The sequence below is a fragment of the Rhodococcus sp. NPDC057529 genome (genome assembly GCF_042802055.1).
Lineage (GTDB): Bacteria > Actinomycetota > Actinomycetes > Mycobacteriales > Mycobacteriaceae > Rhodococcus_F.
On record NZ_JBHVEY010000010.1, the window covers coordinates 236,030 to 292,321 of the forward strand.

55 protein-coding genes, 2 pseudogenes and 2 riboswitches are annotated in these 56,292 nt (G+C 69.3%); of the genes and pseudogenes, 33 read left to right on the forward strand and 24 right to left on the reverse strand.

Going from position 1 to position 56,292, the window contains the following annotated elements; genetic code table 11:
• Positions 1-102 precede the first annotated feature (102 nt).
• Positions 103-330, reverse strand: a complete 228-nt coding sequence (locus ACFU5V_RS21570) for a hypothetical protein (protein ID WP_378701722.1) — start codon at positions 328-330, stop codon at positions 103-105.
• A complete protein-coding gene (locus ACFU5V_RS21575; protein WP_378701724.1) occupies positions 323-1,789 on the reverse strand; it encodes a PspC domain-containing protein in 1,467 nt (488 codons plus the stop codon). Before ACFU5V_RS21575 ends, ACFU5V_RS21570 begins: the two co-directional genes overlap by 8 nt.
• A 68-nt stretch (positions 1,790-1,857) precedes the next feature.
• Here ACFU5V_RS21575 and ACFU5V_RS21580 point away from each other — a divergent pair, with 68 nt between their 5' ends.
• Positions 1,858-3,234 (forward strand): PspC domain-containing protein, encoded by a 1,377-nt coding sequence (locus ACFU5V_RS21580; protein WP_378701726.1) that lies wholly within the window; start codon positions 1,858-1,860, stop codon positions 3,232-3,234.
• Between the two features lie 66 nt (positions 3,235-3,300).
• Positions 3,301-3,960 carry a response regulator gene (locus tag ACFU5V_RS21585; RefSeq protein WP_378701728.1) on the forward strand — a complete coding sequence of 220 codons (660 nt, stop codon included), beginning with the start codon at positions 3,301-3,303 and terminating at the stop codon, positions 3,958-3,960.
• Between the two features lie 11 nt (positions 3,961-3,971).
• On the opposite strand, the gene ACFU5V_RS21590 is transcribed toward ACFU5V_RS21585, so the two are convergent.
• A complete protein-coding gene (locus ACFU5V_RS21590) occupies positions 3,972-5,183 on the reverse strand; it encodes a serine/threonine-protein kinase (protein WP_276135960.1) in 1,212 nt (403 codons plus the stop codon).
• 211 nt (positions 5,184-5,394) lie between these two features.
• On the opposite strand from ACFU5V_RS21590, the gene ACFU5V_RS21595 reads away from it, so the two are divergent.
• The 8 genes from ACFU5V_RS21595 (at position 5,395) to ACFU5V_RS21630 (ending at position 12,264) form a co-directional block, all read left to right on the forward strand.
• Positions 5,395-6,234, forward strand: coding sequence for a hypothetical protein (locus tag ACFU5V_RS21595; RefSeq protein ID WP_378436027.1), 840 nt, complete (start codon positions 5,395-5,397; stop codon positions 6,232-6,234).
• Positions 6,231-7,784 carry a DNA polymerase Y family protein gene (locus tag ACFU5V_RS21600; RefSeq protein ID WP_378701730.1) on the forward strand — a complete coding sequence of 518 codons (1,554 nt, stop codon included), beginning with the start codon at positions 6,231-6,233 and terminating at the stop codon, positions 7,782-7,784. Before ACFU5V_RS21595 ends, ACFU5V_RS21600 begins: the two co-directional genes overlap by 4 nt.
• A gap of 172 nt (positions 7,785-7,956) precedes the next feature.
• Positions 7,957-8,340, forward strand: a complete 384-nt coding sequence (locus tag ACFU5V_RS21605) for a VOC family protein (protein WP_378436008.1) — start codon at positions 7,957-7,959, stop codon at positions 8,338-8,340.
• Between the two features lie 28 nt (positions 8,341-8,368).
• Positions 8,369-9,151 carry an alpha/beta fold hydrolase gene (locus ACFU5V_RS21610; RefSeq protein WP_378436010.1) on the forward strand — a complete coding sequence of 261 codons (783 nt, stop codon included), beginning with the start codon at positions 8,369-8,371 and terminating at the stop codon, positions 9,149-9,151.
• Positions 9,152-9,243: 92 nt separating this feature from the next.
• Positions 9,244-10,218 (forward strand): R2-like ligand-binding oxidase, encoded by a 975-nt coding sequence (locus ACFU5V_RS21615; protein WP_378701732.1) that lies wholly within the window; start codon positions 9,244-9,246, stop codon positions 10,216-10,218.
• 36 nt (positions 10,219-10,254) lie between these two features.
• Entirely contained in the window at positions 10,255-10,767 is a 513-nt protein-coding gene (locus tag ACFU5V_RS21620) for a hypothetical protein (RefSeq protein ID WP_378701734.1), read from the forward strand.
• Positions 10,768-10,777: 10 nt separating this feature from the next.
• A complete protein-coding gene (locus tag ACFU5V_RS21625) occupies positions 10,778-11,356 on the forward strand; it encodes a YdeI family protein (RefSeq protein WP_378436014.1) in 579 nt (192 codons plus the stop codon).
• A 29-nt stretch (positions 11,357-11,385) separates the two neighbouring features.
• The gene (locus ACFU5V_RS21630) at positions 11,386-12,264 is read left to right on the forward strand and encodes a sucrase ferredoxin (protein ID WP_378701736.1); all 879 of its coding nucleotides are present in this window, start codon (positions 11,386-11,388) and stop codon (positions 12,262-12,264) included.
• A gap of 5 nt (positions 12,265-12,269) precedes the next feature.
• Here ACFU5V_RS21630 and ACFU5V_RS21635 read toward each other — a convergent pair whose 3' ends face one another.
• Entirely contained in the window at positions 12,270-14,264 is a 1,995-nt protein-coding gene (locus ACFU5V_RS21635; RefSeq protein WP_378436018.1) for an SDR family oxidoreductase, read from the reverse strand.
• A 32-nt stretch (positions 14,265-14,296) separates the two neighbouring features.
• Complete coding sequence (locus tag ACFU5V_RS21640) at positions 14,297-16,420, reverse strand: MMPL family transporter (RefSeq protein ID WP_378701738.1); 2,124 nt, start codon at positions 16,418-16,420, stop codon at positions 14,297-14,299.
• 92 nt (positions 16,421-16,512) lie between these two features.
• A riboswitch (cobalamin riboswitch) is annotated at positions 16,513-16,655 on the forward strand.
• 98 nt (positions 16,656-16,753) lie between these two features.
• Here ACFU5V_RS21640 and ACFU5V_RS21645 point away from each other — a divergent pair.
• The 7 genes from ACFU5V_RS21645 to ACFU5V_RS21675 all read left to right on the forward strand — a co-directional run bounded on the left by ACFU5V_RS21645 (position 16,754) and on the right by ACFU5V_RS21675 (position 24,954).
• A complete protein-coding gene (locus ACFU5V_RS21645) occupies positions 16,754-17,749 on the forward strand; it encodes an ABC transporter substrate-binding protein (RefSeq protein ID WP_378701740.1) in 996 nt (331 codons plus the stop codon).
• Positions 17,746-18,834 (forward strand): FecCD family ABC transporter permease, encoded by a 1,089-nt coding sequence (locus ACFU5V_RS21650; protein ID WP_378701742.1) that lies wholly within the window; start codon positions 17,746-17,748, stop codon positions 18,832-18,834. The genes ACFU5V_RS21645 and ACFU5V_RS21650 overlap by 4 nt, the downstream gene beginning before the upstream one ends.
• A complete protein-coding gene (locus ACFU5V_RS21655) occupies positions 18,831-19,607 on the forward strand; it encodes an ABC transporter ATP-binding protein (protein ID WP_378701744.1) in 777 nt (258 codons plus the stop codon). The genes ACFU5V_RS21650 and ACFU5V_RS21655 overlap by 4 nt, the downstream gene beginning before the upstream one ends.
• Positions 19,600-20,343 (forward strand): (2Fe-2S)-binding protein, encoded by a 744-nt coding sequence (locus ACFU5V_RS21660; RefSeq protein WP_378701746.1) that lies wholly within the window; start codon positions 19,600-19,602, stop codon positions 20,341-20,343. Before ACFU5V_RS21655 ends, ACFU5V_RS21660 begins: the two co-directional genes overlap by 8 nt.
• 133 nt (positions 20,344-20,476) lie before the next feature.
• The gene (locus ACFU5V_RS21665; RefSeq protein ID WP_378701748.1) at positions 20,477-23,731 is read left to right on the forward strand and encodes an error-prone DNA polymerase; all 3,255 of its coding nucleotides are present in this window, start codon (positions 20,477-20,479) and stop codon (positions 23,729-23,731) included.
• A gap of 24 nt (positions 23,732-23,755) precedes the next feature.
• The gene (locus ACFU5V_RS21670; protein ID WP_378701750.1) at positions 23,756-24,649 is read left to right on the forward strand and encodes a DUF4349 domain-containing protein; all 894 of its coding nucleotides are present in this window, start codon (positions 23,756-23,758) and stop codon (positions 24,647-24,649) included.
• Entirely contained in the window at positions 24,646-24,954 is a 309-nt protein-coding gene (locus ACFU5V_RS21675; RefSeq protein WP_072948971.1) for a rhodanese-like domain-containing protein, read from the forward strand. Before ACFU5V_RS21670 ends, ACFU5V_RS21675 begins: the two co-directional genes overlap by 4 nt.
• A 21-nt stretch (positions 24,955-24,975) precedes the next feature.
• Here ACFU5V_RS21675 and ACFU5V_RS21680 read toward each other — a convergent pair whose 3' ends face one another.
• Positions 24,976-26,025 carry a TDT family transporter gene (locus ACFU5V_RS21680; RefSeq protein WP_378436944.1) on the reverse strand — a complete coding sequence of 350 codons (1,050 nt, stop codon included), beginning with the start codon at positions 26,023-26,025 and terminating at the stop codon, positions 24,976-24,978.
• Positions 26,026-26,114: 89 nt separating this feature from the next.
• Here ACFU5V_RS21680 and ACFU5V_RS21685 point away from each other — a divergent pair, with 89 nt between their 5' ends.
• The gene (locus ACFU5V_RS21685) at positions 26,115-27,059 is read left to right on the forward strand and encodes a LysR family transcriptional regulator (RefSeq protein ID WP_378436946.1); all 945 of its coding nucleotides are present in this window, start codon (positions 26,115-26,117) and stop codon (positions 27,057-27,059) included.
• Here the strand turns inward: ACFU5V_RS21685 and ACFU5V_RS21690 are convergent.
• Positions 27,040-27,507: a tRNA (cytidine(34)-2'-O)-methyltransferase gene (locus ACFU5V_RS21690; RefSeq protein ID WP_378436948.1), complete on the reverse strand. Its 468-nt coding sequence runs from the start codon at positions 27,505-27,507 to the stop codon at positions 27,040-27,042. The two genes, ACFU5V_RS21685 and ACFU5V_RS21690, sit on opposite strands and share 20 nt — an antisense overlap.
• 43 nt (positions 27,508-27,550) lie before the next feature.
• Between ACFU5V_RS21690 and ACFU5V_RS21695 the strand changes: the two genes are divergently transcribed.
• Genes ACFU5V_RS21695 through ACFU5V_RS21705 form a run of 3 tightly spaced genes read left to right on the forward strand, consistent with a single transcriptional unit; the run spans position 27,551 to position 29,360 of the window.
• The gene (locus tag ACFU5V_RS21695) at positions 27,551-28,156 is read left to right on the forward strand and encodes a pentapeptide repeat-containing protein (protein WP_378436950.1); all 606 of its coding nucleotides are present in this window, start codon (positions 27,551-27,553) and stop codon (positions 28,154-28,156) included.
• 57 nt (positions 28,157-28,213) lie between these two features.
• Complete coding sequence (locus tag ACFU5V_RS21700; protein ID WP_378701752.1) at positions 28,214-29,074, forward strand: bifunctional methylenetetrahydrofolate dehydrogenase/methenyltetrahydrofolate cyclohydrolase; 861 nt, start codon at positions 28,214-28,216, stop codon at positions 29,072-29,074.
• Position 29,075: 1 nt separating this feature from the next.
• A complete protein-coding gene (locus ACFU5V_RS21705; protein WP_378701853.1) occupies positions 29,076-29,360 on the forward strand; it encodes a DUF3017 domain-containing protein in 285 nt (94 codons plus the stop codon).
• Positions 29,361-29,390: 30 nt separating this feature from the next.
• Here ACFU5V_RS21705 and ACFU5V_RS21710 read toward each other — a convergent pair whose 3' ends face one another.
• Both ACFU5V_RS21710 and ACFU5V_RS21715 read right to left on the reverse strand, forming a co-directional pair.
• On the reverse strand, positions 29,391-30,509 hold the full coding sequence (locus ACFU5V_RS21710) for a homoserine O-acetyltransferase (RefSeq protein ID WP_378701754.1): 1,119 nt from the start codon (positions 30,507-30,509) through the stop codon (positions 29,391-29,393).
• A gap of 2 nt (positions 30,510-30,511) precedes the next feature.
• A complete protein-coding gene (locus tag ACFU5V_RS21715) occupies positions 30,512-31,795 on the reverse strand; it encodes a bifunctional o-acetylhomoserine/o-acetylserine sulfhydrylase (RefSeq protein ID WP_378436955.1) in 1,284 nt (427 codons plus the stop codon).
• A gap of 118 nt (positions 31,796-31,913) precedes the next feature.
• A riboswitch (SAM riboswitch) is annotated at positions 31,914-32,035 on the reverse strand.
• A gap of 274 nt (positions 32,036-32,309) precedes the next feature.
• Here ACFU5V_RS21715 and ACFU5V_RS21720 point away from each other — a divergent pair.
• The 5 genes from ACFU5V_RS21720 to yhjD all read left to right on the forward strand — a co-directional run bounded on the left by ACFU5V_RS21720 (position 32,310) and on the right by yhjD (position 37,916).
• Positions 32,310-33,533 (forward strand): NADP-dependent isocitrate dehydrogenase, encoded by a 1,224-nt coding sequence (locus ACFU5V_RS21720; protein WP_276141068.1) that lies wholly within the window; start codon positions 32,310-32,312, stop codon positions 33,531-33,533.
• A gap of 203 nt (positions 33,534-33,736) precedes the next feature.
• Entirely contained in the window at positions 33,737-34,960 is a 1,224-nt protein-coding gene (locus tag ACFU5V_RS21725; RefSeq protein ID WP_378701756.1) for an MFS transporter, read from the forward strand.
• Between the two features lie 35 nt (positions 34,961-34,995).
• Positions 34,996-35,802: an exodeoxyribonuclease III gene (locus ACFU5V_RS21730; RefSeq protein WP_378701758.1), complete on the forward strand. Its 807-nt coding sequence runs from the start codon at positions 34,996-34,998 to the stop codon at positions 35,800-35,802.
• A 52-nt stretch (positions 35,803-35,854) separates the two neighbouring features.
• Positions 35,855-36,889, forward strand: a complete 1,035-nt coding sequence (trpS, locus tag ACFU5V_RS21735; RefSeq protein ID WP_087558392.1) for a tryptophan--tRNA ligase — start codon at positions 35,855-35,857, stop codon at positions 36,887-36,889.
• A gap of 4 nt (positions 36,890-36,893) precedes the next feature.
• Complete coding sequence (gene yhjD, locus ACFU5V_RS21740; protein WP_378441678.1) at positions 36,894-37,916, forward strand: inner membrane protein YhjD; 1,023 nt, start codon at positions 36,894-36,896, stop codon at positions 37,914-37,916.
• A 10-nt stretch (positions 37,917-37,926) separates the two neighbouring features.
• Here yhjD and ACFU5V_RS21745 read toward each other — a convergent pair whose 3' ends face one another.
• The 7 genes and pseudogenes from ACFU5V_RS21745 to sdhC form a co-directional block, all read right to left on the reverse strand.
• Positions 37,927-39,207: a serine hydrolase gene (locus ACFU5V_RS21745; RefSeq protein WP_378701855.1), complete on the reverse strand. Its 1,281-nt coding sequence runs from the start codon at positions 39,205-39,207 to the stop codon at positions 37,927-37,929.
• An 82-nt stretch (positions 39,208-39,289) separates the two neighbouring features.
• Positions 39,290-39,403 (reverse strand): annotated as a pseudogene (locus ACFU5V_RS21750) (malate dehydrogenase); the annotation flags it as partial.
• 11 nt (positions 39,404-39,414) lie between these two features.
• Positions 39,415-39,579: pseudogene (locus ACFU5V_RS21755) on the reverse strand (malate dehydrogenase); the annotation flags it as partial.
• Between the two features lie 99 nt (positions 39,580-39,678).
• Complete coding sequence (locus ACFU5V_RS21760) at positions 39,679-40,458, reverse strand: succinate dehydrogenase iron-sulfur subunit (protein WP_276140985.1); 780 nt, start codon at positions 40,456-40,458, stop codon at positions 39,679-39,681.
• A complete protein-coding gene (gene sdhA, locus ACFU5V_RS21765; protein WP_095860879.1) occupies positions 40,458-42,209 on the reverse strand; it encodes a succinate dehydrogenase flavoprotein subunit in 1,752 nt (583 codons plus the stop codon). Before sdhA ends, ACFU5V_RS21760 begins: the two co-directional genes overlap by 1 nt.
• 15 nt (positions 42,210-42,224) lie before the next feature.
• Positions 42,225-42,668, reverse strand: coding sequence for a succinate dehydrogenase hydrophobic membrane anchor subunit (locus tag ACFU5V_RS21770; protein ID WP_005239887.1), 444 nt, complete (start codon positions 42,666-42,668; stop codon positions 42,225-42,227).
• Position 42,669: 1 nt separating this feature from the next.
• Positions 42,670-43,074: a succinate dehydrogenase, cytochrome b556 subunit gene (gene sdhC / locus ACFU5V_RS21775; RefSeq protein WP_005239889.1), complete on the reverse strand. Its 405-nt coding sequence runs from the start codon at positions 43,072-43,074 to the stop codon at positions 42,670-42,672.
• A 255-nt stretch (positions 43,075-43,329) separates the two neighbouring features.
• Between sdhC and ACFU5V_RS21780 the strand changes: the two genes are divergently transcribed.
• From ACFU5V_RS21780 to ACFU5V_RS21790, 3 genes are read left to right on the forward strand one after another with little or no spacing between them, the layout of a single operon-like run.
• Entirely contained in the window at positions 43,330-43,734 is a 405-nt protein-coding gene (locus ACFU5V_RS21780) for a cytidine deaminase (RefSeq protein ID WP_124394652.1), read from the forward strand.
• Positions 43,727-45,022 carry a thymidine phosphorylase gene (locus tag ACFU5V_RS21785; protein WP_378701762.1) on the forward strand — a complete coding sequence of 432 codons (1,296 nt, stop codon included), beginning with the start codon at positions 43,727-43,729 and terminating at the stop codon, positions 45,020-45,022. Before ACFU5V_RS21780 ends, ACFU5V_RS21785 begins: the two co-directional genes overlap by 8 nt.
• A gap of 9 nt (positions 45,023-45,031) precedes the next feature.
• Positions 45,032-46,117 (forward strand): adenosine deaminase, encoded by a 1,086-nt coding sequence (locus ACFU5V_RS21790; protein WP_378701764.1) that lies wholly within the window; start codon positions 45,032-45,034, stop codon positions 46,115-46,117.
• Between the two features lie 19 nt (positions 46,118-46,136).
• On the opposite strand, the gene ACFU5V_RS21795 is transcribed toward ACFU5V_RS21790, so the two are convergent.
• The 5 genes from ACFU5V_RS21795 to ACFU5V_RS21815 form a co-directional block, all read right to left on the reverse strand.
• Entirely contained in the window at positions 46,137-47,381 is a 1,245-nt protein-coding gene (locus ACFU5V_RS21795) for a primosomal protein (protein WP_378701766.1), read from the reverse strand.
• Positions 47,382-47,461: 80 nt separating this feature from the next.
• Positions 47,462-47,767 carry a YbaB/EbfC family nucleoid-associated protein gene (locus ACFU5V_RS21800; protein WP_378431612.1) on the reverse strand — a complete coding sequence of 102 codons (306 nt, stop codon included), beginning with the start codon at positions 47,765-47,767 and terminating at the stop codon, positions 47,462-47,464.
• Positions 47,764-48,108: a hypothetical protein gene (locus ACFU5V_RS21805; protein WP_054247568.1), complete on the reverse strand. Its 345-nt coding sequence runs from the start codon at positions 48,106-48,108 to the stop codon at positions 47,764-47,766. The genes ACFU5V_RS21800 and ACFU5V_RS21805 overlap by 4 nt, the downstream gene beginning before the upstream one ends.
• 8 nt (positions 48,109-48,116) lie before the next feature.
• Positions 48,117-49,307, reverse strand: a complete 1,191-nt coding sequence (locus ACFU5V_RS21810; RefSeq protein ID WP_378701768.1) for a C40 family peptidase — start codon at positions 49,305-49,307, stop codon at positions 48,117-48,119.
• 2 nt (positions 49,308-49,309) lie between these two features.
• The gene (locus ACFU5V_RS21815; RefSeq protein ID WP_378701770.1) at positions 49,310-49,633 is read right to left on the reverse strand and encodes a type VII secretion target; all 324 of its coding nucleotides are present in this window, start codon (positions 49,631-49,633) and stop codon (positions 49,310-49,312) included.
• A 132-nt stretch (positions 49,634-49,765) separates the two neighbouring features.
• On the opposite strand from ACFU5V_RS21815, the gene upp reads away from it, so the two are divergent.
• Positions 49,766-50,389, forward strand: coding sequence for a uracil phosphoribosyltransferase (upp, locus tag ACFU5V_RS21820; RefSeq protein ID WP_087558380.1), 624 nt, complete (start codon positions 49,766-49,768; stop codon positions 50,387-50,389).
• Between the two features lie 8 nt (positions 50,390-50,397).
• On the opposite strand, the gene ACFU5V_RS21825 is transcribed toward upp, so the two are convergent.
• Together ACFU5V_RS21825 and ACFU5V_RS21830 are read right to left on the reverse strand one after the other, a co-directional pair.
• Entirely contained in the window at positions 50,398-51,987 is a 1,590-nt protein-coding gene (locus tag ACFU5V_RS21825; RefSeq protein ID WP_378701773.1) for a phospho-sugar mutase, read from the reverse strand.
• Positions 51,984-52,766 (reverse strand): purine-nucleoside phosphorylase, encoded by a 783-nt coding sequence (locus ACFU5V_RS21830; RefSeq protein ID WP_378431606.1) that lies wholly within the window; start codon positions 52,764-52,766, stop codon positions 51,984-51,986. Before ACFU5V_RS21830 ends, ACFU5V_RS21825 begins: the two co-directional genes overlap by 4 nt.
• A gap of 20 nt (positions 52,767-52,786) precedes the next feature.
• Between ACFU5V_RS21830 and ACFU5V_RS21835 the strand changes: the two genes are divergently transcribed.
• From ACFU5V_RS21835 to ACFU5V_RS21845, 3 genes are read left to right on the forward strand one after another with little or no spacing between them, the layout of a single operon-like run.
• Positions 52,787-53,485 (forward strand): enoyl-CoA hydratase/isomerase family protein, encoded by a 699-nt coding sequence (locus ACFU5V_RS21835; RefSeq protein ID WP_378701775.1) that lies wholly within the window; start codon positions 52,787-52,789, stop codon positions 53,483-53,485.
• 12 nt (positions 53,486-53,497) lie between these two features.
• A complete protein-coding gene (locus ACFU5V_RS21840; protein WP_072949019.1) occupies positions 53,498-54,658 on the forward strand; it encodes a M20 family metallopeptidase in 1,161 nt (386 codons plus the stop codon).
• On the forward strand, positions 54,655-55,806 hold the full coding sequence (locus ACFU5V_RS21845; protein ID WP_378701777.1) for a M20 family metallopeptidase: 1,152 nt from the start codon (positions 54,655-54,657) through the stop codon (positions 55,804-55,806). Before ACFU5V_RS21840 ends, ACFU5V_RS21845 begins: the two co-directional genes overlap by 4 nt.
• Before the next feature lie 19 nt (positions 55,807-55,825).
• Here ACFU5V_RS21845 and ACFU5V_RS21850 read toward each other — a convergent pair whose 3' ends face one another.
• Positions 55,826-56,287 carry a gamma-glutamylcyclotransferase gene (locus tag ACFU5V_RS21850; protein ID WP_015890025.1) on the reverse strand — a complete coding sequence of 154 codons (462 nt, stop codon included), beginning with the start codon at positions 56,285-56,287 and terminating at the stop codon, positions 55,826-55,828.
• Positions 56,288-56,292 lie beyond the last annotated feature (5 nt).

Sequence of the window (56,292 nt, forward strand, 5' to 3'; positions counted from 1 at the left end):
AAAAAAAAGCACAGCTCACGGCCCGCCCGGGGGGGGAACAGACAACGGTTGGTGGCCGCGTCGTCCCCCTCCCTCCCCCCCTGCGCACGTGCGCGTCAGCGCCTATCGTCGCCGGTTGGGTGCGAACACGAGAACCACGCCGACCAGCACCGCGACCACCACGAACAGCCAGCGGAATTCGACGTCCGCGAGCGGCGCCGGCGAGAACGGCCCCGCGAGCGCCCATCCACTCACCAGCAGCGCTGCCACCCCCGCCAGGAGCAGGAGCGGTGACGGGCGCTTGCGCGTCCGGGTCTGCTCGCCGTCCTGAGTGTCGTCGACGTCATCCACGGCGCACCTCCATACTTCCGAACCGGACATCTGCATTGAGCGTCAGGACGTGACCGTCGGTGCCGTCGGCACCGCCGTCGAGACCGTCGGGGAGGCACTGTGCGTCGCCGAACTGGGCGGTGCAGTGGTTCTCGACGTTCATGCCGGGCGGCAGGAGCACCACGACCTCACCGAACTGACCGCTGACGTCGACCGTCTTGTCGTCGGTGAGCGTGACGTTCCGGAGGTCGAGCGTGAAGCTGCCGAACCCACCGGAGTAGGCGGGGTCGATGTCGGCCGCCGTCAGAGGCACCCAGGTCCGGTCTCCCATGTTCTCGCTGTTCAGGTCGAGTGACCCGACGAGCGAGGCGAGGATCACGAAACCGATCAGCGGGCCTGCGACGACGAGAAGCCCGTAGCCCTTGCGCAGGAAGCCACCGATCAGCAGCCCCACTCCGATGACGGCGAGCGCGACCGCGCCGATACGACCGGGGTTCAGCCAGTCGGATCCGGTGGCGACCGCCAGCGCCGTCGCCGCCGCGGCCGCGAGGATGGCCAGTCCGATCACCATGGTGGTCAGGCGGGAATGCGTGCGCTCCGGTTGCACTGCGGGAGTGGTGGTTCTGGCCGGCTCGGGCAGGTCCCACGCGAACGGGGCGACACCGAGCGGGTCCCATGCCGGTGGTCGCGGTTCGAGCGGCGCGAACGGCGCCGACGGTTGGTCGACCCGCGGACCGGCGGTCGGGGACTTCTCGAACGACACCGGATCGTTCTGGGCGGCAGCGGTTTCGGGCTTCAGTGCCTCGGTGGGGGCCTCGCCGGTCGCGTCCGCCGGCTGCCCCGTGGCGGGAGGCGTGCTCGGCGTGTACGAGTCGGGAAGCTTCGTGTACGGACCGTACGCACCCGAACCGTACGTGCCCGGGCCGAACGGGTTGGCGCCGAACTGTCCGGGCGAGAAACTCGTCCCGGGATAGCCGGTGCCGACACCGGGGGCGACGACTCCGGCGGGCGACGGCGGGGGGATCGGCTGCCGCTGGTACAGCAGCCACAGCCCGCCGAGCATCAGCGCCATGCTGATCAGCCCGGAGCCGCCGAGGCCGACGCCGAAGGGGCCGACGGTGCTCACCGCGATCGCCAGTGCGACGAGAAGAACAACGGTCTTGGTGCCCGAGTCGGAGCTGTGACCGCGTCCCATCAACGACTCCGCGGGGGAGGCCGGGTCGCCCGACTTCGTGAGGGCGAGCCAGCACGCCAGGTAGAGGAGCACACCGGCGCCGCCGAAAATGGTGGACACGACGAACGCGACTCGTATCAGTACGGGATCGACGCCGTAGCGGTAGCCGATTCCCGCACAGACACCGGCGACGTGGCCGCGGCCGGGCAACCGCACCGGCCGGGTCCGCCACAGATCCTGAATCTGCTCTTGGAAGCTCCCATTGGTCATACGACCATCGTTCCGGCCGCCGCATCGCGCGTACATCGGGAAGTACCCTGATCTTTCCGGTCGGGGTGGGCCGGAACGCGGCTCGAAGTCAGGGTCGGACCCTGATGCCGCGGCCCGGGGATCGTGCCAGTATCGAAGGTGTGCAGCCTGTGAACACGTCCGCGGGCGGCGACCGATACGCGGGCGCCGTCACCGTGCCGGTACCGCCCGGCGGTCTTCCCATGCCGCGGCTCGAACGCCGGACCGGCGGCCGCATCGTCGGCGGCGTCGCGGGTGGTATCGCCGACCAGCTGGACATCGACGTGATGAAGGTGCGGGTCGCGTTCGCCTGTCTCGCCGCGCTCGCCGGCGCGGGCATCGTCGGCTACGGGCTGTTGTGGATCTTCACGGCCGCGGGTTCGGACACGGAGAAGCCCAGTGCGTCTGAGCGGCGCAGAGCGTACGGGCTGATCGCGATCGGTCTTGCCGGCGCGTCCGCGTTGTCGTGGTTGTTCAGCGGCCGGGTCGGTTCGGTGATCGCACCGATCATCGTGGTGGCGGTCGGTGCGGCCCTGGTGTGGCGCGAATTCGATTCGGAGGGGCCGCGCACCGTCATCGGGCTGCCTCAGCGCCCCACCGTCCTCACCTGGGCGCGGGTCCTCGGTGGCGTGACGCTGATCGTGTCCGGTCTCGGCGTGGTGATCCTCGCGCAGGTCGACTTCGCCGCGCTGCGTTCGTCGTTGCTGGCCGTCGTGGTCACCCTGGTCGGCGCCGGACTGCTGACCGTGCCCCTGTGGTTGCGGCTGTGGCGGGCACTGGGGGCGGAGCGCGCCGCGAGGATCCGCAACGACGAGCGTGAGGAGATCGCGTCACACCTGCACGACTCCGTTCTGCAGACCCTGGCGCTGATCCAGAAACAGGCCGACCATCCGCAGGAGGTCGCGCGGCTCGCCCGGGGACAGGAACGGGAACTGCGCAAGTGGTTGTTCGGTGGCGGAGAGGCCGACCATTCGAGCCTGGCGGAGGCGTTGCGCATCATCGCGGGCGAGGTGGAGGACCACCACGGCGTCACCGTGCGGCCGGTGACGGTCGGCGACGTGGCCCTCGACGTCGACGGCACCGGCGAGGGACTGTCGAAGGAGAGTTTCACGGCGGTGCTCGGCGCGACACGCGAAGCTCTGGTCAACGCGGCCAAGCATTCCGGGGAGACCGACATCAACCTGTTCGCCGAGTCCGAGCGCGAGCAGGTCAGTGTGTTCGTCCGCGACCGCGGCGTCGGATTCGACGTCGACGAGGTGTCGCCGGACCGTCAGGGGCTGGCGAAGTCGATTCGCGGGCGGATCGAACGGCGAGGCGGGCACGTCGACGTGCGGTCCACACCCGGCAAGGGCACCGAGGTGCGAATCCACATGCCGCGGAACGGCCGGACGCGCGCGGGAGCGGGGGCCGCCGAGAGCACGGACACCGGCGTCGAGGACGTGCCGTTCAGTCAGGGCGCGTGAGCACGTGAATCTGGTGACAGGCTCTACAGTGAGGTGACACTACCGCCCACGCGAGGAACAGCTGCAGTGACTTTCCCTGAAACACCACCGTACCGTGTCTTTCTCGTCGACGATCATGCAGTGTTCCGCTCCGGTGTCCGTGCCGAGCTCGGTAGGGAAGCGGACATGGAGGTGGTGGGCGAGGCGGGCGGTGTCGCGGAGGCGGTGTCCGGGATCAACGCCACCTCGCCGCACGTCGTGCTGCTCGACGTCCACATGCCCGACGGCGGCGGTGTCGCGGTGCTGCGGGGCATCGAGTCGGGTCCGGTGTGCCTGGCGCTGAGTGTGTCCGACGCCGCCGAGGACGTGATCGCCGTGATCCGCGCGGGCGCCCGCGGGTATGTCACCAAGACGATCTCGGGCGCGGAGCTGGCCGACGGCGTACGCAGGGTGGCCGGCGGTGACGCCGTGTTCAGTCCGCGGCTCGCGGGTTTCGTGCTGGACTCCTTCACCGGACGTTCCAATGCTCCTGAGCCGCAGCTGGATCCGGAGCTGGATTCACTGACGCCGCGAGAGCTGGAAGTGCTGCGCCTCCTCGCCCGCGGTTACACGTACCGCGAGATCGCCGAGGAACTGGTGATCTCGGTGAAGACAGTCGAAACGCATGCGTCGAACGTGCTGCGGAAGACGCAGCAGTCCAACCGGAATGCGCTCACCAGGTGGGCGCACCGCAGGCGGATCGACTGACGTCCCGGGGGTCAGGGCTGCGCGAGCAGGACGATCACGGCCACGAGCACGGCCAGGATCAGGATCGCGACCATGACACCCATGGCGATCGGTGCCCACGCGACCACCTGGTCGCGGACGGTGGGGGCCGGCGAACCCGGAGCGGGTTTCGCCGGACGCGGAGGCCACTGCAACCGGCCGAGCGGGCGCGGCACGTTCTTGAGCGGGGTGCTCTGATGCACGGCGGGCAGCCCGGCCTGCGTGGAACCGACCAGTTTGCCGCGGCGGCGTGAGTCGGGCAACGGTGTCGAACGGTGTGCCCACGCCGGGATGGTGCCGTCCGCGGAATAGACGGGTGAGCCGACGAGGTGCGCGACGTTGCCGTCCCCGGCCATGGCCACCCGGGCCAGGGCGTCGCGGGCCTCGGCCATCGTCGGACGACGCGCCGGGTCGGGTTCGAGAAGATGCAGCAGCGTGTCGGTGAGGGGGCCGGCCTTGCTCGGTCGGTAGATCTCGGCCTTCGCGACCCGGTGCAGGAGTGCGATGGAATCGGAGTCGATCCCGAACGGCGGCTGCCCTTCGACGACGGTGTACAGCGTGGATCCGAGCGAGAAGACGTCGCTGGCCTCGGTGGGGTCCTGACCGCGGGCGACCTCGGGGGAGAAGTACGCGGGGGTGCCGGTGATGACGCCGTTCGCGGTGTCCGCGGAGTCGCCCTTGGCCCGGGCGATACCGAAGTCGCTGATCTTGACGGTGCCGAGTTCCCGGCCGCGGTCGGCGACGAGGATGTTGCCCGGCTTGATGTCCCGGTGCACGATCCCCGCGGCGTGGGCGGCGGTGAGCGCGTCGGCCACCTGCGCGCCGATCTGGGCGACCTCGAGCGGGGGCAGGGTGTCGGCGATGTTCATCGCCTGGGCGAGGCTGCGCGACGGCAGGTACTCCATGACGAGCCACGGTTCCCCGGCCTCGAGCGCCACGTCGTACATCGCGATGGAATGCCGGTGCGCGAGTTTGGCGGCGTTGCGGCCCTCCCGCATGGTGCGGTCGCGTACCCTGCGTGCCTCCTCGGGGTCGAGCCCGGCCGTCGTGGTGACCTGTTTGATGGCGACGTCGCGGTGCAGCAGGGTGTCCCGTGCGAGCCAGACCGCGCCCATTCCGCCGCCGCCCAGTTTGGACCGCAGGCGGTACCTTCCGGCCACCAGGTATTCGGGTCCGATGCCCCTTTCGCTCTGCTCCTGCTCCATCACGCGTTCAGGTTAGAGGATTGTGCGGACACGGGACGCGCGGCCGTCCTGACCTGGTCGTTCGGGGTCCACTTGACGGGCATTCACGGACCCGCTTTACTGGAAACGGGTTCGAAAATACGTTCGAACAAAGCGTCTGTTCGAGCCGCGTCTTCCCCGTGGTTGCCGACCGCTGTTGGTGCCGAGTGTCAGGGGTGTCGAGTTGGCTGAAGTGGCCGGCGAGCCGGGGTTTCCGGTGCCGGGGTCTCCCGAGCTGTCCGAGCTGTCCCGGCAGGAGCGTCTGGACTACCTCCGGCGGCGGATGGCCGCTGTCCCCGCACGCGGGGAATCGGTGGCGAGCCGGGCCCCGGTGGAGGGTGGGTTTCCTGCGACGGGCACGCCCGCGGCCCCCGACTCCCGGGCCGTCGGGGTCCTTCCGGTTCCGGCTGCGCTGGCCGGCCTCCTTCCGCGGGGCGGTCTGGTGCGCGGTTCGGTGGTGTCGGTGTCGGGTGCCACCTCGCTCCTGCTGGGGTTGGTCGCGTCCGTCACCGCGGGCGGCGGTCACGTCGCGGTGATCGGGCATCCCCGGCTGGGGGTGCTGGCCGCGGTCGAGATGGGCGCGCAGCTGGAACGGCTGGCCCTGATCCCGGACCCGGGCGCCGATCCGGTGGAGATCGCCGCGGTGCTGCTGGACGGAATGGATCTGGTGGTGCTCGGGCTGGGAGGGGCGTCGGTGGCGCCGTCCCGGGCGCGTGCGGTGGTGGCCCGCGCCCGGAGCAAGGGGGCGACCCTGGTCGTCACGGACGGGCACTGGGACGGTGCGGAGATGCGGCTGGAGGCGCGGGTGCACGGTTATGCCGGGCTGGGCAACGGATCTCAGGACCGAGGCTGCGGGCGGTTGCGGTCCCTCAGCCTGGCGGTGTGCGCCCGGGGGCGGTCGTTCCAGCCGCGCACCACCCGGCTGGACGTGCGGTCGGCGCAGGGCCGGGTGGAATGGGTGAGCACCCCGGAGCCGGTGGCGTCCCTCGAAGCCGGTGCCTTCCCGGAGCCGGTGGAGGTGGTGGGCCTGTGAGCCGGGTGCTGGCGTTGTGGTGCCCCGACTGGCCCGCGGTCGCGGCGGCCGCCGCCGCGGACCTCCCGCCGACCCACCCGGTGGCGGTGACGTCGGGCAACCGGGTGATCGCCTGCTCGGCGCCGGCCCGCGCGGACGGGGTGCGCCGAGGTCTGCGCCGCCGCGAGTCCCAGGCCCGGTGCCCCCGGTTGCACGTGGCGGCAGCCGATCCCGACCGCGACGCCCGGCTGTTCGAGCCGGTCGCCTCCGCCGTCGACGCGGTGGCGCCCGGGGTGGAGGTGTTGCGGCCCGGTCTCGTGGTGCTGCCCGCTCGCGGCGTCGCCCGGTATTTCGGTTCGGAGGAAGCCGTCGCGGAACGGCTCGTGGACCAGGTGTCGGCGGTGGGGGTGGAATGCCAGGTCGGTATCGCCGATCAGCTGTCCACGGCCGTGATCGCCGCGCGCAGAGCAACTCTCGTGCCACCCGGCAAGGGGGCGGCCTTCCTGGCGCCGCTCCCGATGCGGGAACTGGCCGCGGAGCCGAGTCTCGCGGCGCCGCATCGCGAGGAGCTGGTCGATTTGCTGCACCGGCTCGGGTTGCGCACGATCGGCAGTTTCGCCGCACTGTCGGCGGGCGATGTGGCGTCGCGGTTCGGAACCGATGCGGTGCTGGCGCATCGGGCCGCGCGGGGTGAGCCGGAGCGTCCCCCGTCGGGGCGGTCGCTGCCTCCGGACCTGGAGGTCGAGGAACGGTGCGATCCTGTCATCGAACGGGTCGACGCCGCCGCCTTCGCGGGACGGGCGTTGGCGGAGAAGCTTCATCGCACGCTGTCGGACGCCGCGGTGGCCTGCACCCGGCTGTCGATCTCGGCGAGCACCGGCAACGGTGAACAACTGTCCCGGATCTGGAGGTGCGCGGAACCGCTGACCCCCGAGGCGACGGCGGACCGGGTGCGGTGGCAGCTGGACGGGTGGCTGACCGGGCGCAGCGAGAAGCGGCCCACCGCCGGTATCGCCGTCCTGCGGCTCGAACCGGTGGAGGTGGTGGCGGCAGGCGCCCTGCAGTTGGGGCTGTGGGGTGGGGTCGGCGACCAGGACGAACGGGCCCGGCGGGCCCTGGTGCGGGTGCAGGGTCTGCTCGGCGGGGAAGCCGTGCAGGTGGGGGTCCTCAGCGGGGGGCGGGGCCCGGCGGAGCGCATCACGTTGCTGCCGTTGGGCGACGAGTTGATTCCGCGCAACGATCCGTCGGAGCCGTGGCCGGGCACGTTGCCGGAACCGGCGCCCGCCGCGGTGCTGACCGCGTATCCGGAGGTGTGGATGTCGGACGAGCGGGGCATCGCTGTGACGGTCACGGAACGTGGTGTGTTCAGCGCGGTTCCCGCGCGGCTGCGGTGGGGGAGCAGGGAGTGGGCGGTGTGCGGATGGGCCGGACCGTGGCCGGTGGACGAGCGGTGGTGGGACCCTCCGGCGGCGCGGACGGCGGCCAGGGCGCAGGTGCTGCTGGAGGAGTCGCGGGCGCTGCTGGTGATCTGCACGGCAGGCCGCTGGTCGGTGGAGGGAATCTATGAGTGACGGACCCCGCGTGGGGCGGGCGGCGTAACCCGCGCACCGGCCTCGCTTGCGGATCGGCCGTCCGAAATGCTTTGCTGTGCAGAGGGTCGCGTGCCGGTGGCGGACAGCGTCAGGCATGGAGGCCGGCCACAGTCGCGTCGTCGGCTCGTGGCATACCTCGAAAGGGTCGACTGTGACCATTTCCTTCAATCACACGATCGTCGCCGCCAAGGACAAGCAGGAGTCGGCGACGTTCTTCACCACGCTGTTCGGGCTGCCGGACGCCGTGCCCGCCGGACATTTTCTGGCGGTCGCGCTCGACAACGGGGTGTCCCTCGACTTCGCGGAACCGCCGATCGAATTCCAGCCGCAGCACTACGCGTTCCTCGTCGGGGAGGACGACTTCGACCGGATCTACGGCCTGATCGTCGAGTGGGGTCTCGACCACTGGGCGGATCCGCGGCAGACGCTGCCGGGCACCATCAACACCAACGACGGCGGGCGGGGCGTCTACTTCCTCGACCCGTCGGGTCACTATCTGGAGATCATCACCCGCCCGTACGGGTCGGGCGGGTAGTCCGCGGCCGTCGCTAGTCTGGATTCTCGTGGAGACGACCAGGACTACCCCGACGCGCGCCGGTATCGAGATCGCCTACCGGGACAGTGGGTCCTCGGCGCCGGGGGAGTCGGACGTTCATCCCGTGCCGGTGGTTCTGGTGCACGGGATGGGCGGTGACGGCGGCACCTGGGACCGTTTCGCCCGCGCACTCGTCGCTCGGGGGAGACGCGTCCTCGTCCCGGATCTGCGGGGGCACGGTCGCAGTGCCCGCGCGGCGTCGTATCGGTTCGAGGAGTTCGGCGCCGATGTGGTGGAGGTGTGCGACAACCTGGGGCTGACGAGGGTGGACCTCGTGGGGCACTCGCTCGGTGGTCATGCCGCGTCGCTCGCGGCGCAGGCCCGACCGGGGCTGGTCCGCCGGCTGGTGATCGAGGAGGCCCCGCTCCCGTTGCGTCCCGGTGACCCGGAACAGGTGTTCGCGAACCGACTGCCGTCGCTGCCGGAACTGTGGCACGCGACGACGAGCGTCATCCGGCATCCGCGGGCGGTGTTCGCCTTCGACCGGTCGATGACGGGCTCCGCGATCGAGCAGTTTCGCCGCCCGGATCCGTTGTGGTGGGACCGATTGCCGGACATCGAGGCCGACACGCTCATCCTGCGCGGCGGACCGGGCGGGATGGTCGATCCCCGCAAGCTCGAGTCCGCGGTCGCGGCGATACCGAGGTGCCGGGTGGTGGTGTTTCCCGGCGGGCACAGCATTCACCGCGACCGGTACGACGAGTTCGCGGCGGAGGTCCTGCCGTTTCTCATGCAGCCTCAGACGGGCTGACAAAAAGTCTGAAAATGTAAACCGTGGCGGCCTCGACAGGACTAGCGTGGAAACGGAAAGAGGGGGCTCGGAACGAGGAAGAAGGACCCACGATGTCGACACTCACGCCCGGACGTCCCTACACGCCCGGCAGGCAAGGGTTCAGCTCACTTCGCGACGGGGGACTCAACTGGGACGCGTTCCCGTTGCGGCTGTTCACGAAGGGCAACGCCAAGTTCTGGAACCCCACGGACCTCGACTTCAGCCGGGACGCGGAGGACTGGGAGGGGCTGAACTCGGAGCAGCAGCGCAACTCCACGTATCTGGTCGCACAGTTCATCGCCGGTGAGGAAGCGGTCACCGAAGACATCCAGCCGTTCATGAAGGCGATGGCCGCCGAGGGGCGCTTCGGCGACGAGATGTACCTCACGCAGTTCTGTTTCGAGGAGGCCAAGCACACCCAGGTGTTCCGGTTGTGGATGGACGCGGTGGGCCTGACTCGGGACCTGCACCCGTTCGTCGCCGACAACCCGTTCTACCGGCAGTTGTTCTACGAGGAATTGCCGGGATCGCTGAAGGTCCTCGAGACCGATCCCAGCCCGGCCAATCAGGTGCGGGCCAGCGTCACCTACAACCACGTCATCGAGGGCAGCCTCGCGCTCACCGGGTACTACGCGTGGCAGAAGGTGTGCACGACGCGCGGAATCCTGCCGGGAATGCAGGAACTCGTCCGCAGGATCGGCGACGACGAACGACGCCACATGGCGTGGGGGACGTTCACGTGCCGTCGGCACGTCGCCGCCGACGACGGCAACTGGGGCGTGGTCCAGGAGCGGATGGCGGAGCTGATGCCGTTGGCACTGGGCATGATCGACTGGGTGAACAAGCAATTCGAGGTCCAGCCGTACGGGCTCGACCCGCAGGAGTTCATCGCGTACGCCGCGGACCGGGCGCAGCGCCGGCTGGGGGCGATCGAATCCGCGCGTGGACGCCCGGTCGAGGAGATCGACCTGGACTACTCGCCCGAGGCGCTCGAGGAGAAGTTCGGCGAGGAGGACGCCAAGGCGATGTCCGAGGCCGCCGGCTGAGACACAGTGTGCGGTGGCAAATGGCAGGATCTGCTCATGGCGCTCACCGCACTCGACCGCAGACTCCTCGGCTGGTCCGCAGCATTCGTGATCTCGCAGGCGAACATCCTCCGCCTGCTCGGTCCCGTGGCACCCCGGCTCGCCGAGATCCAGACGGCCCGCTCCGCACGAGACTACACGGCGATCCTCGACGGGATGACCGACTCCGACACGGCGCGTTACCGCAGCCACTACTACCCGGACTTCGTCCACCCGCTGATCTACGCCGTCGCGTTGCGCACGGGTGCCCGGCGGTTGGCGGAATTGACCCCGCTGTCGCCGAGAACGCAGAAGGTGCTGGCGGCGGCGCCGGTGATCTCGGCGGCGGGCGACTACGCCGAGAACGTCGTCGGGCTGTACCTGCTGTCGCACCGTGAGCACATCACCGACGCGACCGTGCGGGCCACCAGCGCGGTCAGCGTCACCAAATGGGTACTGGCACTCGGGGCGCTCGGATACCTGTCCCAGGGATTCGTGAGGGTCTGGGCGGGAAAGCTGTTCTCCCGCTAGATTCAGGCGCATGAGTGCTGCCGAGCTGAGCGTCGAGTACTTCACCGGGCAGGCCGAGTTCCGGGAGTGGCTCGCCGCCCATCACGCGTCCTCACCCGGCATCTGGCTGAAGATGGCCAAGAAGGGGTCGGCGCAGTCGTCGATCGACTACGACCGGGCGCTGGAGGTCGCGCTGTGCTACGGCTGGATCGACAGCCAGGTGCGCCGCGTCGACGACGACTTCTTCGTGCAGCGGTTCACCCCGCGGTCGTCGCGGAGTCCGTGGTCGAAACGGAACCGCGAGTTCGCGGAGAAACTCGCCGAGGCCGGTCTCCTCGAGCCCGCGGGCGTGGCCGAAGTCGAGCGGGCCAGGGCGGACGGCCGCTGGGACCGCGCGTACGCGGGACAGAAGGCGGCGGAGATACCGCAGGACTTCCTGGACGCCCTCGCGCGGAATCCCGAGGCCGAGGCCTTCTACGCGACACTCGACAGCCACAACCGGTACGCCGTCTACTACCGCCTGCAGGACGCCAAACGCCCGGAGACGCGTGCCCGCCGCATCGAGAAGTTCGTCCAGCAGCTGGCGGAGCGCAGGAAGTTCCACGACTGACCGATTTCCGCGACTGACACAATGGCATCGTGCCCGACACGATCACCGCCACCTGTTCCGCGCTGTCCGCCACCGACGAACCCCTCGCGGGCACCGCTGCGCACGTCAGGGGCTGGGTGTGCCTGGAATTCCCCGGAGCGTGGGGCCGGGACGTGCTCGACGGCACGGCGCTCGGCACGGACCTGGCCCGCGAACTCGACGCCCGTGCCGACGCCGCCGGGGTGCGGATCATGTTCATCCGCCGGCCCGGCCGCGGCACCGCGTCACCGGATCGGCGCACGGTGCTGCTGGCACAGTCGCACCCTGCGCGGTCGTGGTGCGAGCGGCTCGAGATCGGCTACCCGGAGGACCTGCTCGAGCTGGACCTCGGTCTGGTCGCGGGACCCGCGCCGGGTCTGGGCACGCCGGTGACGGACCCCGTCGCCCTGGTGTGCGCGCACGGGAAGAGGGATCAGTGCTGCGCCGTGCTCGGGCGGCCGGTCGCGGCCGGCCTGGCCGCGGAGTTCGGCGACGCGGTGTGGGAGTGCTCGCACACGGGCGGGCATCGGTTCGCGCCGTCGCTGATCCTGCTGCCGACGGGCTACACGTACGGCCGGCTGTCGGTGCAGCAGAGCGTCGACGCGGTCCGCGCCGCCGCCGCGGGCGAGGTGTTCCGGACCGGGCTGCGCGGCCGCAGTTGCTGGGACACCCCGGGGCAGGTGGCGGAACTCGCCGTCCGCGATCGGGTGGACGCCACCGCCGACGAGCTGACGGTGGACGCGAATTCGGTTGTCACCCATCGCGACGGGCGTCGCTGGGTCGTCGACCTCGAGGAGCGGGAACTGCCGCCGCGGCCGGCGAGTTGCGGGGCGGCGCCGAAGCCGGTGCGGCCGATCGTCGCCACCGGAGTTCGCGCCCTCACCCCCTGAGGCGGTCACCAGTGGGTGCCGGGCACCAGCCTTGCGACCTTCCGGGCGGCGCGGCCGAGCACCGACGACGAGTGGTGCCGGGGTTCCGGTGCGCGCCGAGGGGCCGGCGTCGCGTCGTCCGTGCTCGTTCCCTTCGCGGCCGGTGAATCGGGGAACATGCGATACATCTGGTGCATCACGCGGTCCTTGACCGCCGGTGCGAAGACGTGGCCGAGTTCACCGAGCGTGCCGGTCGGGACGTCGATGCGTTTGGGGCGTTCGATCAGCGCACGGACGACCATGGCGGCCGCCTTCTCCGGGGACGTGATCGGTCCGATGTTGTACCGGCCGGTGGGTGCGATCATCGGCGTCTCGACCAGAGGCATGTGGATGGTGGTGAACGTGATTCCGTCCGAGAGGGTTTCGGATGCCGCGACGTCGGTGAATCCGTCGAGGGCCGATTTGCTGGCGACGTAGGCGGCGAACCGCGGGGTCGCGCCCTGGACGCCGGCGCTGCTGATGTTGACGATGTGGCCGAACCGCCGCTCACGCATCTGCGGGAGGAAGGCCAGGACGAGCCGGACCGCGCCGAAATAGTTGACGGCCATGGTCCGTTCGAAATCGTGGAACCGGTCCGTCGAGTGGTACAGGCCCCGGCGAATCGAGCGGCCCGCGTTGTTGACGAGCATGTCGACGTGATCGTGTTCGGCGAGAACGGCTTTGACGGTGTGCTCGACCGATTCGTCGTCGGTGATGTCGCACGGGTAGCCGTAGGCCTCGCCGCCCGCCGCGCGGATCTCGGCGACCACGGCATCGAGTTCCGCGGCGCGCCGGGCGAGGAGCAGAACCTTCGCGCCCTTGCGGGCCGTCGCGATAGCGGAACTCCGGCCGATCCCGGACGACGCCCCGGTGATCACGACATGCCTGCCCACGAGTGGTCCGGAGGGGTGGGGCCTGCGCGCCCGGTCGGGGTCGAGGTTCTCGCGCCAGTACGACCACAGCCTGCCTGCGTACGAGGCGAAGGGAGGTACCTCGATGCCGGTGCCGCGCAGCGCCTCCCGGGTGTCGCGGTCGTCGAACACCGTGGGCAGGGTCAGGTTCTCGACGAGCACCGGCGGGATGCCGAGCGCGCCGAGCACGGCCTTGCGTCCCGTATCGAGGGCCGAGTCGGGGGTCGGGGTGAGGAACGGGCGGACGAGTTCGCCGGGCAGGCCGATCGCGGGATGCGGTGCGCCTGCCGCCTCGGCGAGTGCGGCGTAGATCTCGCGGACCGGTTGGGGGCGCGGATTGACGAGGTGGAACGTCTGGCCGTCCCGTCCGGGTGCCGTCATCAGTTCCACGACGGCCGCCGCCACGTAGTCGACGGGCACGACGTTGGTCGCGCCGATCCGCGGTACCGCCACCGGCAGGGCGGCGGGGAGCTTCGCGAGCGCCGCGATGGCGGGGAAGAGGTAGTACGGGCCGTCGATCTTGTCCATCTCGCCGGTGACCGAACTACCGACCACCGCGGCGGGGCGGTAGATGCGTGTGCGCAGGCCCTCGGCGTCGCGGACCAGTTTCTCGGCCTCGAACTTGGTGCGGTGATACGGGGTGGGGAAGCTCTGGCCGAGATCGAAATCGGTTTCCCTGAACGGCCCCTCGTGATCTCCCGCGACGGCGATGGAGGAGACGTGATGGAGTGTTGCGTCCAGCTCCCGGGCCAGCGCGATGACAGAACGGGTGCCGTCGACGTTCGTGGAGGCCTGTTCGTCGCCCGCGGTGAGGTCGTAGATCGCGCCGAGGTGCAGGACGTGGTCGGCCGCCGGCACGGACCCGAGCCCGAGGCCGGGCTCGGTCAAATCGCCGATCAGGGGGCGCACGCGTTCGCCCCCGGACATGCCGTCGACGAGTGCCTCCAGCCGCGCGACGGACGCGCGCCGGACGAGGACGTGGATCTCGGCGGATGCATCGCGGTCGAGGATCAGGGGCAGCACGTGCCGACCCAGGAATCCGGTACCGCCGGTGACGAGGTAGGTGGCCATGCCCCGAACTTACTCCAAAGTAAGATGATGCACTAGTGGCCGAGACCCACCTTGGCGTGCACCTTCTTCATCCAGGCCGGAGCCCACCAGTTGGCCTCGCCCATCAGCTTCACCAGGGACGGGACGAGGAGCATCCGGACCACCGTCGCATCGACGAGCAGCGCGACGATCATGCCCACGCCGAGGAACCGCATGATCGACAGACCGGAGATCGTGAATGCCCCGGTCACCACCACGAGCAGCAGCGCGGCGGCCGTCACGATCCGGCCGGTGCGCTCGGTGCCGAAACGCACCGCCTCCTCCGTGGTCGCGCCCGCCTCGTGTGCCTCGACCATGCGCGACATCAGGAACACCTCGTAGTCGGTGGACAGGCCGAAGACGACGGCGAGAATGAGGACCACGAACGTCGCCTCGAGCGGTGCCGGACTGACCCCGAGCAGGCCCGCGCCGTGACCGAGCTCGAAGATCCAGGTGAGCACCCCGAACGTGGCGGCGAGACTCAGCCCCGCCATCGCGACCGCTTTGATCGGCAGCACCACGGAGCCGAACGCCAGGAACAGCAGGACCAGCGTCGAACCCACCATGATCGCGATCATGACCGGCATCCAGTGCACGATCGCCGCGTTGCCGTCGTCGACGGTCGCCTGGCCGCCGCCGACGAGCAGTTCGGTTCCCTCGGGGACGGAGATGGCGCGGAGACCGTCCACGGCCGCACTCTGATCGTCGGTGGTCACTCCCTCGGAGTAGACGGCCTGCACCGCCACCAGTTCGCCGTTGGATGCGACGACGGTGGCGGCGCCGATACCCGGCACCTGGCCGGCGGCCTGGGCCACCGCGGCCCCGTCGGCGGCGGTCGGCGCGGTGCCGACACCGTCGCCCCGGAGGATGAGGGTGGCGCCGTTCCCGGTGGTGGGAAATTCGGTGGTGAGGGTGTCGGTGGCGATACGGGCGGGATCGTTCTCGGGCAGCGCCGTGTACGTGACCTCGCCGAGCGACGCGCTGAGCAGAGGCGCCGCCAGGACCATCAGACCCGCGACGATCCCGACCGCGATGGCGACCGGCCGACGCATCACCCAGGTGACGACGGAGCCCCAGAACTTGCGGGCGCGCACCTCACCGCGTTGCGCCGCATCCTTGCGCCAGCTCAGCGCGTTGATGCGGTGACCGAGGATCGCGAGCAGCGCGGGCACCGCGGTGAGGGACAGCAGCGCCGCACTCGCGACCGCGGCCATCGCACCGAACCCGAGCGACTTGATCACGTCCTGCGGAAACACCAGCATCCCCGAGAACGCGCACACCAGAAGCAGACCGGAGAACAACACGGTGCGACCCGCGGTCAGGACGGTGCGCCGGGTCGCCTCGGCCACGTCGGCGCCGGACTCGAGTTCCTCGCGGAATCGGCCGACGATGAACAGGCCGTAGTCGATCGCGAGCCCCAGGCCGAGCAGGGACGCCACGTTGATCGCGAACGAACTGACGTCGGTGAACAGGGTCAGCAGGCGCAGCGTCGCGAGGGCGCTGAAGATCGAGAGCAGCCCGACGAACACCGGAACGGCGGCGGCGACCAGTCCGCCGAAGATGAAGACCAGCAACACGAGAGTGATCGGCAGCGCGATCGCCTCGGCCAGCACCAGGTCCTGCTGCAGCCGGTTGTTGAACGCCACACCCACCACCGAGTTGCCCGCGAACTCGGTGTCGACGCCCTCCACCTCGAGCTTCGGCAGCAGATCGTTGAACGTGGCGGCGGTGATCCCGGCATCCGGGTCGACGGTGATCGCGGCCGACGCCTTGGTGCCGTCCTCCGACACCATCAGGTGCTTCCTCGTCGCGTCCGCCGTCCAGTACGACGTCACCGAATACGTCGGCACCTCGGCGGCGAACCGGTCGAGACTCGCGGTGACCTGGGGGCCGATGTCACCCAGGGTCTTCCCGTCGGGTGCGGTATAGATGGCGATGATGTCCGGCGTCTGCGGACCCAGATTGTCTTCGACGATTCGCGCCACCTCGGCGGATTCGCTACCGGGGTCGATGAATCCGCCGGAGCTGAGCTTCGCGAACACACCGGTGCCCCACACGCCGCTCACCAGAACGGCGAACACGGCGAGCGTCAGGACCCACCATTTGCGTGAAACAACGGTCGAGGCCCAACGTGTCATGCGTCAACTCCGGGTGGTCGGGGGCGGTCGGCTGCGACTGCCGACTGTAGTGCGGATCGAGGGATTGCCGGTGGGGGTGTGACGCGGGTCCCGGCAAATCGTGCATACTCGGTGGTGCACTTGCAGTCACACGCACGGGGGAAGCCGGTCCGAATCCGGCGCTGACCCGCAACGGTAGGCCACCAGAGCATTTCGGTGGCGAGCCCGATTACCCGGCGTGTGGTGTGCGACATCCTTTTCGTCGTGGTCTACGAAGCGGAGTCCCGCAGGCGCGCCTGTACGTGGGCGTCTGCCGGCTTCTCATTCGTGGCTCTGAGCCGCAATGAGGTTTACATGTACGGTCAGTTGTTCAGAAGTACCGGTCTGGTCACCCTCGCCGTGGCCGCGCTGGTGGTCGCCGGGTGTTCGCGCGGGGAGTCCGTGGGGCAGACCGCTTCCGCCGAATCCTTCGCCGAACCGGTGTCCGTCACCAACTGCGATCGCACGGAGACGTTCGACGCCCCGCCGCAGCGCATCGTCAGCATGAACGATCACGTCACCGAGGTGCTGATCGAAATGGGGGCCGCTGATCGCATCGTCGGCACGGGGTACGGCGACGCGACCCCGCTGCCGGAGTTCGCGGAGGCCTTCGCGAAGATCCCGAAACTCGCGAAGGAATACCCGACCCGGGAACAGATCCTGGACCTCGACCCCGACCTGGTGGTCGGCGGCATGCGCAGCGCGTTCGACGAGAAGGAGGGGCGCTCGCGCGAATCCCTCGGCGAACAGGGCATTCCGACGTTCCTGTTCTCCGAGTACTGCGGGCAGGGTTTTCCCGACATCGGGCTGCTGCGCAGCGATTACACGCAGCTCGGTGAGATCCTCGGCGTCCCGGACGAGGCGCGCGCCGTCACCGACCGGGTGACGTCCGGGTTGCAGGCCGTGCGGGACGAGATCGCAGGCACCACCCCGGTTCCGACGTTCTTCTACGATTCCGGCGAGGACGTCCCTCTGACGATCGGCGGTGTGGGAGTCGGCCAGCTCATCGCGGACCACGCGGGTGCGGTCAACCTCTTCGCCGAGGGGCAGAAGCCGTATTCGAAGTCCACGTGGGAGATCATCGGTGAACGCGCCCCGGAGGCGATCGTCGTCCTCGACTACGGCACGACGAGTGCGCAGGCGAAGATCGACTTCCTGACGTCGCACCCGATCATGTCGACGACGCCCGCCGTGAAGGCCGGCCGTATCGTGGTGGTGCCGCTCGACGACTTCTTCGAGAGCCCGCGGCTGGTGCGGTCGGTGGAGACGATCGCGCGGGCGCTGCATCCGGACGCCGTCGGCGCCCGATGACGGTCACCGCCGAACGCGCGGCGCCACCTGCGTCGCCCACACACCCGGCCCGGACCCGCGTCGGTTTCACGGGCCTGATGACGCTGCTCGCCCTGGCGACGCTGTGCGTCGTCGCGCTCGCGGTGTCGTTCGGTTCCGTCCGCATCCCCGTCGGCGACGTCTGGGCGATCGTCGCGCACCGGGTGGCCCCGGGGGCGTTCGAGCCCTGGTGGTCGCAGGCCCGGGAATCGATCGTGCTCGACTCCCGGCTGCCGCGGGCGCTCACCGCGGCGGCAGTCGGTGCCGCGCTCGCCCTCGCGGGCGCTGTGGCGCAGGCGGTGACCCGCAATCCGCTGGCCGATCCCTACCTGCTCGGCGTGTCCTCGGGGGCGGGTTTCGGCGTGGTGGTGGTGACGGTGCTCGGGCTCGGGGTGGGCGCGCTCGGCGTGTTCACCGTCCCCGTCGCGGCGTTCCTGGGCGCGATGGTGCCGCTGTTCCTGTCGCTGGCGATCGGCGGCCGCTATCCGCAGCCGACGGCCGTCATCCTCGTGGGTGTCGCGTCGGCGCAGGTGTTCTCCGCTCTCATCACGTTCTCGATACTGGTCGTCGCCGACGAGCACCAACTGAGTTCGGTGATGCACTGGCTGGCGGGCGGTTTCGGCGACTCACGCTGGTCGACGGCGATCGTCCCGGCCGTCGCACTCGCGACGGTCGGGGCGGCGATGATGCTGAGTGCGAGCCGTATCGACCTGCTGCAGGCGGGAGACGACGGCGCCGCCGCCCTGGGGATGAACGTGCGGCGCTTCCGCGTCGTGCAGTTGCTCGGGGTGTCGATGCTGGCCGGAGCGGCCGTGTCCGTCGCGGGCGGCATCGGCTTCATCGGCCTGCTCGTGCCGCATCTGGCCGGGTACGTCGTGGGGGCCCGCGCGGTCAGGCTGCTGCCGGTCGCCGCGTTCCTCGGCGCGATCGCGATGGTCGCGGCGGACACGGCCGCGCGGTCGGTCGCGCGGAGCATCGAGGTCCCCGTCGGCGTCGTCACCGCCCTCGTGGGAGCACCGATCTTCGTGTGGATGCTGTACCGGCAGTACGGGAGGGCAGAGCGGTGACCGCGCTGAGTCTGCACCGGGTCCGCGCCGAACTCGGATCGCGGGAAGTGCTGCACGGCATCGACCTCGCCGTGCGTCCCGGTGAGGTGCTGGCGCTGGTCGGGCCCAACGGTTCCGGGAAGACCACGGCGCTGCGCTGCTGCTATCGAGCGCTCACCCCGACCGCGGGCGCCGTCGTCGTCGACGGAACGGACAGCGCCGACCTGGGCAGGCGAGAACTCGCCCGGACGATCGGCGCGAGCACCCAGGAACCGAGAGTGTCCGCGGGGCTGACCGTGCGCGAATCCGTGTCGCTCGGACGCGTCCCGCACCGGGGCTGGTTCGAACGGGCGAACGGGGTCGACAGCGAGATCGTGGAGACGTGCCTACGGCAGGTGGGGTTGGCCGAACTCGCCGGCCGCGACGTGCAGGCACTGTCCGGCGGGGAACGCCAGCGGGTGTCGATCGCCCGGGCTCTCGCGCAGCAACCGCGGGTCCTGCTGCTCGACGAACCCACCAACCACCTCGACCTGCGGCATCAGCTGACGGTGATGAACCTGCTGCGCGACCTCGCGCGCGACGGTCTCGCGATCGTCGTGACCATGCACGACCTCCGGCTGGCCGTGGAGTACTGCGACACACTGGCCGTGCTGCACGATGGACGGGTGATCAGCACCGGTCCGCCCGCCGACGTCCTGGACGACACCGTGCTGGGCGGGGTGTTCGGCATCCGCGCCGTCGTGCGGTCGAGTCCGCGGCTGACGATGGAGATCCTGGGGCTGGCCGATGGATGAGCAACTGCGGCGCGCGTACGAGCTGACCGCCCGCCGCGTCCCGATGATCGCCGACCAGATCGCACACCCCGGCGCCGCCTCGTTCCCGGCCGTGCGGCTGACCGATCCCGGCTGGCTCGCGGACCGGGTCGCGGACACGGCGGCGCGGTGGGGCAGCGACGATCCCCGGGTCAACGGCACCCTGTGGTGGTACTCGGCCAGCTCGACGCTGACCGGGATCCCGATCGCGACCGCGCTCGTCACGGGTGTCGCCGCCCACCCGGGGCTCGGCGACGCCGTGGCGTTCCTCCGCGACGACGGGTACCTCGGGGGCATCACCGCGTCGTCGGGGCTGCCGGTCACCGAGGGGCTGTTCGAACTCGCGGCCGAGATGGCCGCGGCGCTGACGCCGATCGTCGAGGCGCTCGCCGCGGTGTCCGGGGTGCGGCACGCCGCGATGTGGGCGATCACCACGGATTCGATCGCCAACCGGGCCCTCGACGCGGGAACGGCGTGCGGCGACCGCGCCCGCGGCAGCATCTTCGCCCGGGGTCTGGTGGACGCACTCCGCCGGGCCGGTGCCGTGCTGCCGGACCCGCGGTTCGTCGACGTCCGGGCCGGGGCGCTGTCGCGCCGGTTCACGCAACGGGCGTCGTGCTGCCTGATCTACGAGACCCCCGGCTCGGGCAAGTGCGTGAGCTGCCCTCGAAGGCCTGCCCAGGACCGTCTGAGAGGTCTGGCCGCGCTCGTGACGTGACCTGCGTTGACCGGCCCGTGCGGGTGATGGCACACTGACAATGTTCGAACTCCCGTTCGAATGATGCGCCTTCCCCCGCGGCATCTTCCGTGATCTCGGCACGCACGTGCGCGGGTAGAAGAGGTGTGATCAGATGGGTTGGGGAAACGGTCCGCCGACGTGGTCCGAGATGGAACGCGTCCTGTCGGGCAGGCCGGGGCGGGTCGACCCGGAGTCGATGTATCCGGGCGACGGCGGCGACAGTCCCGCGTGGTCGCGTAAACGGGGGGAGTACCGGGCGGGCCGTCAGGAACGTCCCGGTTCCACCGTGCCGTACGCCGAACTGCACGCGCACTCGGCGTTCAGTTTCCTCGACGGCGCCTCCCCGCCGGAAGAGCTGGTGGAGGAGGCCGTCCGGCTCGGTCTCGAGGCCATCGCGCTCACCGACCACGACGGGTTCTACGGCGTGGTCCGCTTCGCAGAGGCGGCGAAGGAACTGAACATGCGCACCGTGTTCGGGTCCGAACTGACGTTGGACGACGCGCACCTGCTGGTGCTGGCGAGAGGCCAGGAGGGGTACCGGCGGCTCTCCCGGGAGATCGCGGCGGCGCATCTCGCGGGAGGGGAGAAGGGCAGACTGCGCTACGACCTCGACGGCCTCGCCGATGCCGCCGGCGGGCACTGGCAGATCCTGACCGGCTGCCGGAAGGGGCATGTGCGTCAGGCGCTGGCGTCAGGCGGCCCGGACGCCGCGGCCGTCCGGCTCCGGGACCTGATCGATCGATTCGGGGCCGAGCGGGTCACGGTGGAACTCACCCATCACGGCGTCGCGGAGGACGCCGAGCGCAACGCCTGCCTCGCCGAACTCGCACAGCGGCACGGACTTCGGGTGATCGCGTCCACGGCGGCGCACTTCGCGGGACCACCCCGCCGGCGACTGGCCATGGCGATGGCCGCCGTCCGGGCCCGGCAGAGTCTCGACGACGCGGCCGGGCACCTGGCGCCCGCCGGGGGAGCGCACCTGCGGTCCGGCGAGGAGATGGCGCACCTCTTCGCCGCGCACCCGGAGGCCGTCCGCGGTGCCGCGGAACTCGGCCTGGAGTGTGCGTTCGACCTGCGGCTCATCGCGCCGCAACTGCCCCCGTTCGACGTTCCCGACGGACACACCGAGGCCAGCTGGCTGCGCAGGCTCACGATGGACGGGGCCCGTCGCCGTTACGGCGCGCCTGCGGACCGGCCGGAGGCCTACCGGCAGATCGAGCACGAACTGGACATCATCACCGGACTGAACTTCCCGGGCTACTTCCTGGTGGTCCACGACATCGTGTCGTTCTGCAAGAACAACGACATCCTCTGTCAGGGAAGGGGTTCGGCGGCCAACTCCGCCGTCTGCTACGCCATCGGCATCACCAACGTGGATCCCGTCCGCAACAAATTGCTGTTCGAACGTTTCCTCTCACCCGAACGCGACGGCCCCCCCGACATCGACGTCGACATCGAATCCGACCGCCGGGAGGAGGCCATCCAGCACGTCTACACCAAGTACGGACGCCGGTACGCGGCGCAGGTGGCGAACGTCATCACGTACCGCGGAAAGTCCTCGGTCCGGGACATGGCCCGGGCGCTGGGTTTCTCGCAGGGGCAGCAGGACGCCTGGAGCAAGCAGGTCAGCCGCTGGGGTGGGATCGGGAAGGAGGCCGGCACCGACATCCCGCCCGCCGTCCTCGAACTGGCCGCTCAGATCGAGGGGTTTCCGCGGCACCTCGGCATCCACTCGGGTGGCATGGTGATCTGCGACCGGCCGATCGCCGACGTGTGCCCGGTGGAGTGGGCGCGTATGGCGAACCGCAGTGTTCTGCAGTGGGACAAGGACGATTGCGCCGCGGTGGGTCTGGTGAAATTCGACATGCTGGGTCTCGGCATGCTCTCCGCGCTGCACTACATGATCGACCTTGTGGCCGAGCACAAGGGGATCGAGGTGGATCTGGCGCAGCTGGACCTCTCCGAGGAGGCCGTCTACGAGATGCTGCAGCGGGCGGACTCGGTGGGGGTGTTCCAGGTGGAGTCGCGGGCCCAGATGGCCACCCTGCCGAGGCTGAAACCGCGGAACTTCTACGACCTGGTGGTGGAGGTGGCGCTCATCCGCCCCGGCCCGATCCAGGGCGGATCGGTGCACCCGTACATCCGCCGCCGCAACAAGCTCGAACCGGTGACCTACGACCACCCGTCCCTGGAGAAGGCGCTGAAGCGGACGCTGGGTGTGCCGCTGTTCCAGGAACAGCTGATGCAGATGGCGGTCGACGTGGCGGGGTTCAGCCCGGCCGAGGCCGACCAGCTCCGCCGGGCCATGGGGTCCAAACGGTCGCCCGAGAAGATGGAAAGGCTGAGGGGGCGGCTCTACCAGGGCATGCGGGACCTACACGGGATCGGTGAGGACGTCGCCGACCGGATCTACGAGAAGCTGTACGCCTTCGCGAATTTCGGTTTCCCCGAAAGTCATTCGCAGAGTTTCGCGGCCCTGGTGTTCTATTCGTCGTGGTTCAAGCTGCATCACCCGGCGGCGTTCTGCGCCGGTCTGCTGCGGGCGCAGCCGATGGGGTTCTACTCGCCGCAGTCGCTGGTGGCCGACGCCCGCAGGCACGGGGTGCGGGTGCACGGCGCCGACGTCAATGCGAGCCTCGCGCACGCCACCGTCGAGGCGGGCGGGACGGAGGTGCGGCTCGGGCTCGGGGAGGTGCGGCACGTCGGGACCACGCTGGCCGAGCGGATCGTCGAATCCCGCGGCGACGGCGGACCGTACACATCCTTCCTCGACCTCACCGGCCGGGTGGAACTGAGCACGGCACAGGCCGAATCGCTGGCCACCGCAGGTGCTCTCGACAGTTTCGGGTTGTCCCGGCGGGAGGCGCTGTGGGCGGCGGGCGCCGCGGCGGGCGAGCGCCGCGACCGGCTGCCGGGGATCGGGGCGTCCACCCGCGCGCCGGCCCTGCCGGGGATGAGCGACCTCGAACTGGCCGCGGCGGACGTGTGGGCCACCGGGGTGTCACCGGAGTCGTATCCCACCGAGTTCCTGCGCCCGCAACTCGATGCGCTCGGGGTGATCCCGGCGTCGCACCTGCTCGACGTTCCCGACGGCGACCGGGTTCTGGTGGGCGGGGCGGTGACGCACCGGCAGCGCCCGGCGACGGCGGCCGGGGTCACGTTCATCAACCTCGAGGACGAGACCGGGATGGTCAACGTCGTCTGTTCGGTGGGGTTGTGGGCGAGGTACCGCACACTCGCCAACACGGCACCCGCACTGCTGGTCCGCGGCACGGTGCAGAACGCCGAAGGCGCGGTGACGGTGGTGGCGGATCGGTTGCAGCTGATGGATTTGCGGGTGTCCGCCAAATCCAGGGACTTCCGATGAGTCCCGCACCGCTAGCATCTGGTCATGAGGAGATACGTGTTGTCGGCGATCGTCGTGGCTACGCTGGCGCTCGCTGGGTGTGGGGGTTCGAACAGCGGCTCCTCCCAGTCGTCGCCCGCCCCCTCGCCTGGGGACTCCAGCAGCATGGAAATCGGTGGCGCGGTGCAGCAACCCGCGAAGGACCAGGCCCCCACCGACCGCCAGGAGATTATCACCGGTCAGGTCGCGCTCACCGCGGGCGACCCGGTGGCCGTCGGCAGGCAGATCGTGGACAAGGTCGACGATCTCGGCGGGCGCGTCGACCAGCTCACCGAACAGCCGGGGTCCGACGACCAGGACGCGAGCAGTTCGCTGACCATCCGGGTGCCCGCCGACTCGCTCACCCGGACGTTGGACGATCTGCGGGAACTGGGCAAGGTCACCAGCGTCAGCATCACGAAGAGCGACGTGACGATGCAGTCGCAGGATCTCGACGCCCGGATCGGCGCGTTGACGGCGTCCGTCACCCGCCTGCAGGGGCTCATCACGTCGGCCGCGAACACCGCGGATCTCATCGAGGCCGAGAGGGCGTTGTCGGAGCGTCAGGGCGAACTCGACAGCCTCACCGCGCAGAAACGGTCACTGAGCGACCAGGTGGCACTGGCCACGATCATGATCGACGTCACCACCACCGACACCGAACGGCCGAGTACCGGTCCGGACAACTTCTGGGAAGGCGTCGTCGCGGGCTGGAACGCCCTGCTGTCGGCGATCGCGGCCGGCGCCGTGGTCGTGGGCGCGTTGATTCCCTGGTTCGGTTTCGTGGCCGTCATCGCACTGGTCGTGTACGGCGCGTACCGTCTGCGCCGGATGTCCAACAGGCCGCCCGGACCCCCGTCGGGCCCGGCGCCGGAACGAGAAGAGGCGAAGACGCAATGATCGAAGTCGACCTGAATGCCCTGGACGGCGCATTGGCGTCGGGTGCCCCCGTCATCGACGTGCGCGAGGCCGACGAGTACGCCCAGGCCCGGGTTCCCGGGGTGACGCTGATTCCGCTCAGCGAGTTCGTCGCGCGTGTGGACGAGATCCCGGAGGCCGACGTCGTCTACGTGATCTGCGCGGTCGGCGGCCGGAGCCTGCAGGCGGCGGAGTACCTGAATGCGCGGGGGATCAACGCCGTGTCGGTGGCGGGCGGGACGTCCGCGTGGATGCAGTCCGGCCGCCCCGTCGAGTCGGGCGCCTGACACCCGGGTCACGATTCGTGGTCAGCGCGCCGCGCTGAAGGCGTGGGCTGCGGAATTGTCCCGGGCGCCGCGCTCACCGAGTCGCCCGGCGGCGTGCCGCAGTGTGTGGACCGCGACGGTGCCCCAGATGACGACCAGCGCGCACCACAGCGTCACGCCTGCGCCGACGATCACGACGGAATCCGTCGCCAGGCCGAGGGAGTTCGCGCCCAGCGCGCAGGTGCCGACGGGGAACGTGAAACTCCACCAGCTGGGGGTGAACGTCAACCCGCGGCGAAAGGCCCTGGCGGTCACGGTGACCACGGTCGCGAGGGCGAGGACGCCGAGCGCGCCGACCGTGGTCCCGTAGACGACACCGACCGCGTGGAGCCAGGCGTGGCCGGACGCCGCGCCGAGCAGATTGATCGCCGCCACCGACTGCCCGATCACGCCGAGCGGAATCCAGAGCGTCGGCACGAGCGGGGTGGCGGGGAGCCCGTTGCTCAGCAGGTGGCGGCCGACGACGACGGCGACGGTCACCGCGGCGCTCAGCGCCAGCGCGAACAGCGAGTAGCAGACCGCCAGCATCGCGATCTGTGGTGCGCCCTCGGGAAGGTGTTTGACCAGTGCGGCTCCGGAGGCGGCCGACACCATGGGCGGCACGACGGGCATGAGCCAGGACGGCACGGGTGTCACCTGGTGGGGCCGGGTCAGCCTGCGGGCCATGACGGCGTAGGTGACGAGTCCGATACCGGTCCCGATCGTCCACAGCGTGGCCGAGGCGGGCACGGCGACGTCGCCGAGAAGTGCGTGACCGGCGGATCCGGTGCCGGCGCCGACGGTCAGCACCGCCATCGACACGGCGCCGTAGAACGGGAACATCGTGTGGCTGCGCGCGTCGGCGAGGGCGTCGTCGCGGCGGCGGATCCAGTGCCGCACCAGTGCGGTCGTCAGCAGCACGAGCAGCGTCACGGCGATCATCCAGAAGACCTCGGAGGCCGTCCGGACCACCGGAACGCCGGCCGGAAATGCGGCGGCGACGACTGCGAGGATGCCGGTGCCCATCACTGCTGCGAACCAATTCGGGGTCATACCCAGAGCTTGCCGTCGCGTCGTCGTGGCCGGTAGAAGGCTTGTCGTTGAATGCCCACAAATCACGTTTGTGGGACTAGCCTTGGGTTGTGCCGCTGTCGCCCCGAGTACCCGAACTCAGTGCCCTCGACGTCCTGTTGTCCGTCGAGCGGCTCGGAAGCATGGGTGCGGCGGGGCGCGAGCACGGGCTCAGCCAGCAGGCCGTCAGCGCCCGGGTGCGGTCGGCCGAGCGCCAGTTCGGCATCAAGGTGTTCAGCCGCGGCGCCAGCGGGGTGCGGCCCACGTCGGAGGGCGCGCTGATCCTCGAATGGGCGAGTCACATCCTCGCCACGGCCGAGGAACTGGCGTCGGGGGTTTCAGCGCTGCGAGGGGAACGGCAGGCCGGCCTGACCGTGGCGGCCAGCATGACGATCGCCGAGTACCTGGTTCCCGGGTGGACCGTCGCGATGCGGCGCAAGTACCCGAACGTGGTCACGAACGTGCGGCTGCTCAACTCGTCGGAGGTGACCGCCCGGGTGCTGTCCGGCGAGGCCGATCTCGGGTTCGTCGAGGGCCCGGACATTCCGGCGGGACTGCAGGTGCGGGAGATCGGCCGCGACCACCTGGTGGTCGTGGTGCCGCCGGAGCACGAATGGGTGCGCCGGTCACCGATTCCGGTGTCCGAACTCGCCGCGACGCCGATGATCCAGCGGGAATCCGGTTCCGGAACGCGCACCACCCTGGAGAACGCGGTCCCGCAGTGCGTCCCGCCGCTGCTGGAGCTGACGTCGTGCACGGCGGTGAAGGCGGCCGTCGTGGCGGGCAACGCTCCGGCGGTGCTGTCCTCGCTGGCGGTCGCCGCCGACCTGACCGACGGCCGGCTGGCCTCCGTCCAGGTGGAGGGGCTGACGCTGCCGCGGCGGCTGTCCGCCGTCTGGGACCCGGTGCGCGGGGTGCAGGGTGCGGCCCGCGACTTCCTGGACATCGCCCTCGGTGCGGGCGCCGCCGCGGGCGTCGGGGCCCTGACTGCCGGAGCTACAGCGCAGCCCCGCTGAAACCGTGCTGGCGCCACGCCTCGTACGTCACGAGGGCTGCGGCGTTGGACAGGTTCAGCGACCGCCGGCCGGGCAGCATCGGGATGCGGACCCGTTCCGTCACGTGTGGATCGGCCAGCACCTCCGCCGACAGTCCGGTGGGTTCGGGACCGAACAGCAGAACGTCGCCGGGCCGGTAGGCGATGTCGGCGTAGGACACGGTGGCGTGCGCGGTGAACGCGAACACCCGCGCCGGTTCCACCGCGGCCCAGGCCGCCTCCAGGTTTTCGTGCACGGTCACCGATGCCAGGTCGTGGTAGTCGAGCCCGGCTCGTTTGAGTTTCGGCTCGGACAGGTCGAACCCGAGTGGTCCCACGAGGTGCAGTTCGCAACCGGTGCCCGCCACCATGCGGATGGCGTTGCCGGTGTTGGGTGGGATTCGGGGTTCGTGGAACATCACTCGGAACACCCGCACAGCTTAGGGCCACACCGCGAGGCGGCATGATGGACGCATGGATCCGGTCGAAGAGGTGGTGGGTGAGGACTACGGCGACGCACGACTCCCCGCGCAGAACTGGCAGCGGCGGCACTACACGAAATGCAACTTCCGTGACGCCGACCTGAGTGAACTCCGCACCGAGTCGGTGATCTTCACCGACTGCGATTTCACGGGAGCCGACCTCGCCGAGTCCCGTCACGTGGGGACGGCGTTCCGCTCCTGCACGTTCACCCGTACCACGCTGTGGCACAGCGAGTTCCGCAACTGCAGCTTCCTCGGGTCGGAGTTCGACCACTGCCGGCTGCGCCCGATGGTCTTCGACGAATGCGACTTCACGCTCGTGTCGCTGGGCGGTGCGGACCTGCGCGGACTCGATTTCACGGACTGCCGGTTCCGGGAGGCCAACCTCGTCCGCACGGACCTCCGCCGGGCCGTGCTCCGCTCGGCCGACCTGTCCGGAGCCCGCACCGGCGGCGTGATACTCGACGGCGCGGACCTGCGCGGGGCGCGCGTCGACGCGAATCTGTGGACGGCGGCCTCACTGGACAAGGCGCAGATCGAACTCACCCAGGCCGTCGCGTACGCGACGGCCAACGGGCTCGTGGTGGAACCTGCCTGACCCTGGTTCGGCGAACCTGCCTGACACTGCTTGGGCGAACCTGAGAGAATGGGGCACGTGACTGCAACGATCCTCGATGGCAAGGCGACCCGCGACGAGATTTTCGAAGACCTGAAGGTGCGGGTGAGCGCCCTGAAGGACAAGGGCATCACGCCCGGTCTCGGCACCGTCCTGGTGGGGGACGACCCGGGGTCGGCCGCTTACGTGCGCGGCAAGCACAACGACTGCGCGAAGGTCGGGATCACCTCGATCCGCCGCGACCTGCCTGCCGACATCACGCAGGAGAAGCTCGACGCCACCATCGACGAGCTCAACGCCAACCCGGACTGCACCGGGTACATCGTGCAGCTCCCGGTGCCGAAGCAGCTCGACGAGAACGCCGCCCTCGAGCGCATCGACCCCGACAAGGACGCCGACGGCCTGCACCCGGTCAACCTCGGCCGCCTGGTGCTGGGCAAGGAAGCTCCGCTGCCGTGCACGCCGCGCGGGATCCTCCACCTGCTGCGCCGCTACGAGGTCCCGATCGAGGGGGCGCACGTCGTCGTCGTCGGTCGCGGTGTCACCGTGGGCCGCCCGATCGGTCTGCTGTTCACCCGGCGCAGCGAGAACGCCACCGTCACCCTCTGCCACACTCGGACGCGGGACCTGGGAGCGGAGGTCCGGCGCGCCGACATCGTCATCGCAGCGGCGGGTGTTCCCGGGCTGGTGACGGCCGACATGGTCAAGCCCGGTGCCGCGGTACTCGACGTGGGCGTGAGCCGCACCGCGGACGGGCTGCGCGGCGACGTGGCGGCGGACGTCGCCGAGGTCGCCGGTTTCCTGTCCCCGAACCCCGGCGGGGTCGGACCGCTGACCCGCGCGTTCCTGCTGACCAACGTCGTGGAGCGGGCCGAGCGTGTCGCAGCGTCTCTCGGCTGAGATGGCCGACTGGGGGCAGTTCGCGAAGAAGAACCTGCCGATGCTGGCAGTCCTCGTCGTCATCGTCGTGGCCGTGGTGTTCGTGCTCGCGGACCGGTGGCGGCGAGGAGCGTTCGTGTTCGGTGTCGCCACCCTGCTGGCGGCGGTGCTCCGGTTGACGATGCCGTCGGAGCGCGTCGGACTGCTCGCGGTGCGCAGCAAGGCATTCGACGTCGGCGCACTCGTGGCCGTCGGCGGCGCGATCGTGTGGCTGGCCGTGTCGATCGACCCGCTCGGAACCGACTGACGGTCCGAGCGGGCGTCGCCCGGCGCGGGGTCAGCGCCCGGCGCGGGCCAGTTGCATCGTCTCGGACAGCAGTTTCGCGACGGCGGCAGCCTCCGTGAGGAACCCGTCGTGGCCGTCCCGCGAGTTGAGCACCCGCAGGCCGTCGCAGGTGGGGATGTCCTCGGCGAGATCCTCCTGCAGGCGGATCGGGTACAGCCGGTCGGAATCGACGCCGCCCACGATGACGGGTGCGGTGATCGTCCCGAGCGCCGCCGCGATGCCCCCGCGTCCGCGGCCCACGTCGTGCCGGTTCATCGCCTCGGACAGCAGCACGTACGTGCCCGGGTCGAACCTGCCGACCAGCTTGTCGGCCTGATGCTGGAGGTAACTTTCGACAGAGTACCGCCCGCCGCGCCACGGGTCCTCGCCGTCCTGCGGCGAGTTCGCGAACCGGGAGTCGAGTTCGCTCTCGGTGCGGTACGTGAGGTGCGCGATCCTGCGGGCGATGCGCAGTCCGGTCCGGGGGATCCGGCCGGTGTCGTGGTAGTCGCCGCCCAGCCAGTCGGGGTCGCTGGTGATGGCCTCGATCTGGGTGGTCTGCGTGCCGATCTGGTCCGCGGTGGCGCGGGCGCCGACCGCGAGAACGAGCGCCGACGCCACCTGGTCCGGGTACGTGACGGCCCACTCGAGCGCGCGCATGCCGCCCATCGAACCACCGACCACGGACGCCAGCTTCTCGATGCCCAGCAGGTCGGTGAACTTCTTCTCGGCCGCGATCTGGTCGCGGATGGAGATTTCCGGGAAGCGGCTGCCCCACGGGCGGCCGTCCTCCGCGATCGAACCGGGGCCGGTGGTGCCCCGGCAGCCACCGAGGACGTTGGTCGCGACGACGCACCACTCGTCGGTGTCGATCGGCGCACCCGGGCCGACCATTCCGGTCCACCAGCCGGGGGAGGGGTGCTCGTCGGTGACGGGGCCGGTGACGTGGGAGTCGCCGGTGAGGGCGTGCTCGACGAGGACCACGTTGTCGCGGTTCGGGGACAGCTCGCCCCACCGCTGCACGGCGAGAGTCACGGACGGGATCACCGCGCCGTTCTCGAGCTCGAGCGATCCGATGTCGACGGTGCCGAGACGTCCGTCGGCCACGGGGAGGTTCTGCACTGCGCTCACGGTCAAGATGCCGCCGCCGTAATTCCGGATTCGATATCGGCGATGATGTCGTCGATCCCTTCGATGCCGACTGCCAGCCGGACCAGTCCGGGGGTGACGCCGCTGGCGGCCTGCTCCTCCGGGGTCAGCTGGGAGTGTGTGGTGGACGCCGGGTGGATCACCAGCGAGCGGACGTCGCCGATGTTCGCGACGTGGCTGTGCAGGGTGAGGGCGTTGACGAACTTCTTGCCCGCGTCGATGCCGCCGGCGAGTTCGAACGTCACGATGGCACCCGCACCCCTCGGCGCGATCTGCTTGGCTCGGTCGTACCACGGTGACGACGGGAGTCCGGCGTATCCGACGGACACGATCTCCGGCCGCGCCTCCAGGTACTGCGCCACGGCGGTCGCGTTGGACACGTGCCGCTCCATCCGCAGGCTCAGCGTCTCGAGGCCCTGCGCGATGAGGAACGCGTTGAACGGGGAGATCGCGGAACCGAGGTCGCGCAGCAACTGCACGCGCGCCTTGAGGGCGTAGGCGGGCGGCCCGAGTTCGGAGTAGACGACGCCGTGGTAGCTCGGGTCCGGGGTGGTGAAGCTGCTGTGCCTGCCCTGGGTCCAGTCGAACGTGCCGCCGTCGACGATGACGCCCGCGATGGCCGTGCCGTGGCCGCCGAGGTACTTGGTGGCCGAGTGCACCACGATGTCCGCGCCGTGCTCGAGCGGGCGGATCAGGTAGGGGGTGGCCACGGTGTTGTCGACGATCAGCGGGATTCCGTGCTGGTGTGCGACGCCGGAGATTCCGGGCAGGTCGAGCACGTCGTTGCGGGGATTGGAGATGGTCTCGCCGTAGAACGCCCGCGTGTTCTCCCGGACGGCGTTCTTCCACTGCTCGAGGTCGTCGGGGTCTTCGACGAACGAGACCTCGATGCCGAGCTTGGGCAGCGTGTAGTGGAAGAGGTTGTACGTGCCGCCGTAGAGGCGCGGGCTGGAGACGATGTGGTCGCCTGCCTCGGCGAGGTTCAGGATCGCGAACGTCTCGGCGGCCTGCCCGGACGACAGCAGCAGGGCGGCGACGCCGCCTTCGAGGGCGGCGATGCGCTGTTCGACCGCGTCCTGGGTGGGGTTCATGATGCGGGTGTAGATGTTGCCGGGCTCGGCCAGACCGAACAGCGCGGCAGCATGGTCGGTGCTGTCGAACGTGTACGAGGTGGTCTGGTAGATCGGCAGCGCCCGCGCCTTGGTGGTCGCGTCGGACGTCTGCCCGGCGTGGATCTGCTTGGTCTCGAACGACCAGTTCTCGGTCATGTGCTGTCTACTCCAGTGGTCTGACGAGGCGCGGACGAGGAGTTCATTCGCTTCGCGCACAGGGCTTGTCTGGGGTCTATCTACGACAACAACAACACATCATGAACCTCCGATGTCGGACCCGCGCTTGTCACCCGACTGTGTGTATGAATCAGGGAACCAGGTCATCACCCGGGGCACCCCACCGCGGTGGAGGGTTGCCGGCCAGCTAGCCGGGGCTCGTTGCTGGCACTCATGACCTCTGTTGAATCTTAGCGGCTGCGGTAAAGCGACCGGAAACGGCACCGAACCGGGCCGCGAGCAGGGAAAAGTTACCCGCCGGTAGGTGTGGGATTTCACACCTGCATATTGCGCGACCCGCGTATAGCAGTACGCTTGTCTTGTTTAAGTACGGTCTCCCCGGCGGCCGCCGTGACCGTCTACGTTTGACAAGCGAACCGTTCGCGGACCCACTCACGAAGTGCGCCCGCAACCGTGTAACCAGGGAAACTTCCTAGGAGGACGCGAAGCACCCATGTCCAAGATCAAGGTTGAGGGCACCGTCGTCGAACTCGACGGCGACGAGATGACACGCATCATCTGGCAGTTCATCAAAGACAAACTGATCCATCCCTACCTGGATGTGAACCTGGAGTATTACGACCTCGGCATCGAGTACCGGGACGAGACCGACGACCAGGTCACCGTCGACGCGGCCAACGCCATCAAGAAGCACGGCGTCGGCGTCAAGTGCGCGACGATCACCCCGGACGAGGCACGCGTCGAGGAGTTCGGCCTGAAGAAGATGTGGCGGTCGCCCAACGGCACCATCCGCAACATTCTCGGTGGCACGATCTTCCGCGCGCCGATCATCATCTCCAACGTCCCGCGACTGGTCCCGGGCTGGACGAAGCCGATCATCATCGGCCGTCACGCCTTCGGCGACCAGTACCGCGCCACCGACTTCAAGGTTCCCGGCCCCGGCAAGGTGATGATCACCTACACGCCCGAGGACGGCAGCGAGCCGATCGAGCACGAGCTGGTGAACTTCCCCGACGGCGGCGGCGTCGTCCAGGGGCAGTACAACTTCACCAAGTCCATCGAGGACTTCGCGCGCGCCTCGCTCAACTACGGCCTGCAGCAGAACTACCCGGTGTACCTGTCGACCAAGAACACCATCCTCAAGGCGTACGACGGCGCGTTCAAGGACATCTTCCAGCACGTGTACGAGACCGAGTTCAAGCCGGAGTTCGACGCGGCAGGACTCACCTACGAGCACCGCCTCATCGACGACATGGTCGCGTCGGCGCTCAAGTGGGAGGGCGGCTACGTCTGGGCCTGCAAGAACTACGACGGCGACGTCCAGTCCGACACCGTCGCGCAGGGCTTCGGATCGCTCGGACTCATGACCTCCGTGCTGCTGACCCCGGACGGAAAGACGTGTGAGGCCGAGGCCGCGCACGGCACCGTGACGCGTCACTTCCGCCAGCATCAGCAGGGCAAGCCGACGTCCACCAACCCCATCGCGTCGATCTTCGCGTGGACCCGTGGACTCGAGCACCGCGGCAAGCTGGACAACACCCCCGACGTCATCGGCTTCGCTCAGAAGCTCGAAGACGTGGTCATCAAGACCGTCGAGGGCGGCCAGATGACCAAGGACCTCGCGATGCTGGTCGGCGGCGACCAGGGCTACCTGACCACCGAGGAGTTCCTCGGTGAGCTGGACATCAACCTCCAGAAGGCCATCGCCGAGCAGTAGGCGCCGAAGCCGCAGCAGTACGAAACGGGATGCCCCCCTCGGCGGGGTGTCCCGTTTCGCGTGTCCGGGACCGGGTGAGTCATCTCACGGCCGCTCGCGCCGCGAAACGCGGAATCCGGGGAAGAGAATTCCGGTGTGGGTCGTTGCGCAACGAGGCGCCGTGCGCCGCGTAGTCGTATTTCTGCCTAGTCGAAAGTTCTGCTGTGAGCACTTCCACCCCGGTCCGCCCCGAGCACCTCGGTGTCATCGCGCAACATCCGTCCGTCCGCACGCTCGCCATGATCGCGCTCGCGCTCGGTGGCTTCGGGATCGGCACCACCGAGTTCGTGGCGATGGGACTGCTTCCCGAGATGGCGTCGAGCCTCGGAATCAGCGAGCCGACGGCCGGGCACGTCATCTCGGCGTACGCGCTCGGTGTGGTCGTGGGCGCGCCGCTCATCGCCGCGCTCACGGCCCGGGTGCCCCGCAAGGCGCTGCTGATCGCGTTGATGGCGGCGTTCACGATCGGCAACGCCGCCACCGTGTTCGCACCGAGCTACGGGGTGCTGATGGCCGCGCGGTTCGTCGCGGGTCTCCCGCACGGCGCGTACTTCGGCGTCGCGGCCCTGGTGGCGGCGCACCTCGCCGAGCGCGGCCAGCGGGCCCGGGCGGTCGCACTCGTCATGATGGGGCTGTCGGTGGCGAACGTGGTCGGCGTGCCCGCCGCCTCGTGGCTGGGCCAGGCCCTCGGGTGGCGCAGCGCGTTCGCCCTCGTCGCGCTGATCGGTGTCGTGACGCTGGGCGCGATCTGGTCGTGGGTGCCCGCGCTCGCCGCCATGCGGATGACGAACCCCCTCACCGAACTCGGTGCCCTTCGCCGCGCCCAGGTGTGGATGACGCTGATCATCGGCATGGTCGGGTTCGGTGGCATGTTCGCCGTCTACACGTACATCAGCACGACGCTCACCGATGTCGCCGGGCTGTCGCGGTCGCTGGTGCCGCTCGCTCTGATGATCTACGGGCTGGGTATGGTCGCGGGCAATCTGGTCGGCGGCAGGCTCGCCGACAGGGCGCTGATTCCCGGTCTGTTCGCCGCGATGACGGCGCTCGGGGTGGTGCTCGGCATCTTCGTGATCGCGTCGCACAACCCGTACACGGCGCTGCTGCTGGTGTTCTTCGTCGGTGCGGCGGGCGCGTCGATGGTTCCCGGCCTGCAGACCCGCCTGATGGACGTGGCCGCCGACGCCCAGACCCTCGCCGCCTCGCTCAACCACGCGGCTCTCAACATCGCGAACGCGTTCGGGGCGTGGATCGGCGGCGTCGTCATCGCCGCCGGTTACGGCTACACGGCACCCGCCGCGGTGGGTGCGCTGCTCGCCGTCGCGGGCCTCGTGGTCCTCACCGTGGCCGTCGCGATGGAACGCCGCAGCGCCCGTTCGTCTCGGTAGCCGCGCTGTCGTACGCGTCCGCTACGGTGCTTGCCGTGCCACACATCATCACCACCGTCAATGTCAACGGAGTCCGCGCGGCCGCCCGCAAGGGGCTCACCGAGTGGATGGAGCGCACGGAGGCCGACGTCGTCTGCCTGCAGGAGACGCGGGCGTCGGACGAGCAGCTCGCGGAGACCCTCGCGCCGGCCCTGGAGGGCGGATGGAACCTGGCGTCCGCGGAACCGTCGTCGAAGGGGCGCAACGGCGTCGCGATCCTGTCCCGGAAGCCGGCCGACGCCGTCCGCGTCGGCCACGGTGACGAGGAGTTCGCGGCCGCGGGGCGCTACATCGAGGCGGACTTCGACGACCTGACCGTGGCGAGTCTGTACCTGCCCTCGGGGGAGGCCCAGACACCCCGGCAGGAGGAGAAGGAGCGGTTCATGGACTCCTTCGCCCGGCACCTCACCGCCACCGCCGAGGCCGCCGTCGCGGCCAGCAGGCACGTCGTGGTCTGCGGCGACTGGAACATCGCCCACACCGAACTCGACCTGAAGAACTGGAAGACCAACAAGAAGAACTCCGGGTTCCTGCCCCACGAGCGGGAATGGTTGTCCGCGCTGCTCGCCGAGGACGCGCACTGGTCCGACGTCGTGCGCCTGCTCGAACCGGACGTCGCCGGACCGTACTCATGGTGGTCGTACCGCGGGAAGGCGTTCGACAACGACTCCGGCTGGCGCATCGACTACCAGATCGCCACCCGCGAATTGGCGGAGCGCGCCAAGCAGGCCGTCGTCGAGCGCGCCGAAACCTACGACCAGCGGTGGTCCGATCACGCGCCGGTCACCGTCCAGTACCGGTGACGCGCGGTATCTGATTCGTCTCGTCCCGGCACACGTGAAAAGATCAATACTCATGTCGACCCCTGCAGCTCAGAAACCCACCGCGAAACCGCGGGTGCTCTCCGGCATCCAGCCCACCGCCGACTCGTTCCACCTCGGCAATTTCCTGGGTGCTCTGCAGCAGTGGGTGCCTCTGCAGGACGACTTCGACGCGTTCTACTTCATCCCCGACCTGCACGCGATCACGGTGGCGCAGGACCCGAAGGAGCTGCGCCGCCGCACGAAGATCGCGGCGGCACAGTTGCTGGCGCTGGGCATCGACCCCGACCGCGCCACGCTGTTCGTCCAGAGCCAGGTCCCTGAGCACGCGCAGCTGGCGTGGGTTCTCAACTGCATCACCGGTTTCGGTGAGGCCAGTCGCATGACGCAGTTCAAGGACAAGTCGTCGAAGCAGGGCAGTGAGAACGCGAGCGTCGGACTGTTCACGTATCCGGTGCTGATGGCCGCCGACATCCTGCTGTACCGCCCGCAGCGGGTTCCCGTCGGCGAGGACCAGCGTCAGCACCTCGAACTGGCCCGCGACCTCGCCCAACGGTTCAACACCCGGTTCGGGAAGGCGTTCGTCATTCCCGAGGCCCAGATCATCAAGGGCACAGCCAAGATCTACGACCTGCAGGATCCGACGTCGAAGATGAGCAAATCCGGTCCGAGCCCGGCCGGCCTGATCAACCTGCTCGACGATCCCAAGGTGTCGGCGAAGAAGATCAAGTCCGCGGTCACCGACAACGAGCGGGAGATCCGGTACGACCCGCAGGCCAAGCCCGGTGTGAGCAACCTGCTCACCATCCAGTCGGCCCTGTCCGGGACCCCCGTGGAGACGTTGGTCGCCGGGTACGAGGGGAAGGGCTACGGCGACCTGAAAACCGATACGGCCGACGTTCTGGCCGAATTCGTGACACCGTTGAAAGCGAAAGTGGAGGGGTACCTCTCGGACGAGGCGGAACTCGACCGTGTCATCGCGGCCGGTGCCCACCGGGCCCGTGAAGTGTCGTCGCAGACGTTGGCGGCCGTGTACGAGAAGGTAGGGTTCCTGACACCGAAGGGATAGCACTGTGGCTGACGAACCGAGTTTTCTCGACAAGCAGCGGGCAGCGCGCCCCTGGTTCGACCATCTGATGCGGGCCGCTCAGCGGTACCAGAATCAGAAGGGTGACTACTACGCGGCGGGTATCACGTATTTCAGTGTGCTCGCACTGATTCCGATCCTGATGGTCGCGTTCGCCATCGCCGGTTTCGTGCTCGCAGGGCAGCCGGAGTTGCTACAGGAACTACAGGACGGCATCACGAAGAACGTGCCCGGAAGTCTCGGTGACACGCTCAACACCATCATCGATTCGGCCATCGCGTCCCGCGCCAGCGTGGGTGTCCTCGGTCTGCTCGGTGCCGCTTACGCCGGACTGGGATGGATGGCGAACCTGCGCGACGCGCTCACCGCGATGTGGGAGAGCCAGCGCGAATCGAAGGGATTCGTGCGCACCAAGCTCGGCGACGCGGGCGCTCTGCTCGGGCTGGGTCTGGCGATGATCGTCTCGATCGGATCGTCCGCGCTGAGCAGCGGTCCGGTGGCCCGCACGGTCGTCGAGTTGCTCAACCTCGACGACGTGACCGGCGTCGACGCCGGACTGCGCGCACTGTCGACCGTGCTCTCGCTGGTCGCGACGTGGGCGGTGTTCGCCTGGGTGATCGCCCGATTGCCCCGGGAGCCCGTGACGTTCCGCAGTGCGATCAAGGCGGCCCTGCTCGCGGCCGTGGTGTTCGAGATCTTCAAGCAGGTCGGTGCCATCTATCTCACCGCGGTCACCGCGGGTCCGGCAGGAGTGGCGTTCGGCCCGATCATCGGTCTGCTCGTGTTCATCTACCTGACCTGCCGGATGCTGCTCTTCTCGACGGCGTGGGCCGCGACCACCGAGGCCAGCATGGCGCTCGCGTTCGTGCCGCCGCCGGATCCGGCCGTCATCACGCCGCGGATCGAGGTCCACGAGGGTCCGGGTGTGCGTGGGGGACTCGCCCTGGTCGGTGTGGGGGCCCTCGCCGCGCTCGGGTTGTCCGGAGTGTTCACCCGCAACAAGCGCTGATCGGGGAGCGTCAGCGCCTGCGGGACAGCCGGCGTGCGCAGAGCACCAGCACGAGGACGACGGCCGCCCCGACGATCCCCACACCCGCCCGCAGGGCCAGTGTGTTGTCGGGGTGGTCGGAACCGGAGGCGACGACGGAACTCGTGGCGGCGGCCGAATCCTGTTGCGGCGGTGCGGCGAGCACCGCGGACGAGCCGTTCTCGGCCGGGTACAGGTCCTCCAGCGACCCCACCCTTGTGTCGCGGTCGAGGGCGAAACCGTAGTCCAGCAGTCGCGCCGCCTGTTCCCACGGGCGGATCGGCTGCGCCTCGGCTCCCATCAGCGTCACCATCAGGCGGCGGCCGTCGTGGTCGGCGCCGCCGACATACGTGTGGCGCGCATCGTCGGTGAATCCGGTCTTGCCGCCCAGCGCGCCCGGGTAGTTGTAGAGCAGTTGATTGTCGTTGGCGAGCGCGAACGGCGGCCGATCCTGGTCTTCCGGGATCGCGGGATCCTTCGGGAAGCCCGGGAACTGAACGGTTTCCGTGGAGATCAACTCCGCGAACGTCGGGTTCTTCATCGCGTTGTGGAAGATCAGCGCGAGGTCGAACGGCGAACTGCTCATGCCGGGACCGTCGAGTCCGGAAGGGGTCGCGGTCCTCGTGTCGTGAGCGCCGAGGGTGTCGGCGAGGCGGTTCATCTTCTCGACCGTCGCGGCGTCGCCGCCGAGTTGCCGGGCGAGGAGGTGGGCGGCGTCGTTCCCCGACGCCATCACGAGGCCCTGCATCAGCTGCCGGTTCGTGTACTGGCCGTTCTTGCCGATCCCGACCGCGCTGCCCTCCACCGCGGCGTCCTCGGCTGTGGCGGTCACGGTCTTGTCGAGATCCAGTTCGTCCAGCGCCACGAGCGCGAGCAGCATCTTGATGGTGCTGGCCGGGCGGTACCGGCCGTGCGGGTCCTTCGCCGCGAGCACGTCGCCGCTGTCGATGTCGGCCACCACCCAGCCGGACGCCGCGATGTCGGCGGGCAGCGCGGGGGCGCCGTCGGGGAGCGTCACTCCGCACTCGGCGAGTTTCGGCCCGCCCACCGGCTGGTCGGGCACGGACACGGCGGTCGGTGCCGGATCACCGGGCTGCGGCACCTCGGACAGGTCGATCGCGGGGGCCGGGGCCGACCGGTGCGGGCAGTCGTCGGTGTTGGGGGTGGTGAACGGTGCCGAGGTGGGGGAGGAGGGAACTGCGGGCGGGATCGCCCCGGCAGCGCTCACCGAGAGTCCGGCCAGCAGGGTTCCGGACACGACCGCGGTACACACTCGACGCCACATCATCGAAGAGGCAGCGTATGCGATGACCGGGCCGGTTCCGAAAACGGACGCGTGTCGACACGCATTCGTGACGTCCGCGCGCCGTCTCGTCGATCTCGAGCCCCTCCACGACCTGCCAGGTCCCGTCGACCGAGCGGACCGGGAACGAGCTCATGAGCCCCTCCGGCACCCCGTAGGCGCCGGGGAGGGCAGCGTCACCTCGACGTCGCGAAGGAGAGGGAAGGCGCTGTCGGCGAGCTCCATCGCGGTGCCTTCGGCCGCGGACACGGCGGACGGAATTTCCCAGAGCCGCAGTCGAATCGGGGCGTCGGGGCCGAGTATCGCCTCGGGAGCATCCGTTCTCGACACCAGCGCGGGGATCTCACCGTGGGACTGCTCGGACAGTGAGCTTGGACACGACGCAGGGCGCCCCCGGCCGAAGTGGCCGGGGGCGCCCTGGAACGTGCTCGGTGATCGGGGTCAGCGTGCGAAGAGCAGCGCGCGCTTGACTTCCTGGATCGCCTTCGTCACCTGGATGCCGCGGGGGCATGCGTCGGTGCAGTTGAACGTGGTCCGGCACCGCCAGACGCCGTCCTTGTCGTTGAGGATGTCGAGACGCTCCGACGCACCCTCGTCACGGCTGTCGAAGATGAAGCGGTGCGCGTTGACGATGGCGGCGGGACCGAAGTAGCTGCCGTCGCTCCAGTACACCGGGCACGACGTGGTGCAGCAGGCACACAGGATGCACTTGGTGGTGTCGTCGAAACGGGCCCGGTCGTGCTGCGACTGGATGCGCTCACGGGTGGGCTCGTTGCCGGACGTGATGAGGAACGGCTTCACGGCGCGGAACGCGTCGAAGAACGGCTCCATGTCGACGACGAGGTCCTTCTCCACCGGCAGGCCCTTGATGGGCTCGACGGTGATCGTGACCGGCTTGCCGTCCTTGGGCAGCATGTCCTTCATCAGGAGCTTGCAGGCCAGACGGTTGACGCCGTTGATCCGCATCGCGTCCGAACCGCACACGCCGTGCGCGCAGCTGCGGCGGAACGTCAGGGTGCCGTCGAGGTAGCCCTTCACGTACAGGAGCAGGTTCAGCATCCGGTCCGTCGGCAGCGCCGGAACCTGGAAGCTGTCCCAGTGCTGACCCTCGCCGGACTCCGGGTTCATCCGCGCGATCTTGAGGGTGACCATGACGGCGCCCTCGGGAACGGGAGGGAGATCCGACTTGTTCTCGCTCTTGTCGACTGCAGGTGCGCTCATCAGTACTTACGCTCCATCGGCTCGTAACGGGTCTGGACTACCGGCTTGTAGTCGAGACGGATGTCGGAGAGCAGGCCGTCGCCCTCCTTGTATGCCATCGTGTGCTTCATGTACTCGGCGTCGTTGCGGTCCGGGAAGTCCTCGCGGGCGTGGCCGCCGCGCGATTCCTTGCGGTTCAGCGCACCGACGACGGTGACCTCCGCCATTTCGAGGAGGAAGCCGAGCTCGACGGCCTCGAGCAGGTCGCTGTTGTAGCGCTTGCCCTTGTCCTGCACCGTGATGTGGTTGTAGCGCTCCTTCAGTGCGCGCACGTCCTTGAGTGCCTGGGTGAGGCGCTCCTCCGTGCGGAACACCGAGGCGTTGTTGTCCATCGACTGCTGCAGCTCGGTGCGGATGTCCGCGACCCGCTCGTGACCGTGGTCCGACAGGATGGTGGCCATCCACTCGTCGACCATCTTCTCGGGCGTCTCCGGCAGGGCGACGAACTCGCTGTTGTTGGCGTGCTCGGCGGCGGCGATGCCGGCGCGGCGTCCGAAGACGTTGATGTCGAGCAGCGAGTTGGTGCCGAGACGGTTCGCGCCGTGGACGGAGACGCAGGCGCACTCGCCGGCGGCGTACAGGCCCTGGACGATCTCGTCGTTGTTGCGGAGGACCTCGCCGTTGATCCGGGTGGGGATGCCGCCCATGACGTAGTGGCAGGTGGGGTACACCGGCACGGGTTCCTTGACCGGATCCACACCGAGGTAGGTGCGGGAGAACTCCATGATGTCGGGGAGCTTCTCGTCGAGGACTTCCTCGGGAATGTGGGTCACATCGATGTAGACGTAATCCTTGTTCGGTCCCGCGCCGCGTCCCTCGAGGACCTCGAGAACCATCGACCGCGCGACGATGTCACGGGGTGCGAGGTCCTTGATGGTGGGGGCGTAGCGCTCCATGAACCGCTCGCCGTCGGCGTTGCGGAGGATGCCGCCCTCACCGCGCACGGCCTCGGAGATGAGGATGCCGAGCCCGGCCAGGCCTGTCGGATGGAACTGGTGGAACTCCATGTCCTCCAGCGGGAGGCCCTTGCGGAAGATGATGCCCATGCCGTCACCGGTGAGGGTGTGGGCGTTGGACGTCGTCTTGTACATGCGTCCCGAGCCGCCGGTGGCGAACACGATGGACTTCGCGTGGAAGACGTGGATCTCGCCGGTGGCCAGCTCGTAGGCGATGACGCCGGTGGCGACCGGACCGTTCTCGGTCTCGGTGATCGCGATGTCGAGGGCGTAGAACTCGTTGAAGAACTCCACGTCGTGCTTGACGCAGTTCTGGTAGAGCGTCTGCAGGATCATGTGACCGGTGCGGTCCGCGGCGTAACATGCGCGGCGCACGGGGGCCTTACCGTGATCGCGGGTGTGACCACCGAAACGACGCTGGTCGATCTTGCCCTCGGGCGTGCGGTTGAACGGCAGACCCATCTTCTCGAGGTCGAGCACCGCGTCGATGGCCTCCTTGGCCATGATCTCGACGGCGTCCTGGTCGGCGAGGTAGTCGCCGCCCTTGACCGTGTCGAAGGTGTGCCACTCCCAGTTGTCTTCCTCCACGTTCGCCAGCGCGGCACACATGCCGCCCTGGGCCGCGCCGGTGTGGCTGCGGGTGGGGTAGAGCTTGGTCAGTACCGCGGTGCGGGCGCGGGGACCGGCCTCGATCGCTGCGCGCATGCCGGCGCCGCCGGCACCGACGATGACCACGTCATAACGGTGTTCCTGCATGAAGTCTGTGCTCCCCTAGCTCGCCGAGATATTGGGGTCGAAGGTGAAGATGACGTACGTGCCGAGGCCCATGATCAGGATCATCGAGAGAACGAGGATCGTGGTCAGCCAGAAGCGCGTGGAGTCCTTGCGGGAGTAGTCCGCGATGACCGTGCGGAGTCCGTTTCCGCCGTGCAGCTGGGCAAGCCACAGCATCGTGAGGTCCCAGAACTGCCAGAACGGGCTGGACCAGCGGCCTGCGACGAACGCGAAGTTGATGCGGTGCACACCGTCGTCGAGCATCAGCATGATGAAGAGGTGGCCGAGCACGAGGAAGATCAGTGCCAGACCGGAGAACCGCATGAACAGCCAGGCGTACAGCTCGAAGTTGTTCTTCGAGGTCCGGCGCGGAGAGCGCGGGTTGTCCAGGCTGGCGGGACGGTCGTAGGTCTTGCCGAGACTCTTGGCTTCTGTCGTCATGTCAGTGCCCCGCAAACATGTTGTAGAAGATGCGTCCTGCGCCCGGGATCATCACCAGGAACCAGATCGCGAGGATTACCCAGAGCATCAGGCGCTGGTACTGCGGTCCCTTGGACCAGAAGTCCACCAGCATCACCCGGACACCGTTCAGTGCGTGGTACAGCACCGCGGCGACGAGCGCGAGCTCCATGAGCCCGACGATCGGGTTCTTGTAGGTCTCGATGACACTGTCGTACGTGTCGGGATTCACCCGCACGAGCGCGGTGTCCAGCACGTGCACGAATAGGAAGAAGAACGTCATTACGCCTGTGATCCGGTGCAAAACCCAGGACCACATTCCGGGGTCGCCCCGGTAAAGCGACCGTGTGCGCTCCTTGGCCGGAGCGGCTTCAGTCGTAGTACTCATCGAGTGCTGTGCCTCCAACGTCATTGGTGGACGTGTCGAGTCTGCGCAGCGTTGCGGACATACCACAACTGGGGACCCGACGTGATCCTGAACCGACTTCTCTGAACTCTAAACCCAACGGAAACGGGGGAACTAATTCGAGTCGGGGTTCGTACCGCCCCTGCAAATGAACTTAGGTTTGCCTCTCCAATGCGGATCGTGCCGTCCCGAGCGATTCTCTGCATCCATTCAGGCCACGTGATTGGATGGGTAACCATGGTCGAGATCGATTGGAAACTGTTGCGCGCCAACGCGCATGAGGTGATGGGACGGGCCTACGCGCCCTACTCCGGGTTCGCCGTGGGGTCGGCGGCGCTGGTGGACGATGGGCGAATCGTCGTCGGATGCAATGTGGAAAATGTCTCATACGGGTTGGGGCTCTGCGCCGAGTGTGTACTGGTCGGTAACTTGTTTGCGGGCGGCGGCGGGCGATTAATCGCCTTCACCTGCTGTGACGCGAGTGGCGACATACTCATGCCGTGCGGACGCTGCCGGCAGATTCTCTTCGAGCACGGCGGCCCCGGACTGCTCGTCGACCACCGGGCCGGCGTGCGCCCATTGGAACAGCTGCTGCCGGACGCTTTCGGTCCGGAGGAGAAGGGGAGAATCAGCCATGCATGACGCCTCGTCGATCATCGCCGCCAAACGCGACGGCCGAGAACTGTCCGGTGCAGAGATCGACTGGGTGGTGGAGGCATTCACCCGGGGTGTCGTGGCCGACGAGCAGATGTCGGCTCTGGCGATGGCCATCTTCTTCCGCGGGATGACGCGCGAGGAGGTGAGCCGCTGGACCACGGCGATGATCTCGTCCGGTCACCGCCTCGACTTCACCCACCTCGGCCGCCCCACCGTGGACAAACACTCGACCGGTGGTGTGGGCGACAAGATCACGCTCCCGCTCGCGCCGCTCGTCGCCGCGTGCGGCGCCGCCGTGCCGCAGCTGTCGGGGCGCGGGCTCGGCCACACCGGCGGAACCCTGGACAAGCTCGAGTCGATCCCGGGCTGGCGCGCCGACCTCGACACGTCGGAGATGGCCGAGATCCTGTCCGACCCCGACGTCGGCGCCGTCGTGTGCGCCGCGAGCGCGGACCTGGCGCCGGCGGACCGGCGGTTGTACGCACTGCGGGACGTCACCGGGACCGTCGAGTCGATTCCCCTGATCGCCAGCTCGATCATGAGCAAGAAGATCGCGGAGGGCACCGGAGCGCTGGTCCTCGACGTGAAGGTCGGTTCGGGCGCGTTCATGAAGAAGCTCGACGACGCACGCGAGCTCGCCCAGACGATGGTCGACCTCGGGAACGACGCCGGGGTGCGGACGATGGCGTTGCTGACGGCGATGGATGCACCCCTCGGTCACACCGCGGGTAACGCGCTGGAGGTGCGGGAATCGCTGGAGGTGCTCGCCGGGGGCGGCCCGTCCGACGTCGTGGAACTGACCCTCGAGCTGGCCCGGGAGATGTTGAAGGCAGCCGGAATCGACGGCGTCGACCCGGCCGACAGGCTGCGGGACGGCTCCGCCATGGACCGCTGGCGGAGAATGATCGCCGCCCAGGGCGGCGACCCCTACGCCCCGCTGCCGACGGCCCGGCACACCGAGGTGCTGCTCTCCGAGTCCGACGGTGTGGTGTGCGGTCTCGACGCCATGGCCGTCGGGCTCGCGGCGTGGCGACTCGGCGCGGGCCGCGCACGGCAGGGCGAGCCGGTGCAGGCGGGGGCCGGCATCGAATTGCACGCGAAGCCGGGGGAGACGGTGTCGGTGGGCACCCCGCTCGTCACGCTGCACACCGACACGCCCGAACGGTTCGCCGCGGCGAAAGCCGTCCTTTCCGAAGCCTGGACCGTCGTGGCCGACGCGCCGCCGGTGATCACACCGCTCGTCATCGAGCGGATAGAGGATCCCTCACGCTAACGTCGTCCCATGACCGCACTGGATCTGTCGGCCCTGCGCCGAGCGCCGAAGGTGTTGCTGCACGACCATCTCGACGGAGGTCTCCGGCCCGAGACGGTTCTCGAACTCGCCCGCGACTGCGGCTACGACGCGCTGCCTGCCGACACCGCGCCCGCGCTCGCGAAGTGGTTCCGGGAGGCCGCGGACAGCGGTTCGCTCGAGCGGTACCTCGAGACGTTCGCCCACACCGTCGCCGTCATGCAGACCCCCGTCGGACTCGAACGCGTCGCCCGTGAATGCGCCGAGGACCTCGCCGCCGACGGCGTGGTCTACGCCGAGGTCCGGTTCGCCCCGGAGCAGCACCTCGAAGAGGGGCTGACCCTCGACGAGGTGGTGGAACAGGTCCTGCTCGGATTCGAGGCGGGGGAGTCCGCGGCGGAGGTGCGCGGCCAGAACATCCGGATCGGAGTTCTGCTCACCGCGATGCGGCACGCGGCGCGGTCCCGGGAGATCGCGGAACTGGCGATCCGGTTCCGGGACCGTGGCGTCGTCGGGTTCGACATCGCAGGCGCCGAGGCCGGCAATCCGCCGAGCCGCCACCTCGACGCCTTCGAGTACATGCGGGGCAGCAATGCGCACTTCACCATTCACGCGGGTGAGGCGTTCGGCCTGCCGTCCATTCACGAGGCCATCGCGTTCTGCGGCACGGACCGCCTCGGTCACGGGGTCCGGATCACCGACGACATCACGATCGGCGACGACGGTGTCCCGGTGCTCGGAAAGCTCGCGAACTATGTGCGGGACAAGAGGATTCCCCTGGAACTGTGTCCCAGCTCCAACGTCCAGACCGGGGCCGTGGACGCGCTCGAGAACCATCCGTTCGACCTGCTCGCCCGGTTGAGGTTCCGCGTCACGGTCAACACCGACAACCGGCTGATGAGCGACACCAGCATGAGTCAGGAGATGCTCCGCCTCGTCGAGACGTTCGGGTACGGCTGGACCGATCTCGAGCGCTACACCATCAACGCGATGAAGTCGGCGTTCATCCCGTTCGATCAGCGGCTGCAGCTGATCGACGAGGTGATCAAGCCGGGATTCGCCGTGCTGGTGGGCTGAACGTCTCGCAGGCCGGCGCTCAGACCTTCCGCAGGCGGGCCTCGAACTCCCGCTCGAGCTTCCGCCACGCCTCGGCCTCGGTGTCGAAGGGCGCGCTCGGAGCCATTCGCGTCGGGTCCGGGTTGAGGACGAACGAGACGTACCAGCCCAGCGGGTCCGACGACACGAGCGCGGTTTCCACCGAATCGTCGTCGGCGAAATCGGCTGCATCGGTGAACAATTCGACGGCGAGATCCAGCTGATCCGCGTCGACGGCCTCCGGGCCCGCGGCCAGGTCGTCGGCCAGGCCGGGCAGGACGTACACGTTCTCGTCGGTGACCTCGACCTCGAGCGATCCGTCGACGGCCGCCACCTGGATCTCCTCGTACGTGCTGACCTGCGCGAGGGCGTGCTCGTGGTTGTCGGCGAGGTACCGGGCCAGCGCCCGCTCGGACGTGAACACGAAGATCGCACCGTCACGACCGAGGAAGATCGCGTCGTCGTCGAGGTAGCACCGGAGCGTGAAGTAGGTCTCCCCGGACGTGATGATCTTGACGGGGTCGACACCCACCGCACCCCAGAACGAGTCGTCTTCCTCCTCGTCCTCGGTGGTCAGATCGAGTGCGACGAACTCCTCGTCTTCCTCGGCCTCCTCGGCGACGTCGTCCACGTCGACGGTGTTCTCGTCGGCGGCCACCAGTTCGGCCTCGGCCACGGCTACCGCGTCGGCGTCCACCTCGGGGGTGGCGACGATGTTGTCGACGGCATCGAGGACGTCATCCCAGCCCTTCGCGATCGCGGTCCCGATCTGCGCCCACAGTTCCTCGCCCTCGCGTCCCTCGAAAGCGCTGGCGCCCGCCGGGAGCGCACCGAGGATGGGGTTCGCGTTGAAGAACTTGGTGACCGCGTCGAGTTCGCAGACCTCACCGATGTTGCGCACCATGTTGAGCGTGTCTTCGAGCTCGCTCACGACGGCGGCGTCGGGGTCGCTCGCCGCCAGTTCGGGGACACCGATCAGGTCGAAGCAGAAGTTCTCGTCGGGCTCGAGCTCCGCGGCGGAGAGCCCGGACACCACGCTCCACGCGGGATGCTCGACAAGGTCGTTGTCGGTATTCGTGCGGATGAAGGCGGCGAGTTCTGCCACTGATTCGAACCCGTAGAGGTCTTCCTCGTGACCCAGGAATGCTTCCCACTCGTCGTCTCCCTCACGCCACCGTGGTGCCCACAGTGTCACGAGGTCGCCGTCGGTGAGACCGAGTTCGATCGGGACGATGTCTCCAGCCATGGCGCGAAGCCTATCGACCCCGCGGCCAAAGTTATACCCGGGCTGTGTGCGGACCGTTTCCGGAGCCCGTCGTCGCCCTGTCACACCCTCCCGAACCCGTCCTGCAGCGCCGTCATGACCCGGGTGCGCTGTTCGGCGGCGAGCCGGGCCGCCTCCTGGCTGGTGTTCGTGATCATCGCCGCGAGGGTTCGGGCGTCGAGGCTCGCGATGGAGTCGTCCATCCACAGACCGGTCAACGTGCCGTTCCCGTCGACCTCGGCCGTCACCTGATCGGACTCGCTCGATGCCCGCGCCGTGATCGACTGCAGCCCGGCGAGGGCCTCCTCGAGCAGGTTCACCTGTTCGGTGGCCCGGCCGACGATCGCATCCATGTCGTGTTCGCTCACAGTGGTCGCATCCAGCTCGTCGGGGTGGGTTCTTCCTCGTCCTCGATCGCCTGCGCGGCGGCGACGTCGGCGCGGGTGGGCAGACCGAGTTTGTCGAGGATCTCGGCGGGCATGCCGTCACGGGCGAGTTCGTCGCGCCGACGCGCGCCGGCCTCCATCGCCGAGCGTCTGCAGAGCGTCAGGATCTCGTCCGCGAGTCGTTGGCCGCCGTACCTCAGTTCGCGCGGATCGATGCGGAGTTCGAGCGGCAGACCCTGCTCGGTGGTCCGCACCGAGACGGTGCCGGAGCGATTGCTGACTGCGGCCGTGGTGCCGGCCGGGGGTGGGGTGGGGGGAAACATGATTCCTGTCATTCCGTGGGTCGGTAGAAGCCGTAGAAGCCCATGCCGCTGTTGCTGGTTCGGATCGGACCGACCTGCACGGGATCACCGGCCTCGACGAGCTGGCCGTTGCCGATCACCATCGCCACGTGGCCGTCCCACACGGCGAGGTCGCCGGGCATCAGGTCTCCCGGGTCGACGGCGGTGCCGACGTTCTGCTCCTGCGCCAGGCGCGGAAGACCCACGCCCGCTTCGCCGTACGCCCACTGCGTCAGCCCGCTGCAGTCGAGGCCCTCGCCGGGCGACGTCCCGCCCCATACGTACGGGACACCCTGCTGCGACAGCGCGTTGCGGACGGCGTCGGCCGCCTCCTTGTTGGGTGCGACGGCGGTGCTGCCGTCGGGCAGGACCACCTCGACGCCCTCGCCGCCGTGGGCGGGGTCCGAGGTGGACGGACCGTGACCGGCGCCTTCCGATCTGCCCGTGAGGGAGTCCGCCCGCGACCCGCGCGCCGCGCGTCCGCCCGACGAGTGGGCGGCCGGGGCGGAGATGCTCGTCAGGCCCGACATCGGCGACGATCCCGAGGAACTCGCGAACCCGGACGCCGCACGGCTGACCGCGTCGGAGCCTGCGGGTGCGACGGGGGCCGCGGAGGCGGGCGCCGTGCTCGCCGCGGTCGTGCTCGCGGGTGCGGTGGCGGCCGGCGCGGACGGGACGTCCTCGGCCGGTGTGAGGGTGACCATCTTTCCGGTCTGCTCCGCGAGTTCGACCCGCACCTTCGCGACGACCGCGGTGGCCCGGCCGAGGTGGTCGAGTGCCGCCGCGACGATCATCGCCTGACCGGGCGGGGTGGCGAGGGCGGGTCCGGCCGCGACCGCGAGGGAGATGAACGACTGCAGGATCTCTTGCAATTGCAGCATTCCGGCCCGGACGATCTCGGAGGCCTCGGCGACGACGGCAGCCATGTCGTTGCCGCGATCGGAGACCGCGACCGTTGCACGCTGCGCCTCCTCGGTCTTCACGATCGCACCGGTGCCGCCCTTGCCCTGCCAGTCGCCGTAGATCGAACTGATGCCGGTGCGTCCGGTGTCGTGCACCGCGTCGATGGCGACCGAGGACGCACGCAGGGCGTCGGCGGGCCCGCCCGCGGGGAGGACCCCGCTGCCGAAAGCGCCGAGCAGATCGAGGATCGGGCGGGTGAGGAGATCGATGGGGATCACGGTCAGGCCTCCAGCCCGACCGCGTCCGCGCCGAGCGCGGCCGTGGTGGCCAATTCGGTGCCCTCGTAGGCGGCGGCATTCGCGAGGGCGGTCGTGCTGATCGCGCCGAGCACACCGGACAGCCTCTCGATGGAAGCCAGGTGTGCGGCATGCGCGGTGGCGAAGGCGGCGACGAAATCGCCGCCGATCACCCCGAAGACCGGACCGAGCAGCAGCGGTCCCGCGGCCGCGGCCCCGAGACCCGCGGCCTGCATTTCCACGGACATGGTCGCGGCCGTGGCAGCGAACTCGGCGATACTCGCGGTATCCGCCCTCAAGTCGTTCATCGTCATCCCCCCAGTCGGATTTGATACCGGTCACCATATTGGACGCGGGGGACACCCGATCGGTTCCGCCCCCCGATTCGCCGAGAATCGCGCTCCCGCGAAATCTCGACGCGCGCCCCTTATTCTTCGAGCATGAACACGCACGTCGTCGACCACCCGCTCGCAGCGGTCCTCCTGACCACGATGCGCGATGCGCGCAGCGACAATGCCACATTTCGTGCCGCCTTGCGAAGGCTGACGCACATGCTGGTGTACGAGGCGATGCGCGAGGCTCCGGTCGACACGTTCGACGTGGTCACCCCCATCGCGACCACCGACGGGGTGCGGCTCAGTCATCCGCCGCTGCTCGTCCCGGTCCTGCGCGCCGGACTGGGCATGGTCGAGCAGGCCAGCAGCCTGATCCCGCAGGCGCGAGTCGGTTTCGTCGGCATGGCCCGCGACGAGCAGACGCATCTGCCGGTGCCGTATCTGGAGTCGCTCCCCGCGGACCTGTCCGGCATCCCGGTGTACGTCCTCGACCCGATGCTGGCGACCGGCGGTTCGATGGTGCACACGATCGACCTGCTTGTCGCCCGCGGCGCCACGGACGTCACCGCCGTGTGCGTCGTCGCGGCGCCCGAAGGGGTTGCCGCTCTCACGGCGTCCGGCCATCCCGTGCGACTCGTCACCGCGGCAGTCGACGAGGGACTGAACGGGGACGCGTTCATCGTCCCCGGCCTCGGTGACGCCGGCGACCGGCAGTTCGGGCCGCGCTGACGCGTCGGCTACAGGGCTTCGGCGAACTCGCGCAACAGGTTCAGCCGCGCCGCGGCAGTCTCCCGCGCCGCGGGTAGCGCCGACCGATCCGGCACCGGGACGACCACCTCCAGATAGCACTTGAGCTTGGGTTCGGTCCCGGAGGGGCGCACGACCACCCGGACGCTCGTCCCGGCGAGGACGACGGCATCGGTGCGGGACTGCCCGCGCCGTTCCGCCAGATCGGTGGCCTCGACGGGCTCGCCGGCCAGTTCGGCCGGCAGGTCCGCCCGCAGCCGTCGCATCATCGCGGTGATGTCGGCGAGGTCGGTGACGCGGCGCGACACCTGGTCTCCTGCGTGCAACCCGAATTCGAGCGCGTAGTCGTCCAGCCGGTCGAGGAGTGTCGCCCCGTCCGCCTGCAGGGTGGCCGCGAGGTCGGCTGCCACCACCGCCGCGGAGATACCGTCCTTGTCGCGCACCGACTCCGGGTCGACGCAGTGACCGATCGCCTCCTCGTACGCGTACACGAGACCCTCGCCCGCCCGGACGAGCCACTTGAAGCCGGTGAGGGTGCGGGCGAAGCGGGCGCCGCGGGCCGCGGCGAGCTTCCCGAGGAGTGCGGACGAGACGATCGTCGTCGCGACGAGTGACTCCGCCGGGGCGGATGCGAGGACGTGGTCGCCGAGCAGGACCCCCGTCTCGTCTCCGCGAAGCATCCGCCAGCCGTCCGGCCCGCGCACACCGACCGCGCACCGGTCCGCGTCGGGGTCGAGGGCCAGCGCGAGGTCGGCGTCGACGTCCGCGGCGAGCGCGAGTACGGCGTCCGAGGCGCCCGGCTCCTCGGGATTGGGGAACTCGACGGTCGGGAAGTCCGGGTCGGGGTCGAATTGGGCGGCGACGGTGTGGACGTCGGTGAACCCGGCGGATTTCAGTGCGGCGAGCGCGGTCTCGCCGCCGACGCCGTGCATGGCGGTGAGCGCGATCCGCACGGATCGCGACCCGCCCCTCGGCAGGGACGCGACCCGGTCGACGTAGCGGTCGAGGAGTTCCTCGGACGCCGGGGTCACCGGGATCCGGGGAACGAGATCCGCCCGCCCGATCCTGGTGATCGCCGCCTCGATCTCCCTGTCGGACGGCGAGATCAACTGGGCGCCGTCGTCGAGGTAGACCTTGTACCCGTTGTCGGCGGCGGGATTGTGGGAGGCGGTGATCTGCACGCCGGCGGCGGCCCGGAGGCGGCGGACCGCGAACGCGACGATCGGGGTGGGCAGGGGACGGGGGAGGAGGACGACCGAGAATCCCGCGCCCGCCAGCACTTCCGCGGCGGCGACGGCGAACTTCTCCGATCCGTGCCGCGCGTCGCGCCCGACGACGACGGTGGAGCCGCCCAGGCACCGATCCTTCAGCCATGCGCCCAGCCCGGCGGTCGTGCGGATCACGACGGCGAGGTTCATGCCGTTCGGGCCCGCCCGCACCGGTCCGCGCAGTCCCGCGGTCCCGAAACTCAGCGGCGCGGCGAAGCGGTCGGCGAGCTCGTCGGCGGACAGGTTCGCGAGTTCCGCCCGGGTGCCGGGGTCGGGGTCGGCGTCGATCCAGTCCGCGATCGGATCGTTCACAAGCGCTCCACCAGTTCTCGCAGGAGCCCGCCCATGCGGTCGGCGGACGCCCGGCCGGCGGCGAGGACCTCCTCGTGGTTCAGGTGCTCGCCGGTGATGCCCGCCGCGAGGTTCGTCACCATCGAGATCCCGAGGACCCGGGCGCCGAGCGCCCGCGCTGCGATCGTCTCGTGGACTGTGGACATGCCGACGAGGTCGGCGCCGATCGTCCGCAGCATGCGGATCTCGGCCGGGGTCTCGTAGTGCGGGCCCGGCAGACCGGCGTAGACGCCTTCGCTGAGCGATCCGTCGATGTCGCGTGCGAGGGCCCGCAGTTCGGGGTCGTACGCATCGACGAGGTCCACGAACTCGGCGCCCACGAGTGGTGACCGGGCCGTGAGGTTGAGGTGATCGCTGATCAGCACCGGCTGTCCGACGGTGAAGTCCTCGCGGATCCCGCCCGCGGCGTTCGTCAGGATGACGGTCGTCGCCCCGGCGGCGATAGCCGTGCGCACCGGGTGGACGACGGACGACAGCGGATGGCCCTCGTAGGCGTGGGTGCGGCCGAGCAGGACGAGGATCCGCCTGCCGCCCACCTCCACGGAGCGGATCGTTCCGGCGTGTCCCGCGGCGGACGGCGGGGTGAACCCCGGGAGGTCGGCCATCGGGACGGTGCAGAGTGATTCGCCGAACCGGTCGGCGGCGGCATTCCACCCCGATCCGAGGACGACGGCGATCGAGTGTTCGGCGCAGTTCGTGTGCGCGGCGAGCGCGGCGGCCGCGGCGTCTGGCGTTCCCATGAGGCGATAGTCTTCCACTCATGCCCTATCTCGATCGCGACGGCGACGTATTCATCCTGTACCTCGGCACCGAGGGCGAGACGGACAACGAGAACCGCTTCCACCCGGAGTGGATCGACGCCACCCACGCCGCGCTCGACGACGTCGAAGCCCACGAGGGGCCCGCAGCGCTGGTGACGACCGCGACGGGCAAATTCTTCACGAACGGTCTGGACACCACGTGGATCTTCGCCAACACGGACAAGCTCCCCGAGTACCTCGACCGCGTGCACACGATCTACAGCCGCCTGCTCGCGTTCCCGATGGCCACCGTCGCCGCCGTCCAGGGGCACGCTTTCGGTGCCGGCGCAATGCTCGCCACGTCGCACGACTTCCGGGTGATGCGCGCCGACCGCGGCTTCTACTGCCTTCCCGAGGTGTCGCTGAACATGCCGTTCACCGTCGGGATGTCGGCGCTCCTGAACACGCGCCTGCCCAGGCAGACCGCGGTCGAGGCGATGACGACCGGTCGCCGCTACGGCGGTTCCGACGCGCTCGCCGCGGGCATCGTCGACCAGATCGAGGAGGGGGACGCCGTCCTCTCCGCCGCCGTGACACGGGCCGCCGCGCTCACCGCGACCCGCGGCGCCAACCTGGCCGGGATCAAGCGCGGAATCCATCACGACGCCCTCGCCGCGCTCGCCACGGCGACGGACAAGAGCAACTTCAGCTTCGGGTGAGAGAATGAGCACGTGAATGCGGATGTCGAGGCGGCGGTCAGGTCAATCGAGACCGATCTGATCGCGCTGTCCCATTCGATCCACAGCGAACCGGAACTCGCGTTCGAAGAGTTCCGGAGCGTCGCGAAGATCACCGAACTGCTCAAACGCAGCGGGTTCGACGTGCGCACGGGCATCGCGGACCTGCCGACGGCGTTCGACGCCACATTCGGCAGCGGCGACCTCGTCATCGGCATCTGCGCCGAATACGACGCGCTGCCGGAGATCGGGCACGCGTGCGGGCACAACATCATCGCGGCGTCCGCCGTCGGCGCCGGCGTCGCGCTCGCCACCGTGGCCGAACGGCTCGGGATCACGGTGCGGGTCATCGGGACGCCCGCGGAGGAGAGCGGTGGCGGGAAGATCGCCATGCTCGAGAAGGGTGTCTTCGACGGCGTCGCGGCCGCCCTGATGGTGCATCCGGGACCCATCGACATCACGGGAGCGACGTCGCTCGCGCTGGCCGACATCGCGGTCACGTTCAACGGCCGCGAAGCGCACGCGTCGGCCGCGCCGGAGTTCGGGCGCAACGCCGCCGACGCCGCGACCGTCGCGCAGGTCGGTATCGGCCTGCTGCGCCAACATCTCTCGCCGGGACAGCAGATCCACGGCATCGTCTCCGACGGCGGCACCGCGCCCAACATCGTTCCCGCCCGCTCTGAAATGCTGTACTACCTGCGCGCCGAGACGGCGTGGGCGCTGTCCGAGCTGACGGCCCGCGCGGAAGCGTGCTTCGCGGCCGGGGCACTCGCCACCGGGTGTACCCACGAGATCCGCACGGTGTCGCCGACGTACACGGAACTGACACCGGACCCCTGGCTGGTGGCGACGTACCGGGAGCAGATCCTCGACATGGGACGGACGCCGTTGCCGCTCGAATGGGAAGGCGTCCGCCCGCTGGGCAGCACCGACATGGGCAACGTCACCAACGTCCTGCCCGGAATACACCCGATCATCGGCCTCGACTCGGGAGGTGCGGTGACGCATCAGCCGCAGTTCGCGGCGGCGTGCATCACCGAATCCGCCGACCTGGCCGTGATCGACGGGGCGATTGCCCTGGCTCGCACGGCAGTTCGCGCTGCGACGGACGACGAACAGCGGGTGCGGCTGTTGGAAGGAGTTGATCGCCGGTGAACGCGGCAGTCGACAAGTGGATTCTCGCTCACACCGACGAACTCTCCCAGTGGCGGCGGCACATCCACGCCAATCCCGAACTCGCGCGACACGAGTACGCGACGACGGAATTCGTGGCGACCCGCCTGGCCGCGGCGGGACTGTCACCCGAACTGCTGCCCGGGGGAACGGGGCTCACGTGCGATCTCGGGCCGTCGGACGGCCCGCGCATCGCGTTGCGCGCCGACATGGACGCGCTCCCGCTCCAGGAACTCACCGGTGCCACGTACTCGTCGACGGTGCCGGGCGTGTCGCACGCATGCGGGCACGACGCGCACACCACCATCCTGCTCGGAACCGGTCTCGCCCTCAGCGAGATCCCCGACCTGCCGGTGGGTGTCCGGCTCATCTTCCAGCCGGCCGAGGAGGTCATGCCGGGCGGTGCGCTGGAGGTCGTCGCGGCCGGACGGCTCGAGGGCGTGTCACGGATCTTCGCTCTCCACTGCGATCCGCGGCTCGCGGCCGGGCGCGTCGGGGTGCGACTCGGCGCGATCACGTCCGCGGCCGACACGATCGAGGTCGTGCTCGACTCGCCGGGCGGCCACACGTCGCGTCCGCACCTGACCACCGACCTCGTGTTCGCGCTGGGAACCGTCGTCACCGGACTGCCGGGCATGCTCAGCAGGCGGATCGACCCGCGCACCGGCACCGTCATGGTGTGGGGCGCCGTGAGCGCCGGCCGGGCCCCCAACGCCATCCCGCAGACCGGCATGATGACCGGCACCGTGCGGACCGGCGATCACGAGACGTGGGAGATGCTCGAGCCGCTGGTCCGGGAGATCGTCCACGGGCTCCTCGCGCCCACCGGAGTGCGATATCAGCTGAACTACCGCCGCGGCGTCCCTCCCGTCGTCAACGACGAGGTGTCGACACGCATGTTCGAGGACGCGATCCGCTCCGTCGGCCCGGACGCCCTCGCCGACACGCCGCAGTCGGGCGGCGGCGAGGACTTCTCCTGGTATCTCGAAGAGGTTCCCGGCGCCATGGCCCGGCTCGGCGTCTGGTCGGGCGTCGGCGAGCAACTCGATATCCACCAGCCCACGTTCGATCTGGACGAGCGGGCGCTCGGAGTCGGCGTGCAGGTGCTGTCGAGCCTGGTGCTGGGCTGAGGCGCAGCGTTAGGCGGTGCTATTCGGTGCCCGGACCGACGTTGCGGCTGTTGCGGGTGCGCAGGTCGCGCACGTAGTCGGCGGGGGCCCCGGCGATCTCCGCGGCGTCGGCCATCACCCCGAGGTAGCGGGCCGACGGCAGGCCGCCCTCGTACGCGTCGAGCACGTACAACCAGGCGAGTTCCGGTTCGCCGACGGTGTCCACGCGGACGCGGATCTTGCGGTGAATGCCGAGTTCGGAGCCCTCCCATCGGTCGAGGCTGACCTCGTCCTCCTCGGGGACGTCGTACAGCACGACGAACACCTTGGAATCGGGATCCTCGACCACGGTGGCGAGTGCGCCCTCCCAGCCGATGTCCCCGCCACTGAACGTCAGTCGCCAGCCGTGCAGCCAGCCCGTCCCCGCCATCGGCGAATGAGGGCAGCGCTGCAACATCTGCTCGGGATGCATGTTGGACCCGTAGGCGGCATAGATCGACACGGCGG

Excerpts from the sequence above, each read along its gene's own strand:
- ACFU5V_RS21575 (WP_378701724.1), bottom strand. The coding sequence starts at position 1,789 with ATGTACGCGCGATGCGGCGGCCGGAACGATGGTCGTATGACCAATGGG.
- ACFU5V_RS21715 (WP_378436955.1), bottom strand. The coding sequence starts at position 31,795 with ATGACCGAGAACTGGTCGTTCGAGACCAAGCAGATCCACGCCGGGCAG.
- ACFU5V_RS21620 (WP_378701734.1), top strand. The coding sequence starts at position 10,255 with ATGGCGCTCACCGCACTCGACCGCAGACTCCTCGGCTGGTCCGCAGCA.
- upp (WP_087558380.1), top strand. The coding sequence starts at position 49,766 with ATGAACACGCACGTCGTCGACCACCCGCTCGCAGCGGTCCTCCTGACC.
- ACFU5V_RS21785 (WP_378701762.1), top strand. The coding sequence starts at position 43,727 with ATGCATGACGCCTCGTCGATCATCGCCGCCAAACGCGACGGCCGAGAA.
- ACFU5V_RS21580 (WP_378701726.1), top strand. The coding sequence starts at position 1,858 with ATGCCGCGGCCCGGGGATCGTGCCAGTATCGAAGGTGTGCAGCCTGTG.
- ACFU5V_RS21815 (WP_378701770.1), bottom strand. The coding sequence starts at position 49,633 with ATGAACGACTTGAGGGCGGATACCGCGAGTATCGCCGAGTTCGCTGCC.
- ACFU5V_RS21695 (WP_378436950.1), top strand. The coding sequence starts at position 27,551 with ATGGATCCGGTCGAAGAGGTGGTGGGTGAGGACTACGGCGACGCACGA.
- ACFU5V_RS21790 (WP_378701764.1), top strand. The coding sequence starts at position 45,032 with ATGACCGCACTGGATCTGTCGGCCCTGCGCCGAGCGCCGAAGGTGTTG.
- ACFU5V_RS21680 (WP_378436944.1), bottom strand. The coding sequence starts at position 26,025 with ATGACCCCGAATTGGTTCGCAGCAGTGATGGGCACCGGCATCCTCGCA.
- trpS (WP_087558392.1), top strand. The coding sequence starts at position 35,855 with ATGTCGACCCCTGCAGCTCAGAAACCCACCGCGAAACCGCGGGTGCTC.
- ACFU5V_RS21835 (WP_378701775.1), top strand. The coding sequence starts at position 52,787 with ATGCCCTATCTCGATCGCGACGGCGACGTATTCATCCTGTACCTCGGC.
- ACFU5V_RS21795 (WP_378701766.1), bottom strand. The coding sequence starts at position 47,381 with ATGGCTGGAGACATCGTCCCGATCGAACTCGGTCTCACCGACGGCGAC.
- ACFU5V_RS21670 (WP_378701750.1), top strand. The coding sequence starts at position 23,756 with ATGAGGAGATACGTGTTGTCGGCGATCGTCGTGGCTACGCTGGCGCTC.
- ACFU5V_RS21780 (WP_124394652.1), top strand. The coding sequence starts at position 43,330 with ATGGTCGAGATCGATTGGAAACTGTTGCGCGCCAACGCGCATGAGGTG.
- ACFU5V_RS21650 (WP_378701742.1), top strand. The coding sequence starts at position 17,746 with ATGACGGTCACCGCCGAACGCGCGGCGCCACCTGCGTCGCCCACACAC.
- ACFU5V_RS21645 (WP_378701740.1), top strand. The coding sequence starts at position 16,754 with ATGTACGGTCAGTTGTTCAGAAGTACCGGTCTGGTCACCCTCGCCGTG.
- ACFU5V_RS21625 (WP_378436014.1), top strand. The coding sequence starts at position 10,778 with ATGAGTGCTGCCGAGCTGAGCGTCGAGTACTTCACCGGGCAGGCCGAG.
- ACFU5V_RS21660 (WP_378701746.1), top strand. The coding sequence starts at position 19,600 with ATGGATGAGCAACTGCGGCGCGCGTACGAGCTGACCGCCCGCCGCGTC.
- ACFU5V_RS21770 (WP_005239887.1), bottom strand. The coding sequence starts at position 42,668 with ATGACGACAGAAGCCAAGAGTCTCGGCAAGACCTACGACCGTCCCGCC.
- ACFU5V_RS21665 (WP_378701748.1), top strand. The coding sequence starts at position 20,477 with ATGGGTTGGGGAAACGGTCCGCCGACGTGGTCCGAGATGGAACGCGTC.
- sdhA (WP_095860879.1), bottom strand. The coding sequence starts at position 42,209 with ATGCAGGAACACCGTTATGACGTGGTCATCGTCGGTGCCGGCGGCGCC.
- ACFU5V_RS21705 (WP_378701853.1), top strand. The coding sequence starts at position 29,076 with ATGGCCGACTGGGGGCAGTTCGCGAAGAAGAACCTGCCGATGCTGGCA.
- ACFU5V_RS21675 (WP_072948971.1), top strand. The coding sequence starts at position 24,646 with ATGATCGAAGTCGACCTGAATGCCCTGGACGGCGCATTGGCGTCGGGT.
- ACFU5V_RS21640 (WP_378701738.1), bottom strand. The coding sequence starts at position 16,420 with ATGACACGTTGGGCCTCGACCGTTGTTTCACGCAAATGGTGGGTCCTG.
- ACFU5V_RS21590 (WP_276135960.1), bottom strand. The coding sequence starts at position 5,183 with ATGGAGCAGGAGCAGAGCGAAAGGGGCATCGGACCCGAATACCTGGTG.
- sdhC (WP_005239889.1), bottom strand. The coding sequence starts at position 43,074 with ATGAGTACTACGACTGAAGCCGCTCCGGCCAAGGAGCGCACACGGTCG.
- ACFU5V_RS21805 (WP_054247568.1), bottom strand. The coding sequence starts at position 48,108 with ATGTTTCCCCCCACCCCACCCCCGGCCGGCACCACGGCCGCAGTCAGC.
- ACFU5V_RS21830 (WP_378431606.1), bottom strand. The coding sequence starts at position 52,766 with ATGGGAACGCCAGACGCCGCGGCCGCCGCGCTCGCCGCGCACACGAAC.
- ACFU5V_RS21760 (WP_276140985.1), bottom strand. The coding sequence starts at position 40,458 with ATGAGCGCACCTGCAGTCGACAAGAGCGAGAACAAGTCGGATCTCCCT.
- ACFU5V_RS21615 (WP_378701732.1), top strand. The coding sequence starts at position 9,244 with ATGTCGACACTCACGCCCGGACGTCCCTACACGCCCGGCAGGCAAGGG.
- ACFU5V_RS21720 (WP_276141068.1), top strand. The coding sequence starts at position 32,310 with ATGTCCAAGATCAAGGTTGAGGGCACCGTCGTCGAACTCGACGGCGAC.
- ACFU5V_RS21635 (WP_378436018.1), bottom strand. The coding sequence starts at position 14,264 with ATGGCCACCTACCTCGTCACCGGCGGTACCGGATTCCTGGGTCGGCAC.